Here is a 40935-nt window from a genome sequence, read left to right as displayed (position 1 = left end):
TTCGGCCTTCCGGCGGTGTTGACTCTATCAGATCCTTTCGGGCCTGATTCCCAGTCAACCGGGGTTGTCTTCGCGGCTGTTGGGCCGTTCCGACGTCTCAAACTTTAGCGGATTCTCCCGGCAGTTCCTAATCGGGCCGTTTCCGGTCGCGACAAGATCAGGGAAATGAATTCGGGCGTGCCGAAATCATCCCCGGAGGGAGATCGTGCAGGTGGTTTGAGTGGCCGCGTGAGCGGCGGGAGTTGCTGTCGCAGAACCGTTACGGCTCGGCGGCAACCCGAAGAACCTTACGGATCGGGCAGGCGACTGTCAACCCACCCCGGTCGGAGCCACGGCACCCCTCTGTCCAGAGGGAGCCGAGGGTCAGTCGAGGTCGGTGAGGCGGCCGCCCGCGTCGGGCTGGGCGTGCTCGACCCGGCGCAGCAGCCGCGTGAGGACCTCGCCGAGGACACCGCGCTCCACGGGGGTGAGGTCCTGGAGGAGGTCGTCCTCGAAGACCGTGGCGAGGCGCATCGCCTCCAGCCACTTCTCCCTGCCCTCCGCGGTCAGCTCGACGATGACGCGTACCCGGTTGTTCTCGTCGCGCTCGCGCGTGACGAGGCCTTCGCTGACCATGCGGTCGATCCGGTGGGTCATCGCGGCGGGCGTGAGGCCGAGGCGCTTGGCCAGGTCGCCGGGGCCCATTTGGTACGGGGCGCCGGACAGGACCAGGGCCTTGAGGACCTCCCACTCGGCGTTGCTGATGCCGAGCGTCGCGGTCTGGCGGCCGTAGGCGACGTTCATGCGGCGGTTGAGGCGGCCGAGGGCCGAGACGATCTTCTCGACCTGGGGGTCGAGGCCCTGGAACTCCCGCTGGTAGGCGGCGATCTGCTCTTCGAGTGTCGGCTCTGTGGGGCCGGGGGTATCGCCCATGGCCGCAGTATGGCACGGGGTCGCTTGCCGTCGAAGTCCTTCGATGTGTATTGTTTAGATCCTAACTTTAGCTTCGAAGTCTTCAGTCCTAAGGCAGGTGAAAGTGAACAAGGCGATGGGCGCTGCGATGGGCCGGATCCACGTGGGCAACGCGCTGAGTGCGTTCGGTCTCGGTTTTACCGTCCCCTTCTTGTACGTGTACGTGGCGCAGGTCCGGGACCTGGGCGCGGTGACCGCGGGCCTCGTGCTCGCCGCGTTCGCCGTGGCCGCGCTGATCGTGCTGCCCTTCTCGGGCCGTGCGATCGACCGGCGCGGTCCCATGCCCGTGCTCATCGCCGCGCTGTCCACCGCCGCCGTCGGCGCGCTCAGCCTGGGCCTGTCCTCCAGCGCACCGTTCGTGCTGCTCTCGGCCGGTGCGCTCGGAGCCGGTCAGGCCGTGATGCAGCCGGCGCTCGCCACGATGATCGTGGAGTGCTCCACGCCGGGCACCCGCTCGCGCGCCTTCGCCACGCAGTTCTTCCTGCAGAACCTGGGCCTCGGCATCGGCGGCCTCATCGGCGGGCAGATCGTGAAGCACGAGCGGCCGAGCGACTTCACGCTGCTCTTCGCCATCGAGACCGTGATCTTCCTGGTGCTCATCGGCGTCATGCTGACGGCCCGGATACCCCGCTCGGCGCGCATCGCCGACGCCACGCCCCAGGCCGGCGGCAGCATCAGGGACGTATTCCGCAACCGCGTGATGCTGCAGCTGTGCGTCCTCGGCTTCGTGCTGTTCTTCGCCTGCTACGGCCAGTTCGAGTCCGGCCTTTCGGCGTACGGAGTCGAGGCCGCCGGGATATCCCCGTCCACGCTCGGCATCGCCCTGGCCGCCAACACCGGCGCCATCGTGATCGCGCAGTTCGCCGTCCTGCGGTTCGTCGAGCGCCGCAAGCGCTCGCAGGTGATCGCCGCCGTCGGCCTCATCTGGGCCGTGGCCTGGATAGCCGCCGGGTACGCGGGGCTGGGGCACGGCAGCCAGGCCATGGCGACCGCCGCGTTCATCTCGACGTACGCCCTCTTCGGGCTCGGCGAGACGATGCTCGCGCCGACCGTCGCACCGCTGGTCGCCGACCTCGCGCCGGAGTCCATGGTCGGGCGGTACAACTCCGCCTTCGCGCTGGTCAAGCAGCTCGCGCTCGCGGTCGGCCCGGCCGTGGGCGGCCCGATGGGCGCCACCCTGCACGCTCCGTACATCGTGACGTTCCTGCTCTTCTCGCTCGGCATCACGGTGCTCGCGCTGCGCCTCGGCAAGCACCTCAGCCCGGCGCAGAACCACCCGCATCTGCAGAAGAGCCGCGTGGTGGCGCAGGGCGCGCCGGACGCCCCGGAGACCGTGACCGCCCACTCCTAGGAGCGGGCTCCACGAGAACCGTCGGCTACGCGCGCGGGAGCGCGAACTCGCACCAGACCGCCTTGCCGCCCCCGGGCGTGCGCCGTGAGCCCCAGTTCGAGGCGATCGTGGCGACGATGGCGATGCCCCGGCCCGCCTCGTCGGCGGGCTCGGCGCGGCGGCGGCGCGGCAGGTGGTCGTCGCCGTCGGTGACCTCGATGATCAGGCGGCGGTCGGTGCGGCGCAGCCGCAGTCGCATCGGCGGGGTGCCGTGCTGCAGGGAGTTGGCGACGAGTTCGCTGGCCGCGAGGACGCCCAGGTCGTGCAGTTCGGGCGGGAAGCGCCAGCTGGCGAGGACGCCGGTGGCGAAGGCCCGCGCGCGGGGCGCGGCCTCCACACCGCCGAGGAGCTCCAGGGCGGCGTTGCGGAACAGGTCCGCGTGCACCCCCGTGCGGGCGGGCTGCTGCAGGACGAGGACCGCCACGTCGTCGTCGTGGTCGGCGGTCACGCCCAGGGCCCGGATGAGGCGGTCGCACATCACCTGGGGCGTGCCGGTGGCCCCGGCCAGGGCGCGCTCCAGGGCGGCCACGCCCTCGTCGATGTCCTCGCTGCGGCGCTCGACCAGGCCGTCGGTGTAGAGCACGGCGGTGGAGCCGGGGCCGAGCGGCAGGGAGCCGGAGGCGTGCAGCCAGCCGCCGGTGCCCAGCGGCGGGCCCGTGGGCTCGTCCGCGCGGTGGATCGTGCCGTTCTCGTCGCGCACGAGGATCGGCAGGTGGCCCGCGGAGGCGTAGGCGAGGTTGCCCTCGTTCGGATCGTGCACCGCGTACACACACGTCGCGATCTGGCTGGCGTCGATCTCCGAGGCGAGGCCGTCGAGGAGCTGCAGGACCTCGTGCGGCGGCAGGTCGAGGCGGGCGTACGCGCGCACGGCCGTGCGCAGCTGGCCCATGACGGCCGCCGCGCGCACCCCGCGGCCCATGACGTCGCCGATGACCAGGGCGGTGCGGCCGCCGCCGAGGGTGATCACGTCGTACCAGTCGCCGCCGACCGCGGCGTCCGTTCCGCCCGGTTGGTACGTGGCGGCGATGCGCAGGTCGTCGGGCTGCTCCAACTCCTGGGGCAGCAGTGAGCGTTGCAGCGTCACGGCCGTCTCGCGCTGGGTGCGCTCGCTGGCGCGCAGGCGTTCGGCGGCCTCGGCGTGGTCGGTGACGTCGGCGGCGAAGACGAGCACACCGCCGGAGCCGTCGCCCGCGGGGCCGCCGAGCGACAGCGACACGGGCGTGCACGTGAAGGTGTAGGACCGGCCGCCGGGCGCCTTGCGGGACTTGACCGTGCGCGGCTTGGCGCTGCGCAGGACCTGGTCCAGGAGCGGCAGCAGGCCGACCTCGTCCAGCTCCGGCAGCGCCTCGCGCGCGGGCGCGCCGACGGGCCGGGCGCCGAACGCCGTGGTGTACGCGTCGTTGACGTACGCGATGCGGTGGTCCGCGCCGTGCACGAGGGCGACGAGGGCCGGGATGCGGTCGAGGACCTCACGGGCCGGGAGTTCGTCGACCCCGGCGGGCGTGTCCGAGAGGCTCCGCGTGTCCGCGAGGCGCTCGGCCCGGGCCGCGGGGACGGAGCTCTCGCCCAGCTGTGCCGGGGAACCGTCGGCTTTGGTGCGCGCCGCGGCGCGGCGCTGTGTTCCGGGGAGCCGGGCGCTCCAGCGCGTGAAGTTCACTGCGGTAGGCCTCGTGGTGTCGCTTCTGGATCGGGCGGGGGTGTGCGGCCGGGGGTCCGGCCGGTGGCGCGGCGGCTGTGGGCGCCGCCTCCCGGGAAGACACAGCATGGCGTGGAGCGGACGATTTCTCTTGGGTGTGCCCGTCTTGGGTGTGCCCGCCCATCATGGTCACACGTCCAGTCTGGCCGACGGGACTGACATCCGTCAGACGCCGGACCCGCCCGGGGAGTTCCTGTCGGAGGTCTCGGGGGTCATCGGGACTCCTTCGGGCGCTCGCCCCCGGCTGCGAGTTCGAACTCCGCACGCGGGTGCTCGAGCGACCCCAGGGAGACGATCTCGCGTTTGAACAGGCCGGAGAGGATCCATTCGGCGAGCACGCGGGACTTGCGGTTGAGGGTGGGCACCCGGCTGAGGTGGTAGACGCGGTGCATGAACCAGGCAGGGTAGCCCTTCAGCTTGCGTCCGTAGACGTGTGCGACCCCTTTGTGCAGTCCCAGGGACGCCACCGAGCCGACGTACTTGTGCGCGTACTTCTGGAGGGGCCGCTTGCGCAGGGTCGCGGCGATGTTGTCGCCGAGGACCTTGGCCTGGCGCACGGCGTGCTGGGCGTTGGGTGCGCACTCCTTGCCGGGCTCGTCGGCGGTGATGTCGGGGACCGCGGCGGCGTCGCCCGCGCCCCACGCGTGCGGCGCGCCGTCGACGGCCAGCTCGGCGGTGCACTTCAGGCGGCCGCGTTCGTTCCGGGGCAGGTCGGTGGCGGCGAGCAGGGGGTGCGGTTTGACGCCGGCGGTCCACACGACGGTGCGGGTGGGGAAGCGGGCGCCGTCGTCGAGCACGGCGACACGGTCCTCGCAGGATTCGAGGCGGGTCTCCAGGCGTACGTCGATATTGCGTTTGCGCAGCTGGCTGACCGTGTACTTGCCCATCTCCGCGCCGACCTCGGGCAGGATCCGCCCGGACGCCTCGACGAGGATCCACTTCATGTCGTCGGCCTTGACGTTGTGGTAGTACCGCGAGGCGTAGCGGGCCATGTCCTCCAGTTCGCCGAGCGCTTCCACGCCCGCGTATCCGCCGCCCACGAAGACGAAGGTCAGGGCGGCGTCGCGGACGGCGGGGTCGCGGGTGGAGGAGGCGATGTCCATCTGCTCGATGACGTGGTTGCGCAGCCCGATGGCCTCCTCGACGGTCTTGAAGCCGATGCCGTAGTCGGCGAGGCCGGGGACCGGCAGGGTGCGGGAGATCGAGCCGGGCGCGAGGACCAGTTCGTCGTACGTGATGTCGAGGGGGCCCGCGCCCTCCTCCACGGTGGCGAGGGTGGTGAACGACGCGGTGCGCTTGGCGTGGTCGACGGAGCGCACCTCGCCGACGATCACCCGGCATTTGTCGAGAACACGGCGCAGCGGTACGACGACGTGGCGCGGTGAGATCGAACCGGCCGCCGCCTCGGGCAGGAACGGCTGATACGTCATATAAGGATCTGGGGAGATCACGACGATCTCCACCGCGCCCTGCTTGAGCTCCGGCTTCAGTTTCCGCTGGAGGTGCAGCGCGGTGTACATCCCGACGTAGCCACCACCGACAACGAGAATGCGCACAGGTTCCGTCACCATCCCATGACGCACCCGCACTTCGTGTTTGTCCACAGGCTCGACAATTTGTATGACAGGAAGTCGCTGTCGGCGCCGCGCCGCCCGGCTGTCGGGGCCGGTGGAATGTGCGCAGGTCAGAGGGTGATGGCAGGGTGGTGTCGCAGGGGGCAATCGGGTGGGAAACGGTGCGTACTCCGATCGGGGGGCGCTCTGTGCGGAACCCACCTCTTCTGAATTGACTCTGGCTCAACTATGTTCGTGTGACGTCGGGGTGTCGGGGGATGCGCTCGTCGGGTCCGGTTTGCCGGACTCGTGGAGGAGCTTCGCCCGCACGCCGGTCATCGATGGCGGGGAGTGTCTCCGGGGGGAGACGTCATTACCGGGGGAACGTATATGCACATTCAGGACTCTCACTGGACTTCCGCGACCGCGTCGGCAGCTGCCGTCGCCACCGGCGGAAACGGCCGCGATCTGGCGGACGGAGCGCGTTCGGCACCGCTGCGCGTGGACGCGCAGCGGAATCTCGAACACGTGCTGCGCGCGGCGCGTGAGGTATTCGGAGAGCTGGGGTACGGCGCGCCGATGGAGGACGTGGCTCGCCGCGCCCGCGTCGGCGTGGGAACGGTCTACCGCCGCTTCCCCAGCAAGGACGTACTGGTGCGACGGATAGCCGAGGAGGAGACCTCCCGGCTGACGGAACAGGCACGGGCGGCGCTCGGCCAGGAGGACGAGCCGTGGTCGGCGCTCTCGCGCTTCCTGCGGACGTCGGTGGCTTCGGGCGCCGGGCGGCTGCTGCCGCCGCAGGTGCTGCGCGTGCAGACGGACGCCGAGGGCGCCGAAGGCACCGCGGGTGCGACGGGACCGGCGGGCATCGCCGGGACGGTCGGCTCGGCGGAGGCCCGGGTGCCGCAGCAGCGGCAGGTGCCTTCGCTGTCCGGGCCCGAGCTGCGGCTCGTGGAGCAGCGGCCGGCACCCGCGGCGGAGAGCGACGACGCCGGAGCGGCGGCGCTGCTCGAAGTCGTCGGACGGCTGGTGGAGCGGGCGCGTGCGGCCGGTGAGCTGCGCGCGGACGTGACCGTGTCGGACGTGCTGCTCGTGATAGCCACGGCGGCGCCCTCGCTGCCGGACGCCGCGCAGCAGGCGGCGGCCTCGTCGCGGCTGCTCGACATCCTGCTCGAAGGGCTTCGGTCCCGGCCCGCATAGCCGTTCACGTGGGACATTCGGGCCCTGACGAGCTCTGACGAGCTCTGAATGCTCAACTCCCGTACTCTTCACGGGAGTTGAGCATTCCCCGAATGAGTGAACGCTAGCGCTCCATTGCGGGAACCCGCCCCGGACGGGTGGTTGCTCGTCTTCGCTATTCGATGGAGCGCGACCGTGTGGCACTCTTGCCCGGTGTTCGGGTCCGAGTGTGCATGCGGAGGCTTTCCGCGATGAGTGTTGACGGGCGGGACGAGCCCACCCCCGGTGGGGGTGAGTCGAGCGGGCTGCCTCCCCGACAGGTGCCGAACCAAGGCGGTCCCGGTGGCAGTGGCGGGGCCGCGGGCTCCGGCGCCGCGGGTGATCCGGCGGGCGGTGGCTCCGGCGGGTCCGGGGCGGCCGGTCCCGATCCCAGTGTGCCGACGCAGCGGGAGCGCGGGTCGGAGGCGGTTCCGGGAGCCGGTCCCGGCGGTGGCCCGGCGGGCGGTTCCGCCGGGGGCACGGAGTCCGTGCTGCCCCCTCCCCGCATCGGCCCCGACGTACCGCCGTCCGACGCCGACCTCATCGAGCGCATGCGCGCGGGCGACGACTCCGCCTACGCGGAGCTGTACCGCAGGCATGCCGAATCGGTACGGCGCTACGCCCGCACCTGCTGCCGCGACGCCCACACCGCCGACGACCTCACCGCCGAGGTGTTCGCCCGGATGCTGGGAGCCGTGCGCTCCGGGTCCGGCCCCGAGCACGCGGTGCGCGCCTATCTGCTGACCACGGTGCGGCGCGTCGCCGCCGGGTGGACGAAGTCCGCGAAACGGGAGCAACTGGTCGACGACTTCGCGGTCTTCGCCGCGCAGGCCGCCCGGGGCTCCGAGGTGTCCGACGACGACACGGTCGACCTCGGCGCGGACGTGCGCGCCATGCACGAGGCCGAGCAGTCCCTGGCCATGCAGGCCTTCCGCAGCCTGCCGGAGCGCTGGCAGGCCGTGCTGTGGCACACGGAGGTCGAGGACGAGTCCCCGAGCGACGTCGCCACGCTCTTCGGCCTGGACGCCAACGGCACCCGCGTGCTGGCGAGCCGCGCCCGCGAAGGCCTCAAGCAGGCCTACCTCCAGGCCCATGTGAGCGCCACCCGCACCGAGAGCGAGGAGTGCGCGCGCTACGCCGACCGGCTCGGCGCCTACGCCCGCGGCGGCCTGCGCACCCGCGCCGAGCGCGGACTGCGCAAGCACCTGGAGGAGTGCGCCGACTGCCGGGTCGCCGCCGGTCAGATCAAGGAAGTCGCGAGCAGCATCCCCGCCGTCGTGCCGATCGCCGTCATCGGCTGGTTCGGTGCCGCCGGGTACGCGAAGGTGGCCGCCCTCATCGGCGGCGGCGTCGCGGGCGCGGGTGCGGCGGGGGCCGCCGGGGCCGCGGCGGGCGGTGCCGGTTCGGCCGGGGCCGGGGGCGCGGCCGCGTCCGAGGGGCTCGGCGCGCCCGCCAAGGCCGGGATCGCGGCGGGTGTCGTGGTCGCGGCCGGGGTCGCCGTGGCGATCGCGCTCGCCGGTGACCCCAAGCCCAAGGAGGACCCGCCGAAGGCGAAGGCGCCGGTCTCCGCGCCCGTCGTACCGCGCGATCCGCCGCCCCCCAAGCCCGAGCCCAAGCCGGAGCCCCCCGCTCCGAAGCCCAAGCCGCCGCCACCGCCCAAGCCGAAGCCGACGCCGAAACCCACCCCCAAGCCGACGCCGAAGCCGACCCCGAAGCCGAAGCCGCCCCCGGAGAAGCCCAAGCCCAAGCCGCCCCCACCGCCGAAGCCGAGGCCCACACCGCCCAAGCCGACCCCGAAGCCACCGCCCCCACCGCCGCCCGCGCCACGGGTCTTCCAGTGGAACCAGCTGGAGTACGGCCTCAACGGCGACGGCACCAAGCCCGAGATGCGGCTCGGCGAGAGCAGTTGGGTGTGGCAGCGCTGGGGCATGTCCATCGACGACAAGCGCTACGGCCACGGCGTCACCGTCCACGGCCGCTCCTCGGTCACCATCGACCTGAACCGCAAGTGCTCCTCCTACGAGGCACTCGTCGGCGTGGACGACATGACGATGGGCCTCGGCAAGGTTCGCTTCTCCGTGTACGGCGACGGGGTGCCGCTGTGGCGCTCCCCGCTGGTCAAGGGCGGCGACGCGGCGGTACCGGTGCGGGTCGGCCTGACAGGACGCAAGACGATCCGCCTGGTCGTCGAGCCCCACACGCCGTTCTCCTCGACGGCCCTGGCGGACTGGGCGCAGTCGCGGCTGTCCTGCGTCTGAGTCGCTGGGGCGGCGCTCGCGCCTGAGGTGTCGGGGCGGCCGTGCGGTCGGCGAGCCGACGTCGAAGTGACGGCGCGGGTCAGTCGGACGTGGCCGTCAGGTGCTCCAGGGCCTCGGTCATCGTCATGCCGCTGCCCGCGGTGCTCTCCCGCTCGTACGCCGCGTCGCCGAGTGCCGCGCGGGCTGCGCGGGCCGTGTGCTCGGCCTCCACCCGGTCCGGCATGGGGCGTTCGTAGCCGTCGCGCCAGTGGGCGGCGAAGGCCAGGAGGCGGGTCGCGCGGATGTGGTCACCGGCCTGGGACGTGAGGACCGCCGCGGCGTCCAGCAGGCCCGCGACGACCATCTCCGAGCAGCGGCTGCGCAGGGCCTCCGGCAGCACATCGGCGAGGACGGCGAGCCCGGCGCCCGGGCCGGACTCGGCCGCCGTGATCCGGGCGTCCACACCGCCGAGGCCCGCGGCGAACTGGGGCGGCAGCGTGCCGCGCTCGGACGCCTCGCGGGACTCCACCCACAGGGCACGGGCCCGCGCCACGTCGCCGTCGTGCAGCGCCATCTCGGCGCTCATCAGGCGGACGAAGGCGCGGGAGTCCATGACCCCGTACTGATCGCCGGCCGTGTTGGCCTCCTCCAGGCCCTTCACGGCGAGGTCGACGTCACCCGAGCGGTAGGCGATCTCCGCGAGGCGGGCGAGCAGGAAGGGGGCCTCGGCGTACGCGCCGACCTCGTAGGCGAGCCGCAACGCCTCCCCGTACTCCTGCCGGGCTTCCTCGTAGCGACTGCGGGCCATCGCCGCCTCGCCCGCCGCGCTGCACACCTGCGCGCGCAGCCACCGGTCGCCCACGCGTCTGCTCAGGCCCCGCAGCTCCGCCAGGTCGTCGTCGACCCCGCCGAGGTTGCCCTGGCGGTCGACGCTGGTGTGCACCCGGAACATCAGCGTGATCGCGACCTCCCAGTCGCCGCCGAAGCGGCGGCAGTTGGTGACCGCCATGTCCAGGTACCGCAGGACGTCGGCGCCCCAGCCCAGGGCGTCGCCGAAGTAGAGCGTGAAGGGCCACACCAGGCCGGGGAACCGGCCGCTCTCGGGCACCGGGCGGATGAACACCTCCCGCACCCGCTGGATGTAGTCCGGCTCCAGGCCGCCGTCGAGCATCTCCGAAGGCCTGGACTCCACCGTCAGGAACAGATGCAGCATCCGCAGGCTCATACGGGGCCAGAACACCGGGGCGTCCTCGTCCGCGAGGTCCGCTTCCAGGCCCGCGGCGCCCGCGGCGAGGGACGAGACACCCGCCCCGGACTCGTCGGGGGTGCCCGGCGGCAGCGTCAGGGCAAGGACGCGGCCGACCCACTCCGCGCCCTCCCCGCGGTAGTTCCGCAGCCACCAGAACCAGCCGAGGCCCAGGACAAGGGCCGTGGCCAGCTCCTCGTCGCGGGACTCCACGGAGCGCTGCAGGGCCGCACGGAGGTTGTCCAGCTCGGTCCCCAGCCGGTGGATCCACGGCAGTTGCTCGGCGGAGCGGAGCAGCGGCTCGGCCGTCTCGACCAGCGCACGGAAGTACGCGCTGTGCCGCCGCTCCGCCTCCGCGCGCACCTCAGGGGTCTCGGCGGCGCGCTCCGTCGCGTACTCGTGAATGGTCTCCAGGAGGCGATAGCGCATCCCCGGGCCCGCGCCGCCGGAGCGCCCGCCCTCCCCCGCCGGGTCGTACGCGTCCGCGACGACCAGGGACTTGTCGACGAGCGCGCCGATGAGGTCCGCGGCCGACCCGGAGCAGACCGCCTCGGCGGCCTCCAGGTCCCAGCCGCCCGCGAAGACGGACACCTCGCGCAGGACCGTGCGCTCGGCTGCGTCCAGCAGGTCCCAGGACCAGTCGACGACCGCCCGCAGGGTCTGCTGGCGCGGCAGGACCGTACGGGAACCGCTCGTGAGCAGCCGGAAGCGGTCGTCCAGGCGGTCGGCGATCTGGCGGGGCGTGAGCAGCCGCAGGCGGGCGGCGGCCAGCTCGATCGCCAGTGGCAGGCCGTCGAGGCGGCGGCAGATCTCCGCCACCGACTCCGCGTCCCCGGCCGCGTCGAAGCCGGGGCGCACGGCCTCCGCCCGCTCGGCGAACAGGCGGTGCGCCGGGTCGGGCGGGAGCGGCTCCACCGGGCGCACGCACTCGCCCGGCACGCCCAGGGGCTCGCGGCTGGTCGCGACGATCGTGAGCCCCGGGCAGCGGGTGAGCAGGGTCTCCGCCAACTCGGCGGCAGCGCCGATGACATGCTCGCAGTTGTCAAGGATCAGGAGCAGGCTGCGCGGGGCGCAGTACTCGACGAGCAGGGCGAGCGGGTCGCCGTGCGGCATCGTCAGCTCACTGGTCATCAGCACGGTCTCGCGCAGGCCGAGCGCGCTGACGACCGCCCCGGGCACCGCCTCCGGCCGGTCGAGCGGGGCGAGCTCGGCCAGCCACGCGCTCGGATGCCCGGCGGCGGCTTCCTCTGCGAGGCGGGTCTTCCCGGAGCCGCCCGGTCCCGTGAGCGTGACCAGACGTGCCCTCCGCATATCCGAACGGATGGCCCCGAGTTCAGGTTCCCGCCCCACGAAGGAAGTCAGCCGGGGCCGGAGATTTCCCTGGCGTTCGGTGGGGGGACGGGGGGTTGTGGGGGGTGCGGTGCTCTCGCTGTCTGTGGTGGCCGTGGTGGCCGTGGTGGCTACAGCGTCCGCGGTGCCCTCGCTGCCTGCGGGACGCGAGGGTTGGAACCCGGCCGCACCGCCCTCACCCTCGCCCCGCGGGTCGCCCTGCGCGTTGCCCTGTCCCTTGCCCTGCGGCTCCCGCCGCTTCGTCGGCTCGGCCAGCAACTCCGCGTGCAGGGCGCGCAGTTCCGGGCCCGGATCGGTGCCGAGTCCCTCGGCGAGGGTGCGGCGGGCTTCCTCGTACGCGGCGAGGGCGTCCGCGCCGCGGCCCGCGTCGCGCAGGGCGCGGATGAGGAGGGCGCGCAGGGCCTCGTCGTACGGCTGGTCGGTGGTCAGCGCCTTCAGTTCCGGTACGACGTCCGGGGCGTGGCCGAGCAGCAGGTCCGCCTCGACCCGGGCGCGGGTGGCCTCCTGGCGGCGGGCCTCCGGGCGGGTGGCGGCGGTGCGGTCGGGGAGGTCGGCGAGGGCCGGGCCGTGCCACAGGGCGAGGGCCTCGCGCAGGAGGCGGGCGGCAGTCGCCGGGTCGCCGCGGTCCAGGGCTGCGGTGCCCTCGCGGGTCAGGCGTTCGAAGCAGTGCAGGTCGACTGCGTCGGGCGGGGCGATGAGGCGGTAGCCGCCGGGGCCGGAGGCGATGGTGTCCCGGCCGAGGGCCCTGCGGAGGCGGCCCACGAGGGCCTGGAGGGCGGCGGGGGCGTCCGCCGGTGGAGTGTCCGCCCAGATGTCGTCGATGAGGGCGTCGACCGGGACCGTACGGTCGGCTCTCAGAGCCAGGGCAGCGAGCAGCGAGCGCAGGCGAGGGCCCCCTACGGGCAGGGACGCCCCTTGGTCGTCGTGCGCCTGCGTGGCGCCCAGGATCTGGTACCGCACTGGGTCATTGTGGCCGGTGGGGGCGACTGCGTCGCGGGGATTGCTGGCGGGGCGCCTTGGGGGGTGGGGTTCGCCGGGGCGGCGGGGGGGCTCGCGGGGGGGCCGCCGGGGTGGGGTGAGGCCACGCTGGCCGTGGCGGCGCTGTGGGGGTGGGGGTGCGCCTCCTTGCCGTCGCGGGCGTGGCCGTCGGCCTGGGCTGCGCTCTCTCCTGTCGTCATCGCGCCCCCGAGATGGGCTGCGCCCCTCCCCTGCCGTCATCGCACCGCCGAACTGGGCTGCGCCCCTCCCCCGATGTCGCGGCACCGCCGACCCAGGGGGCGTGCCCCTCCCCCGTCGTCACGGCGCCGTCGGACCGGGCTGTACCCACAGGGGTGGGGTGGACAGTTGGCCGTCGGCCACAGCGAGAGGGGCGGCTGCCCACAGCGGGGGCATGTGGACAGCTACCCGCAGGGATGGCCGCCGGGCCGACGGCTGCGCGCAGCGACGAGCGGGGGCCGCCCGGGGCAACAGGCAACGGGTGGAGGGCTCACTGGGGCAGGGGCGGAGGGCGGAGGGCCGCACGAAGCACGGGCGGACGGCTGCGCGAGGCAACGGGCAGGGGGCAGAGGGCAGAGGGATGCACGGGGCACAGGCGGAGGGCTCTGCACGGGGCACGGGCAGACAGCTGCGCGAGGCAACGAGGCAACGAGGCAACGAGGCAACGAGGCAACGGTGACAGCTGTGCCGGGCTGGGCGAGTGGCAGGGGGCGGAGAGCCGCCCACCCGGCGCAGCGACGCCGGACCGGCCGTCGTGGCACCGGTGCGGACGGCTCGGGTGAGGGGCTGGCGGGGGTGGCCCATGTGCCGGCCCGAGGGGCGCTGTTCCGGTGAACGGGTGGGCGGGTGGGAGGGATCCGCCGCGAAGCGGCGGTGCAGGCAGGCGCCACCCCGGGGCCGACGCACCCCCGTCCCCCAAGCCCCGCGCAGCGGTCAGCGCCCAGCGCCCAGCGCCCCCCGCTCCGGCACGACGGAGCCCGTCGGAACGGCCCGCTGGCGCGCCGGCGTGCCCGTCCAGCACGTGCCACGCCGAGAGAGGAGACGGCGGAGCCAGATCTCGGTGGAGACGAGGTCGGCGAGGCCGTCCAGCGGGAGGGGTTCACCGTCGGCGGCGGCCCGCAGGGCCTTGCGGACGACGCGCGCCTCGACGAGCCCGGCCTGGGCGAGCAGGGGCGTGTCGAAGAGGTCGACGAGGTCGTGCACGGCGACCCGCAGACCCGTGCGGGCGGCGGCGGCCGCGGAGGCGTGCGAGGGCGCGCCCCAGCCGGGCGGGAGTTCGGCGACCCCGGCGCCTTCGAGCACGCTGCGCAGGATCGCGGCGCGCGCCCCGGGCCGCACCCGCAGGGACTCCGGCAGCGCCCGGCAGGCGCGTACGACCTGGTTGTCGAGGAACGGCGCGTGCAGCCGCTGGAAGCGGACCTCGGCGGCCTGCTCCAGGACGCGTAGGTCCGCCGCGTGCCGGAAGAGCGCCGCACGCGCGCGGAACTCACCGGGCCGCTGCCCCGGCCCGGGTCCAGGCCGCGTCACCGCCTCCTGGAGGCGAACCGATACTTCAGCGAGGGCCTCACCGGTGAGCCAGCGCGCGGCCGGCCCCGGTCTGGCCCAGGCCAGCGCGGCGAGCGAGGCGCCCACGGCCCCGCCGGGCTCCTCGAAGTGGCGGTGGAGCAGGCGGTCGGCGAGCGACTGCACACCCGCGCGGTGCGTCGTACGGGCGAGCTTGCGGGCGGCGCCGTACACGCGCGCGGGGACCATGACGGAGCCCTCGGCCTTGGCGAGGGCCGTCACGGGCCGCACCAGGTGCCGCCGCTTGCGGTCCATCAACAGGTCGGCCAGGCGCGCCGGATGGGCGTCGAGGACCTGCCGCGCGCCATAGCCGGTGAAGTGGTCGGCGCTGCCCGCGGCGAGCCGCGCGCGGTGGCGCTGGGCGGTGACGATGACGGCGCTGGGCTCGTCGGTGAGCGGCCCGTCCAGATCGGCGTACGGCAGGGCCTCCTCGCCCGCCGCGACGACGACGTGGTGCAGCCGGGGGTTGGCGGCGATGGCGCCCGCGCGCTCCAGTTCGGCCTCGCGGCCGCCGGACACGAGGTCGTTGAAGGTGACGGCGAGGAGGCGCTCACCGGCGCCGGTGCCGTGCCCGAGGACCGTGCCGGGCATCCCGGGGAGACCGGCGGCAAGGAGAGCGAGGGTTCCCGAAGCGGGCCCTCCGGAGAGGTCGGCTCCGATGCCGGGCACGGGCATGCCCCGCGCGGCCCGCCGCTCGGCGGGCCCCATGCCGGGCACGGGCCCGGGGTCGATGTCCGTGCCGGGTACGTGCCGGGGCGCGCGCAGACGCGCGCGTACCGCCTCGACGAGGGCGTCCCTGACCCCGCCCAGCGCACCCGCCTCGTCGGCCGCGGGCGCCGCGACGGCGAGCGAGGCGACGGGTTCGTACCCGGCGATCTCCCGTGCGCCCGCGCGGAGGATGAGGGCATGCCCGGGGGGCACGCGGCGCACGTCCTGGTACGGGGTGGAGTCCTGCAGCGCCTCCGGGACGTCGGGGGCCGCGAGCAGCGCCGCGAGGTGCCCGATGTCCAGGTTGGCCTCGACGAGGTCGGCGAGCGGCAGCGCGGCCGTGGCGTACGCCGTGCCGCCCGCCCAGGGGGTGAAGAACACGGGCCGCGCGCCCGCGAGGTCACCGGCGATCATCACGCGGCGGCCGACCTGGACGACGGCGGTGTAGCTGCCGGGCCAGGCCGTCAGGTGCCGCAGGGCGCCGCCGCGCGCGGCGAACAGGCTGACCCGCAGCTCCTCGTCGCTGGCGCCGCAGGTGCCGAGCACCGCGATCCGGGTGCGGTCGTCGGCCTTCACCGTGCGCACCTCGTCGGCGCGCCAGTCGCCGACCGCCCACAGCGGGTCCGGGTCGCCCCAGAGCAGCTGGGATCCCACGGGGTGCAGTGTCTCGCCGTCGGCACCGGTGGCACCCGCCGTGCCGACGGCGGCAGCGCCCCCATGGGGTCCAGTGGTGGTACTGCTCCACCCCACCAACCACCGCATCGCCGCCTCCACAGGCTGTGGACGGCCAGTGCGCCCAGGAACTGATCCGGCACGCATCCGGAACCGATCCGCGACTGGTCCGCCCGAGTACGGAAACCGGGGGCGGGGGGCCGAGGACGGCACCAGCGCGCCCGGGAACCGAGGGACCGGGGTCCCATGCTGCCACGAAGGAGGCGCGCGGGCGCGCCTGCGGAGGCGCTCACACCGGCGCGAACGCGCCCTGGGCGATCGGTCGTTGAGGCGGCAACGGCACCGACAAGGGGACGTGGGACGGCTTGGGCACACTTTCGTGGGGTCGATTTTCGGCCAATTCAGCCATGGCCGAACACGCTCGACCGCCCCTTGGCGCGCCGCGTCACCCACGCACAGCCCGGGAGGCGGTGTGCGCCTCCCGGACCGGTCCGCCGCCCGCGGGGATGGAGGCGGCGGTGTCCCCCAGCCCACTGACTCCAGCGCAGCGGGCCGACCCACGCACCAACCATGGAAGCGCTCCCCACATGGCCGGAGAAGAGCGCACACATGGGCGCACGGCCACACACCCGGAGCGCGCGGCGGCACCCCCGCACTCCCGTACGGACAACAATCTCGCCATACGGAACTGCGCCTCTTAACGCTTGGGATCCGTGGAACTACGCTGGGTGTGCTGATGTTTTCGCGGAGGCATATACCTGGGGGCTCGGCCAAGTGCTCTTGCGGCCGGGGATCGAGGCCGCGGCGCACGACACGCCGACGGGCCGGGCACCCAGTCGCTGTCCCCCGGGGGAACGCAGCACGAATGCCGTGCGGTCGAGCCACTGCCCGGCAGCCGTCTGTGTCGAGGGGTGGCCATGTCCAGGGAGCAACGCGGGCCGAATGAGAAGCTCGGCACCGTTCTCGCCCTCGCGGGAATCAGCAACGCGGGACTCGCCCGCAGAGTCAACGACCTCGGCGCGCAGCGCGGGTTGACGCTTCGTTACGACAAGACCTCGGTGGCCCGCTGGGTGTCCAAGGGCATGGTGCCGCAGGGCGCCGCCCCGCACCTCATCGCCGCCGCCATCGGGCAGAAGCTCGGCCGCCCCGTGCCCCTGCACGAAATCGGCCTCGCCGACGCGGACCCGGCCCCCGAGGTGGGCCTCGCCTTCCCGCGCGACGTGGGCGCCGCGGTGAAGTCGGCCACCGAGCTGTACCGCCTGGACCTGGCCGGACGCAGGACCGGCGGCGGCATCTGGCAGTCCCTGGCCGGCTCCTTCGCGGTCAGCGCGTACGCCACGCCCGCCTCCCGCTGGCTGATAACCCCGGCCGACAGCTCCGTCGCGCGTGACGCCTCGCACTCCTCGCTCGACGGGGCGCCCGACGCGGCCCACCAGGACGACGGCGGACCGCCGATGAAGGTCGGCCACAGCGACGTCCTGAAGCTGCGCGAGGCGGCCGAGGACGCGCGCCGCTGGGACTCCAAGTACGGCGGCGGGGACTGGCGTTCCTCCATGGTCCCCGAGTGCCTGCGCGTCGAGGCGGCGCCGCTGCTCCTCGGTTCGTACTCCGACGAGGTGGGACGCGCCCTCTTCGGAGCCAGCGCCGAACTCACCCGGCTCGCCGGGTGGATGGCCTTCGACACCGGCCAGCAGGAGGCCGCCCAGCGGTACTACATCCAGGCCCTGCGGCTCGCCCGCGCGGCCGCCGACGTGCCCCTGGGGGGATACGTCCTCGCGTCCATGTCCCTCCAGGCGACGTACCGGGGCTTCGGCGACGAGGGCGTGGACCTGGCGCAGGCCGCGCTCGAACGCAACAGGGGGCTCGCCACCGCGCGCACCATGAGCTTCTTCCGGCTCGTGGAGGCACGCGCGCACGCGCGCGCCAGCGACGCGCCCGCCGCCGGGGCCGCGCTGCGGGCCGCCGAGGGCTGGCTGGAGCGGGCCAGGGACGGCGACAACGACCCCTCCTGGCTCGGCTTCTACGGCTACGACCGCTTCGCCGCGGACGCCGCCGAGTGCTACCGCGACCTGAAGGCGCCCCGCCAGGTGCGCCGCTTCACCGAGCAGGCCCTGTCCCGGCCCACCGAGGAGTTCGTGCGCTCGCACGGATTACGGCTCGTGGTGTCGGCCGTCGCCGAGCTGGAGTCGGGCAACCTCGACGCCGCGTGCGAGCAGGGGGTGCGGGCCGTGGAGGTCGCCGGACGGATCTCGTCCGCGCGGACCACCGAGTACGTGAAGGACCTGCTGCACCGCCTGGAGCCGTACGGCGACGAGCCCCGGGTGGTGGAGCTGCGGGAGCGGGCGCGGCCACTGCTGGTCGCTCCCGCGTAGGCCGGGGCCCGCGGCAGGGTCGCCCGCCGCGGGCACGGGCGTGCCGCGGCTCTCCCCGATCGCAGGTTTGGCGGGGTTGTCAGTGGCGCAAGGCAGTATCGGGGGTGGGAGGTGAAGGGCGATGGGGCGAGGTGCTGTGGCGTACGACTGTGACGTGCTCGTGGTCGGGGGCGGGATCGTCGGGCTCGCGGCGGCGTATGCCCTGACCCGGGCGGCGCCCGGCACGCGGGTCACCGTCCTGGAGAAGGAGCGCGGCCCCGCCCGCCACCAGACGGGGCGCAACAGCGGCGTCATCCACAGCGGGATCTACTACCGCCCCGGCTCCCTCAAGGCGCGGTACGCCGTGCGGGGCGCCGCCGAGATGGTCAAGTTCTGCGCGGAGTACGGCATCGCGCACGAGGTCACCGGCAAGCTCATCGTCGCCACCGACCGCGCCGAGCTGCCCCGCCTGCACGCCCTCGTCCAGCGCGGCCGGGAGAACGGCATTCCGGTCCGCGAGCTGGGCCCCGCCCAGATCGCCGAGTACGAACCCTGCGTGGAGGGCCTCGCCGCCATCCACGTCGGCACCACCGGGATATGCGACTACGGAGCCGTCGCCGCCCAGCTCGCCCGCGCCTCCGGCGTCGAGGTGCGCTACGGCGCGGAGGTCGTGCGGATCGACCGGCGCGCCGACCTCGGCGTCGCCGTGCGCACCGCCGCCGGGGACGTCGTGCGCGGCAAGGTCCTCGTGAACTGCGCCGGGCTCCACTGCGACCGGATCGCCCGGCTCACCGGCGACGAGCCCGACATGCGCATCGTGCCCTTCCGGGGGGAGTACTTCACGCTGGCGCGGCCCGGGCTCGTGCGGGGCCTGGTGTATCCCGTGCCCGACCCCGCCTTCCCCTTCCTCGGTGTCCACCTCACGCGCGGCGTCGACGGCGGGGTGCACGTCGGGCCCAACGCGGTGCCCGCGCTCGCCCGCGAGGGGTACGGATGGTCGGTCGTGCGGCCCCGGGAGCTCGCCGGGACGCTTGCCTGGCCGGGGGCCTGGCGGATGGCCCGGGAGCACTGGCGGTACGGGGCCGGGGAGCTGCGGCGGTCGCTGTCCAAGGGGGCCTTCACCGACGCCGTGAGGCGGCTCCTTCCGGCTGTGCGGGCCGAGGATCTGCTGCCCGCCGCCGCCGGGGTGCGGGCGCAGGCCGTCCTGCGGGACGGGTCGCTCGCCGATGACTTCCTCATCCGGGAGGGGCCCCGTGCCGTTCACATCCTCAACGCGCCCTCGCCTGCGGCGACGGCGTCGTTGCCGATCGGGCGGGAGGTCGCGCGGCGGGTCCTTGCCGCGATGTGAGCGGTGCCCTCGCGGGGCGCCCCAGTCCCACCCCTTCCCGTAACTGGGGCTCCGCCCCAGACCCCGCTCCTCAAACGCCGGAGGGGCTGGATTTTCCAGCCCCTCCGGCGTTTGAGGACGAGGCGCGGAGCGCCGATACGGGGTCCGGGGCGGAGCCCCGGGTTCGGGAAGGGGCGGGCCTGGGGCGCCCCGCGAAGGCCGGACCCCCGGTAAAATCGCCCCACTGTGTCTGAGAACCCCCGCCCGAAGGGCACCCCCCGCTTTCCCGACGGACCCGCGCCCGACCCGACCGGGTCGAGGTTCGAGCGGCGGATCCGCAGCTTCACGCCGCGCCGCAGCCGCGTCACGACCGCCCAGGGCGACGCCCTGCGCAGGCTCTGGCCCCAGTGGGGTCTGGACATCGACGGCAAGGAAGTCCTGGACCTGGACGCACTGTTCGCGGCGGACGCCGAGGGCGGTGGGCACGCCGACGGGAGCACCCCCGTCGTCCTGGAGATCGGCTTCGGCATGGGCGAGGCCACCGCCCAGATGGCCGCCGCCGACCCCGGCACCCGCATCCTCGCCGTGGACGTGCACACCCCGGGCCAGGGCAACCTGCTCAATCTCGCGGAGCGCAACGGGCTGTCCAACGTCCGGGTGGCGAACGGCGACGCCGTGATCCTCCTGACGGAGATGCTCGCCCCGGAGTCCCTGGACGGCGTCCGCGTGTACTTCCCGGACCCATGGCCGAAGGCCCGGCACAACAAGCGCCGCCTGATCCAGCCGGAGTTCCTGAGCCTCCTCGCGCCCCGCCTCAAGCCGGGCGGCTTGCTGCACTGCGCGACGGACTGGGAACCGTACGCGGAGCACATGCTGGAGGTGCTGACCGCGCACCCGGACTTCGAGAACGTCCAGGAGGACGGCGGGTACGCGCCGCGGCCCGACTTCCGGCCGCAGACCCGCTTCGAGGGCCAGGGCCTGCGGAAGGGGCACGTCGTCCACGACCTGCTGTTCCGCCGCGCCGCCACCCTCGCGGAGCAGCCGCGGGAGATCCCGGTGGCACCGGTGGAACCGGCCGCCCCCGAGGACCGTCCCCGCTCCTGAGACCCTCGGCCCCCGAGGCACCATCGCGGTCCGCCACAACCCTCGTTACTGTCAAAGCCGTGGCCACCAGTCCCGCGTACCCGACGAACCCGGCGCCCGCCGGGCCCGCCGGAGTACCCGGATCCCGGCATCCGCACTGGTGGCAGCGGCGGGCGATCAGGGCGGCCGCGCCGGTCACGCTGCTTGCGCTCTCCGGTCTCGTGATCCTCGCGCTGGTGCGTCAGCAGACCGGCACCGAGGGGTTCCTGGTGGGCCTCGGCCTCGCCACGCTGCCGGTGCCGCTGCTCATCGCCGCGTTCCGGTGGCTGGACCGGGTGGCGCCGGGGCCGTGGCGGAATCTGCTGTTCGCCTTCGCCTGGGGCGCCTGCGCGGCGGCGCTGATAGCGATCGTCGCGAACAGTTTCGCGACCCGCTGGATAGCCACCGCGACCGCCGACCCGACGAGCGCCGACACGCTCGGCGCGACCGTCATCGCCCCGATCGTGGAGGAGACCGCGAAGGCGGCGGCCGTCCTCCTTGTCTTCCTCTTCCGCAGAGCGGACTTCACCGGTGTCGTCGACGGCTTCGTCATAGCGGGCGTCACCGCGACCGGTTTCGCCTTCACCGAGAACATCCTCTATCTGGGCAACGCCTTCGGCACCGACCAGCTCAGCGGCGAGACCGGCCTCGCGTCGGTGACGGCCGCGACGTTCTTCGTCCGGGTCGTGATGTCGCCGTTCGCGCATCCGCTGTTCACCGTGCTCACCGGCATCGGCTTCGGGATCGCCGCCCTCAGCGGCGAGCGGCACACGGTCCGGCGGATACTCCTGCCGATCGCCGGGCTGCTGCTCGCCATGGGCCTGCACGCCTTCTGGAACGGCTCGGCGAGCTTCGGCGAGTACGGCTTCTTCGTCGTGTACGCGACCTTCATGCTGCCCCTGTTCGGACTGCTCTGCTGGCTGGCCGTCTGGCTGCGCCAGCGCGAACTGCGCCTGGTGCGCGCCGAGCTGCCCGCCTATGTGGCGGCGGGCTGGCTGACCGCGGCCGAGCCGTACGCGCTCGGCTCGATGCCCGCGCGGAACCTCGCCCGCGACTACGCCACGCACCACCTGGGCAGACCGGGCGGGCGGACCGTCACCGCGTACGAGACGTACGCGACGTCGCTCGCGCTGCTTCGGCACCGGGCGGGCCGGGGCAGGGCCCGCGCCGACTTCGCCGTCCGGGAGCGGGAGCTGCTCGACGCGCTGTGGGAGCGCCGCGAGGTGGTGCGGCCCGCGCTCGCGTACGCGGCACGGGTGACGGCGCCGGTCGTGGTGCCGCTGCCGTACACGGCGTACGGCCCGCCGCACATGCCGTACTCCGCGTACGGCACCCGCGCCGCACCCCCCGCCCCGTACGGATCACCGGGCCCCGCCTACCCCTCGTACAACCCCTACCGCACCTGACGCACGGACCGCCGCGCGCCCGGTCCGCTCACGCCGACGCGGCGGTGAGGCGGGCCACCTCGTCCTGGGTCAGGTCGAGGTCGGCCACCTCCAGCAGCGCCGGAAGCTGCTCGGCCGTGCGCGCGGAGGCGAGCGGCGCCGCCACCGTCGGCTGGGCGGCGAGCCAGGCGAGGGCGACCGTCGCGTGCTGGGCGCCGCGCTCCTCGGCTATCGCGTCGAGGGCGGCGAGGACGCGCTGGCCGCGCTCGGTCTCCAGGTGGGCGCCCGCGCTGCCGGCCCGCGCGCTGTCGACCTCGGCGCCGGGGCGGTACTTGCCGGTCAGGAAGCCGGACGCGAGGGAGTAGTACGGGATGGCCGCGAGGCCCGAGCGGGACGCGACCTCCTGGAGCGGGCCCTCGTAGGTGTCGCGGGAGACCAGGTTGTAGTGCGGCTGCAGCGCGACGTACCGCACCAGGCCCTCGCGGTCGGAGAAGTCCAGGGACTCCTGGAGGCGTTCGGCGCTGATGTTGGACGCGGCGATCGCCCGGACCTTGCCGGAGCGCACCAGCTCGTCGAGGGCGGTGACGAACTCCTCGACCGGCACGGACGGGTCGTCGTAGTGCGTGTAGTACAGGTCGATGTAGTCGGTGCCGAGGCGGCGCAGCGACTCCTCGACGCCGGACTTGATGGTGTTCGCCGCGAGGCCCTTGTAGTCGGGGTGGGCGCCGACCTTGGTGGCGATGACGACGTCGGAGCGGTTGCCGCGCGCGGCGAGCCAGCGGCCGAGCACGGTCTCGGACTCGCCGCCCTTGTTGCCGGGCGCCCAGGCCGAGTACACGTCGGCGGTGTCGACGAAGTTGCCGCCCGCGGCCGTGTAGGCGTCGAGTACGGCGAAGGACTGGGTCTCGTCCGCGGTCCAGCCGAAGACGTTGCCGCCGAGGGCGAGGGGGAATACTTCGAGGTCGGAGGAGCCCAGCGGGCGGAGTGTGGTCATAACGGGCTCAACATCCGCACCGGGGAACGAATTCCGTGTGTGGCCCACGGAAATCCCCGCCCCCCTCCCCGGTGTGGCTCCGCCGTCACGGATCCCAACCGGCGGCCCTGGCGTCGGGGGGTCGTCGCCAGGACCGCCGGAGCCGGTGGGGTGTTACGGGTTGAGGCCCTTGCCCTGCAGCCAGGCCAGCGGGTCGATGTTGGCGCCGCCGCTGGTGTGGACCTCCATGTGGAGGTGCGGTCCGGTGACGTTGCCGGTCGCTCCGACGCGGCCGATGACGTCGCCCGTGGTGACCTTCTGGCCGACGCTGACGCTCATCGAGGACTGGTGGCAGTACCAGATCTCGGTGCCGTCCTCCAGCTCCAGGACCGTGCGGTAGCCGTACGACCCCGACCAGCCCGCCGACTTGATGGTGCCGGTGTGCACGGCCTTGAGGGGCGTGCCGGTGGGGGCGGCGAAGTCCAGGCCGGTGTGCTGGCCGGAGGACCACATGGAGCCGGAGTCGCCGAAGTGCGAGGTGAGGGTGTACGAGGAGGTGGGCAGCGAGAACGCCTTGGCGAGCTTGGCGAGGCGCGCCGCCTCGGCCTTCTTGCGCGCGGCCTCCGCCTTCTTGCGCTTCTCCTCGGCGGCCTTGGCCTTCGCGGCCGCCTCCGCCTTGTCCTGCTGGGCCTTGGCCTGCTCGGCGGCCTTCTTCACGGCGGCGTCCTCGGCGGCGAGGCGCTGGGCGTCCTCCGCCTGGTGCTGCTGGTTCTCGGCCTGCTGCATGATGCGGGCGCGCAGGGCCTCGCCCGCGCCGGTGGTGCCGCGCTCGGCGTCGGCGGTGGTGACGCCCGCGGAGCTGAGCGGCGCGGCGGCCGCGACGGTGGAGGTGTCGGCACCGCCGTCGGAGTCGTCGGATATCAGGGAGCCCACGCCCGGCAGGGACTTGGCCTCCGGGAGCTGGTCGGTGACCGCCGACATGTCCGGCATGGCGATGGAGACCGGCGGCTTGCCGCCCTGCGCGGTGGCGATGCCGCCCGCGCCCACGGCCGCGATGACGCCGACGCCGAGGACGGTGGAGCTGCGCGCGAGTCCGCCGCCGCCCTTCTTGTGGACCCGGTGCCTGCCGCGCACGGGGCGGATGGACTCCGCGGTGGGGTTCCACTCCTCCCACGGCTCCTGGGGGGCGTACCCGCCGAACCCCGTGGATCTGTCGGGACCTTCCGGTCCTTCTTCGGAGTCGTCGTTCGGTACGTAGAGCGCTTCGGGGGCAGGCCGGTTGGACGCCACGGGGGCGCACTCCTTTCCTTCCTTCTCGCCTACCGGGTTAGCTGACGGGTTCGGAGCAGGAAGGTCTCCTACGGGCGTGCCGCTTGCCCGATTCACCCCAATGTGGTGGTTCCCCGGCTCCCTTGCGGGATTAGGCGCGTGCGCACGGAGCCGACTGGAGTGCCGACTGGGACGACCGCGCTGCGTTATCGAACGTTAATAGACAGCGGTGCCGTATTCCAAGCTGTTCCGTCTGATCGTTAACGCTTACGCTACGAACACAAGGGACATCAGCGGCTGGAGTAGGGCGAGTTGAGCGGAGGCCATGACGCACCGCAGCGTTCTGGATCTCCACGACGTGCTGACATCGCGTCAATCAGGCTGCGGAGGGGTGCTCTTCAGTCACCGACCGTCACCGGGCGGCGTACGGCGAGCATCGCCAGGTCGTCCGTGGCGGCGCCCCCGGTGTGCCGGCGGACCTCGTCGACGAGGGTCGCGAGGAGCGAGTCGGGGCCCGCGGGGCCGGGGAAGATCCGGCCGCCGAGCCGGGTGGCGGGGACGTAGAACCGGCCGTCCTCGTCCCGGGCCTCGGAGAGCCCGTCGGTGTAGAGCAGCAGCGTGGCCCCCGGCGGGAACGGGCTCTGGTCCGCGCGGTCCGGCCAGGCGCCGAGGTCGCCCATGCCGAGCGGCAGCGCGGGCTCGGACGGCGAGAGCACGCACAGCCGCCCGTCGGCGCGCAGCATCAGCGGTTCGGGGTGGCCGCGGTTGATGATCCGTACGGTGCCCTCGTCGCCGCGCGGGATCTCCACGAGGACCGCCGTGGTGAACCCCTCGAAGGCGTCGAGCCCGTCGCGCCGCGTGCCCTCCCGCGCGAGGGCGCGCTCCAGGCGCTGCGCCACCGCCTCCAGCGTGGCCTCCTGCTCGGCGGCCTCCCGGAAGGCCCCGATGACGACGGCGACGGCGGCCACCGCGCCCATCCCCTTGCCCCGTACGTCACCGACGACGAGCCGCACCCCGTGCGGGGTGTCCTGCACGGCGTACAGGTCACCGCCGATGAACGCGTCGGCCTCCGCCGCCTCGTACCGCGCGGCGATGTCCAGGCCGCCGATCCGCGGGTCGGGCTGCGGCAGGACCGCGCGCTGGGCGGCCTCGGCGATGGAGCGGGCGGAGGCGAGGCGGGCGTCGCCGCGGCGGACGACCCGGTTGATGACGACGGCCAGGATGCCGACGGTCAGCATGGTCAGGAACTCGGTGACGACCTGTACGTCGGCGCGGTTGCCCTGCTGGCTCACGCGCAGGGCGAGTACGGCGAGGCAGGACACGGCGGCGGCCGCCACGGTGGTCCGCAGCCGGAAGAACGGGGCGGTGATCAGGGGAGCGGCGGCGAACAGCGGGGACGCGGTGAACTGGGGCGGCGTGAGCAATTCGAAGCAGACCCCGGCGACGAGGAGGAGCGGGGGCAGCGCGCGGACGAGGGCCCGCTCACCGGGCCTGCCACCCCCGGGCTCCTCACCCCCACCCCCCGGGCCGCCCCGCGCACCATCAGGCCCCCCACCACGCACAGCAACCACCACCACTCCACTCCACCGCATCAGCGCCGCGTCGGCCCATCCAGGCTTCCCGCAGCGGGGGCCCGGGGCGACCTGATGTGGGCCGAGTGGGTGAGCCGTGTGGTGGGGCGGGGACGCGCCCGGAGGCGTGGGGCCGAGTGGGACCGGCACCGCACGCCCCGGGCGCGCGAGGGTCAGGCCGCGTCACCCCCGAGCACCGGCACCGGCGCCGCGAGCCGACCGGACCTGCCCAGCGAGCGCAGCGCCAGCGCGCAGCCGCCGCCGAGCGCGGCGAGCGCGAGCCACGGCACCGCGGGCAGCCCCCGGTCCTCCGCCACGTCGAGCAGCGCGCCCATCGCGAGGTTCCCCGCGGTGATGCCGACGCCGCAGACCGTGTTGTAGAGGCCGTAGTGCGTGGCCACCCACCTCTCCCCCGCGAGCGAGACGACGGTGTCCATCTCGAAGGGGTAGAGCACGGCGTTCGCGGCCGCCAGCGCCGCCGCGCACAGCAGCAGCGCCGTGACGCCCGCGTACCCGGGTCCGCCCAGGGCAGGCGGCAGGAACGCGGCGCCCATCAGGGCGAGCCCGGCGACCAGACACTGCTCCCGCGTCCAGGTGCGCTTGCACCAGTCGGTGATCCGCAGCTGCCCGACGAGCGCGACGAGCCCCGACACCACGAACAGCGCACTGGTCGCGACCGTCGTCGCCGTGCCCCCGCCGAGCAGCCGCTCCACTTCGAGGGGCAGCGCGAGGTACACCTGGAACGACAGGACGTACGAGCCGGTCATGGCGAGCGAGAACAGCCAGAACGGCCGGTTGCCGAACACGGCCCGCCACTGCCCCTGGGCCGCGTCCGGGCCGTCCCCGGCCGCCGCCTCCCCCTTGCGCACCGGCAGGCGCAGCACCTGCACCACCGAGAGAAGGGCGAAGAGCACCGCCGCCACCGCGCACGTGAGCTTGAAGTCCACGCCGGTCAGGGCGAGTCCGACGAGCGGGCCGACCAGGATGCCGGTCTGGTAGAAGACGTTGAACAGCGCGAACGCCTCCACGCGGCGCTCCGGCGTGCCCGCCTCGGCGGCGACGTACGCGCGTACCGCCGGATTGAACAGCGCCCCCGCGAGCCCGGTCGCCGCCGACGCCGCGATGAGCACCGGCAGCGTCTGCGCGAACGCGAGCGCCGCGAAGCCGCCGGTGCGCAGGGCACACCCGGCGACGATCATCGGCTTGTACCCGAGCCGGTCGGCGAGCGCGCCGCCGACCAGGAACATCCCCTGCTGGGAGAGGTTCCGCACGCCGAGCACCAGGCCCACCGCCCAGGCAGCGAGCCCGAGTTCGCCGGAGAGGTGGGCCGCTAGGTACGGCATCAGCATGTAGAAGCCGAGGTTGATGCTGAACTGGTTGACGAAGAGGAGCTGCACGGCGGGCTCGAAGGTGCGCGCGCGGGCCCAGACCTGGGTCACTGGACGACGCCTTCGCCCGGCACGGCGACGGGGTGGCCGTGGGCGCCGACGGGTTCGCCGGGGAGCCCCGACGCGCCGACGGGCTCGCCGGGAAGACCGGGACCACCGCCACCGCCGGACAGACTCACCGCACCCCGCGCCTCACCGCCGCGCACCTCACCGCGCACGTCCCACCGCGGAGCCGTCGCGCACCGCCCGGCCCGCCACCTGCTCCACGCCACCACCCCGTCGCCTGGGCCCGGCACCTCCACGGGCTCGTCCGGGATCGTGCCGGGGCGGCCGAGCAGCCCGTTCGCGTCGCAGTACTCGTCGTTGAACACCGTGTCGAAGTACCGCTGCGGCCCGTCCGGGAACACCGCCGCGATCCGCGTCCCGCGCGGCCGCGTACGGGCGAGCCACGCCGAGACGAGCGCCACCGCGCCCACGCTCCAGCCGCCCGAGGCGAACTGCCGCCCGGCGAGCCGCCGCGCGCTGCGCACGGCCTCGGCGGGGCCCACCCAGTGGACCTCGTCGAAGGCGGCGTGGTCGACGTTGCGCGGGTGGATCGACGAGCCGAGCCCGCGCATCAGGCGGGGCCCGGCGGTGAGCCCGAAGATGGTGGACGCGACGCTGTCCACGCCGACGAGTTCGAGGCCGGGCAGGGCGTGCGCGCGCAGGGTCCGGGCGATCCCGGCGGAGTGCCCGCCGGTGCCGACGGCGCACACCAGGACGTCGAACTGGCCGATCTGCCGGACGAGTTCGTCGGCGAGGGGCCGGTACGCGGCCTGGTTCTCGGGGTTGTGGTACTGGTTCGGGCACCAGGCGCCGGTGAACTCCGGCCGCTCCATCAGCGCGGCGACCCGCTCGACCCGGGCCTGCTGCCAGCCGCCCACGGGCCCGGGTTCGCGGACGAGGTGGACGCGGGCGCCGTGCGCGGTCAGCATCCGCTCGACGATGGGTTCGAGGCCGGGGTCGGTGACGATGTGCACGGGGTGGCCGTAGTGCACGCCCGCGAGGGCGAGGCCGAGGCCGAGGGTGCCGGACGTGGACTCGACGATGGGCGCGCCGGGCCGCAAATCGCCGCGGGCGCGGGCCCGTTCGACCATGTGCAGGGCGGCCCGGTCCTTGATGCCTCCGAAGTTGAAGCCTTCGAGCTTGGCCCAGTAGCCGCGGCCGCCGTCGGGCGAGGGTTCGTCGATCCAGAGCACGGGTGTGTTGCCCACGGCGGCCGCCGCGGGCTGAAGGTTGCCGATCATGCGGGGGTGTCCTTCGGTGCTTCGGTACGTGGATGGGGGGTGGCGTGGGAGTCCGCGCGGGAACTCCGGGGCACCCTCAGTTCCGGTCCACTCCGATGGCGACGAGGAGCCGCTGGCCCGCCTTGGCGCAACAGGGCCCGGCGCGGGGCGGCGCGCACCGGACGAGACGGGCCGCCGTGTCCGCCGCGGGGACGCCCCCGAGGGCGCCCTTGCCGGTCTTGCCGCCCTTGCCGCCCGCCCCGTCCTGCCGCTCCCGGTCGGCGGGCTGCGCCGCGAGCGCCGCGGGGTGCGCCGACCCGGCGTGCTCGCCGTGGCCGGGGCCGGGGCAGACGTGGTGGACGGGCGGGGCCGCGGTGACCGCGGTCGCGGCGGTGAGCCCGTGCGGCCCGTGGCACACACCGGCGAACAGCGCACAGGCGGTGAGCAGCACCACCGAGAGCACGTAGCGCACCCGACTCATAGTGACCACCAAGCTACGCACGGCACATGAGTCAACGCAAAGCCCGACGCCGACAACGGCGTGAAACAACGCCACGTACAGCCGAAACACGTCCGCACATGCCGAAGGCCCGGAATCGATGAACGATTCCGGGCCTTCGGTTTCAGTAGCGGGGACAGGATTTGAACCTGCGACCTCTGGGTTATGAGCCCAGCGAGCTACCGAGCTGCTCCACCCCGCGTCGGTGAACCCAACAGTACGCCATGCGACGTGCGGAAAGCGAACCGGTTACGAATGCCCCCCTCGGCGGGGCGCCCGCGGGGCCCCGCGGGCGCCCCTGGCGGACCCCGCCGTCACGTGTTCTCGGCGTGCGTCAGCGTCTCCCAGGCCACGAACAGGTCGTCCGTCCCCTCGGGCCGCCGCTCGGAGGTGAGCCGCTGGGTCTGCGGCAGGTCGAGGCCGAGGCGGCCGCGCAGATGGTTGAGGGCGACCTCGGTGTCGGGCCCCATGTCGCGCTGGACCTTCCCGCCGCACAGCCAGCCGGGCACGGGGGCGCCGCGCTGGTAGCGGGAGTGGAACTCCAGGGCGGCCCGCAGCCGGTCCTTGGTCTCGCCGTACAGGTCGACGCCCTGGTGCCAGGCGGTCTCGGCGATGTGCGCGGTGGCGGCGAGCGAGTAGCTGGCGTGCTTGAAGTTGCGGCAGGTCTCCTGGGAGAGCCCGTCGGCGAAGGTCTTCTGGCCGAACCAGTACTTCTGGAGCTGCGCCTCGGTGGTGATGTCGCTGCCCTCCGGCGACACGGGCAGGCGCCCGTCGGACTTCAGGTAGAAGTAGGCGGGGACGCGGGTGCGGAAGTGGTGCACGGCCCGCTCGAACGCCTCGTGGTCGTCGAGGAAGACGGCCATGCCGATGGTGGCGTCGGCCATGACGAGGTCCCAGTTGCCGTTGGAGTCGGCGGACCCGTCGCGGACCTGGGGCAGATAGGCGCCCCTCAGCATCCGCTCGAAGCGCAGCAGTTCGCCGTCGGTCCAGCCGTCGTAGGTGTAGCGCACGGCCTCGGCGGCGCGGGCCCAGGAGGTGGCCGCCCAGGCGGTCTGGAGCCCGGCGTTCGCCTCCGTGTGCCGGGTGAGCACACGGGACCAGGCGTCCATGATCTGCACGGCCTTCGCGGCGTGGGCGCGGTCGCCGGTGATGTTGTAGAGCAGGGCGTGCGTGTACGCGGCGAGCGCGTCCTCCCGCTCCTCGACGCACCCCTGCCCGGGGCGCAGGTCGGGCGGGCAGGCGACGACGGCGTACGGCTTGGCCGTGTAGTCGTTCGCGGCGTACTTGCTGGCCCGCATCTGCTCGTACGCCTTGAACCACGGCTCCTGGCGCGCGGCGACGCGCGCGCGGACGCGGTCGAGCTGCTTCTTGCTGACGAGGACGCCGGGGTGGGTGAACGGCAGGTCGGCGGCGCGGGCCCGGCGTACGCCGTCGTCCTTGCCGTCGTCCCCGCCGCAGGCCGTGGCGCCGATCCCCAGGGCGAGGGCCAGCGCCACGGCGAGCAGCCCCCGCACCCGACGCCCCTCGCGCTCCGCTGCCGCCATCCCGCACCTCCGTAGTCGGGCCGCGCCCCTGGCAGCGTGCCGTGGGGCGGGCGGGGGCGCAGGGGCTGATGGGCCGTGCGGGGTACGCGTCACCCGATCGGCCCTGTGGGCGTGCCCCGGCCGGGTGATCGCCCTTGACTGTGATGGGCGGCCGTGGCAGGCGCCGCGGCCGGCCCTCCCCCGATGTCCCTCGACGGCGAAGGAAGAGGCCTGTCATGGCGGAACCCGTCTCCTCCACGGAGGGCGCCACGGAGGGCGGGCCGAACCCCCCTCGGTCGAGCCTGAGCCCGCAGGCCGCGCGGAACCTCGCGCACACCACCAAGTCCGCGCCCCAGATGCAGGCGATCTCGTCCCGCTGGCTGCTGCGGATCCTGCCCTGGGTGCAGGTCTCCGGCGGCACCTTCCGGGTCAACCGGCGGCTCACGTACACGATCGGCGACGGCCGGGTGGACTTCGAGACGCACGGCTCCCGAGTCCGGGTGATCCCACAGGAGTTGCGGGAGCTCGCGGCGCTGCGGGACTTCCCCGACGACGAGGTGCTGCGGGCCCTTGCCGACGGCTTCGAGCAGCGGGAGGTCGCGCCGGGCACGGTGGTGGCGCGGGCGGGCGCGAAGGCCGACCGGCTCGTGCTGCTCGCCCACGGGAAGGTCGACAAGCTCGGGGCCGGGGCGTACGGGGCCGAGCACTCGCACGGCGCGCTCACCGGCGGCGACTACTTCGGCGAGCAGTGCCTCGGGGCCAGGAGCGGGCGGTGGGAGTTCACGTTCCGGGCGCTGACGCCGTGCACGCTGCTCGAACTGCCGCGCAAGGCGGCCAAGCGGATCGTGGCCCGCTCGCCGGAGCTCGGCGCGCATCTGGCCGAGGCGGCCGCCCGGACCGGGCCACGCGTGAACAGGCGCGGCGAGGCCGAGATCGAGGTGGCGTCCGGGCACGCCGACGAGCCCGGACTGCCCAGCACGTTCGCCGACTACGAGGCCGCGCCCCGCGAGTACTCGCTGAGCGTCGCCCAGACCGTCCTGCGCATCCACACCCGCGTCGCCGACCTCTACAACGAGCCGATGGACCAGACCCACGAGCAACTGCGGCTCACCGTCGAGGCGTTGCGCGAACGCCAGGAGTCCGAGCTGGTCAACAACCCCGAGTTCGGGCTGCTCCACAACGCCGACCTCAAGCAGCGCATCTCCACGCGCGGCGGCCCGCCCACGCCGGACGACATGGACGAGCTGTTGTCGATGCGCCGCAAGACCAAGTTCTTCCTCGCCCACCGGCGTACGATCGCCGCCTTCGCCCGCGAGTGCACCCGCGCCGGGATCTACGCGCCGGGCACCGAGTTCAACGGCCACCACGTCTTCGCCTGGCGCGGCGTGCCGTTCCTGCCCTGCAACAAGATCCCCATATCCGGGCGGCTCACCAGCTCGATCATCGCGCTGCGCACGGGCGAGGAGGACGAGGGCGTCATCGGCCTGCACCAGACGGGCATCCCGGACGAGTACGAGCCCAGCCTGTCGGTGCGCTTCATGGGCGTCGACGAGCGGGCCGTCATCTCGTACCTGGTGAGTGCGTACTACTCGGTGGCGGTGCTGTTGCCGAGCGCGCTGGGGGTGCTGGAGGACGTGGAGATCGGGCACTACGCGGGGCGGGGCGGGGGCTTCGGGGACGGCGCCGGGGGCGGCTCCGGGGAACCGTCGTGTCCCGCTTCCTGACCGGCCCCAGCGGCCTCGGCACGTCGGCGGCGAGGCCGCGCCCGCCGCGCCCGGTACCCCCCGCACCCGCAGCGGTCTCCGCGCCCGTGCCCGTCCCCCCGCTGCACTGCCCCCGCCCCCTCCGGGACGACCGGGCGCTGGGCGAGGAGGTGAACGACCGCCTGGTCGAGTGGGCCGGGCGGACCGGCCTCTACGCCGACCGGCTCGACGCCCTGCGCAGCACCGGCTTCGGCCGCCTGATCATGCTCTGCCACCCGGACACCGACGACGTGGACGTCCTCCTGGCCCCCGCGCGCTGCGTCCTGGCCACATGGGCCCTGGACGACTACTACTGCGACGACGAGGGGCTCGGCGCCGCGCCCGCACTCGTCGGCTCCCGGCTCGCCGTCGCGGCCGCCGTGGTGGAGCGGATCGGACTGCCGTCCCCGTACGCGGCCGAGTTCGAGACCGCCGTGGAGCGGGACCCGGTCCTGGTGGCGCTGCGCTCGGCCGTACGGCACCTGGCGTGCCTGGCCTCCCCCGTCCAGCTGTCCCGGGCCCGGCACGCGCTCACGACGCTGTTCCAGGGGCTGGCCCAGGAGGGGACCTGGCGCGCCACGTCCCACCTACCGTCGGTGTGGGAGTACCTGTCGAACCGGCAGACGAACAGCTTCCTGCCGTGCCTGACGGTGATCGACGCGGTGGGCGGCTACGAACTGCCCCCGGAGACCGGCGCCGACCCCCGCGTGGAACGCGCCGTCGCCGCGGCCGCCCTCGCCGCCTCCCTCCTGAACGACCTGTACTCCCTGACCGCCGAGCACGACTCCGCCACCCTCGACTTCAACCTCCCCACGTCCCTGGCGGCCGAGGACTCCTGCTCCCTCCAGGAGGCCGTCCACCGCACCGCGGACCTCCACGACGAGCTGATGCACCGCTTCGAGGCGGAGTCGGCGGCCCTGGGCCGGACCGGACCGCCGGAACTGCGCCGCTACCTGTCCGGCATCGCGGCCTGGTGCGGCGGCAACCTCGCATGGCACCGCGACAGCCCGCGCTACGCACCCCCCACGACCATCTGACCCCCCTCACCCCTCCCTTCCCCCAAGGACCCCCCATGCCCTCCCCCACAAACCTCTCCACCCCAGCCACCACCGCTCCCCCCGCCCCCGTCCTGCGCACCGACTACCAACGCTCGGTGGCGGCCTACTGGGACACCCACCGACAGGACCCCGTGAACCTGCGCCTGGGCGAGGTGGACGGCCTGTACCACCACCACTACGGCATAGGCCCCTACGACCCCTCCGTCCTCACCGCCCCCGAGCACACCCGCGCCCGGCGGACGACCGAGGAACTCCACCGCCTGGAGAGCGCCCAGGCGGACCTCCTCCTGGACCACTTGGGCTCCCCGCACGCGAACTCCCGCCTGCTGGACGCCGGTTCGGGCCGGGGCGGCACCAGCCTGATGGCGCACCGGCGCTTCGGCAGCGCGGTCGACGGCGTATCGATCTCCCAGTACCAGGTCGACTTCGCCAACGACCAGGCGCGCAGGCACAAGGTGGCCGACCGGGTCCGCTTCCACTTCCGCAACATGCTGGACACGGGCCTGCCCACCGGCGCCCACCACGCCGTGTGGACGAACGAGACAACGATGTACGTCGACCTCACGGAGGCGTTCGCCGAGTTCACCCGCCTCCTCGCCCCCGGCGGCCGCTACGTCTGCATCACCGGCTGCTCCAACGACCTCACCGGCGGCCGCTCCAAGGCCGTCAGCCACATCGACACCCACTACACCTGCAACATCCACCCCCGCAGCGCCTACTTCAAGGCCCTGGCAACAGCGGGCCTGATCCCCATCACCGTCCTCGACCTGACCCCACGGACCATCCCGTACTGGGAACTCCGCTCCCGGTCCCCCCTGGCCACAGGGATAGAACAGTCCTTCCTGACGGCGTACCGCGAGGGCAGCTTCCACTACCTCCTGATCGCGGCGGACCGGGTCTGATCCGGGCGGGACTTCCAGGTCCTGTCCGAGGGGAGGGGCTGCCGTCGACGCGGCGTCATCCGTTGGAGGGCGAGGACGACGTGGCCGGCGACTTGAAGACGGCGACGGCCCGCTGGACGCCGGTGAGCGGCGGGCCGCACTGGGTGTCGGCGCCTTGGCACGCGTCCCGCCATTCCACGAACCGCATCCCGTTGGCGACCGCTGTCAGGGTGAACTCCGGGTTCTGTACGCGGTAGGAGCACGACGTTCCGTCACAGTCCTTCTCGGCGAAGTCGGACGCTTCCACGGTTCCTGTGCCGCCCTCCGGCTGTTCACGGTCGACGTGGACCACGGCGTAGCCGGTCCCGGACAGCTCGGCGAAGGACGTCAATCTGCTCCATCCCGCTGTCAGCCGGGCCGTTTGCTCGCCGACCTCGCCCGGCTGGAAGGTCACGGTCACCTCGCAGGAGGTCGGGTGTCCGGGGCCCAGCTCCGCCGAGGAGCAGTCGTCGGTCGTGATCTGGAAGGCGTCCGATCCCGTGAGTTCCACCGTGTCCACGGTGGAGACCTTGGAGCCGGGATTGATCAAGGTGAAGGTCCGGGTCTCGCGTCGGCCCTCCTGAACGCTGAAGCCTTCCGGGCTGCCGGCGCGGGCGAAGGCGTCACGGAAGGACGTGGAGCCGGGCGTGATGAGGGGGGAGGCGGGCGCCACGCGGTCGGAGCCGCCCGGCCCTCCCTGCTCCTCCTTCCGGTCGCCCCCGCCCTTGCGGCCGGAGTCACCCTCCTTGCCCTTCTTGCCTTTCTTGCCGTCCTTGCCTCCCTTGCCGTCCTTGCCGCTCCGGCCCGGGGAACCGGGCTTGCCCCCGCCGCCGGATGATCCGCGCTCGCCGGAGGGCGCCCGGGTGCCGTCGCCTCCGTGCTGCCCCGGCCCTCGCTTCCCGTCGCTCCCGCTGCCGGAGGACGGGCCCGAGGCGGTGCCGCCGGACACGCCGGGCCGATCGTCCCGGCCCTCCTTGTCGGACCCGGTGAGGCCCAGGAGGTCCAGGACGAGCCCGCCCAGGACGATCGCGGTCAGCCCGGCCGCCGCGATCAACGCGGCCCGGCGGATCCGGCGCCAGTTTCCGCGCGCCCGGTCTCGGCGGGGCGGGGCTGTGCCGTCCGGGCCCACGACGACGAACGCGAGATTCTCGCGGGTACGCGCCATGCCCTCCTCGTCGGCCAGTCGGCCCCTGATGTCCAGGGCCCTCTCCAGCTCCTCCCTGGCCTCCCCGGCACGGTCCTGGAAGAACAGCAGGGTGCCTCTCTGGTGGGCGAAGTACGCCTCGGCGAGACTGTCGTCCCGTTCGCGAGCCGCCTCCAGGCCGGAGCCGACCACGCGCTGCCAGGTTTCCCAGCGGCCCTGGACGAACAGCACCGGCTCCACCGCCCGCACGATGTGGATCACAGCGAGCCACTCGTGCGCGCCCGCCGCGTGCCCCAGCAGCCCCACCGCCGACTCCAGCGCGGAGTGCGCCTCCGCGCCGTCGGCCGGGCGTTCCCGGAGCCACTCCACCAGCCCGCGCTCGGCCGTGGCGAGCGCGAAGTACCCCAGCAGCAGCCCGCGGTAGGTCTCGCCCTTGCACACCGGCAGTCCGAAGCGGTCGTCCGGGTGCTCGACGAGGCCCTTGTCGAACAGCGAGTCCAGGATGACGGTCACGTAGGCGACGTCGGCCATCGCCGACACCAGGGTGGCGGGAATCAGTGCCCCCGCGGTGAAGGCGAACACGGCCAGGACGCGCCGCTCGTCGGAGGTCAGCGCGTCGATGCTGAGCCGGTCCAGCTCGCCGGGGTCCTCCTCGGCCAGGGCGGCCAGCGAGGCCAGGGTGTGCTCGCCGGACGCGACCAGCGCAGCCGCCTGCCGGATGTGCAGCGGCTGCCCCAGGACCGCGTCGACCAGGTCGCGCGCGTGCTGCGTCTCCTCCGGCGGGATCCACCGGCCCAGATCGCGTACGAGCAGCGAGACCCCGGCGGGCCGCGCCAGGCCGCCCAGGTCGTGCACGGTCCCGCCGTCGCCGAGCACCGGCTCCCCGGAGCCGATCACCAGGGCGCAGCCGGGCACCATGCGCCGGACGTAGGCGACTTGGTCCTCGGTGAGGGCCACGTCGTCCAGGGCGAGGAGCGCGTTGGTGTGCCCGAGGACTTGGGCGCACTGCTGGGTGGTCAGCCGCACCGGCTCGTCGGAGGCCTCCGGCGGTCGGAGGGTGTAGAGCTCGGAGACCAGGCGCTGGAGGAGGTCGTCCAGGCCGAAGTCGCCCACTTTCAGGTACACGTGGGGCTCGGTGGCGCCGCGGGCGGGGCCGAGCGCGACGAGGTGCCGCAGGAGGGTGGTCTTGCCGTAGCCGCACGGCGCGTGGAAGTTGACCGCTTCGCGGTTCTCCACGGCGGTGTGGGCGAGGCTCACCGGCGCGTCGCGCCCGATCAGGAAGGGCTGGGGCAGTCCCTGTGTCCGGGCGGGGCCGAGCGGGTCGGTGGCGGTGGTGCGGATGCGTGCGCGGGCGATGCGGGCGCCCAGTGCGGTGTCGATGGCCAGGGTGTGCGTTCCGCAGACAACGGTGCTCATGGATACTCCGTGCTTCCTCGTCTCCTCCATGGCTCCGGCGCGCCCCTGCGATGTGTGGGGGCGGGGCTTCTGTGGCCGGTAACGCGGGCCTGTGTCCTCGGCCCTGGCTGTGGGTCGGGAGGTGGGCGCTCGGCGAATACCCAGGATCAGACGTTCGCGGGGAGCTGTCGAAGTCGGAGTGCCTATGCGGGAAAGGCCTTGGCTATAGCGGCTGTTGGGCTGGGGGCGGCGGGTGTGCGTGGCGGCGGGTGTGTGCGGCGGCGGCCGGTGCGCGCGTGCACGGCCGGTGCGGCCGCGGACGACCTGCCGCCCGGTGCGGCTCACTGTGCCGTGAGGCCGCGTGCCAGCTGTGCGGCCAGTGCGCAGAACGCGGCGGGGAGCTCTCTGCGGTCCTCGCGTCTGCGCGCCGCGACGACGCTCGCGGCGGGCAGGCCGGTGAGCCGCAGCATCCGGACTCCGGCCGGAAGCGGTGTGGTGCGGTAGGCGAAGGGGCCGGGGCACACGACGCCGTGCAGGGCGACCGAGGTGAAGACCTCGTAGGGCGAGCTGACCGGTTCGCCGACGAACTCGGGGGCCTCGCCGTTGCGCTCGGGGTACATCTGCCACCACCGGCGCATCCCGGCGGGCACGGAGGGGGCCACGTTGGGCAGCGGCTCCTCGATGACGTCGGCAAGCGTGGCGCTGTCCAGTCCGTGCAGCCGGTGGCCCATCGGGACGACGAGCCCGCGCGGCTCCTCAAGGAGGGGCTCCCACACCAGGTGCTCGGGGTCCACCGGCATCCGCATCAGCGACACGTCGACCTCGCCGCTCGTCAACGGGCCGTCGAAGTCGGTCATGGTCAGCTCGCGCCAGGCGACGCGGACGTGCGGGTAGGCGGCGGCGAAGGCGCTGAGGACCGTCACGTGCACATTGCTCGGCAGCAGCCCTCCGATGCCCACGCTCAGTCTCGCCGGGCCGCCGGCCGCCCGCCGCGCCGCACGGGCCGCGTCGTCCACCGCCGCCAGTACGAGCCGGACGCGCTCGTAGTACACCTCGCCCGCGAGCGTGGGCCGCACGCCGCCGGGACCACGGCTGAGCAGCGTGACGCCCAACTCCCGCTCCAGATCGCGGATCTGCTGGCTCAGGGTCGGCTGGGAGACGTGGAGGGCGAGGGCGGCGCGGGTGAAGCTGCCCTCCTCCGCCACGGCGACGAAGTACTTCAGATGCCTCATCTCCATGCCCAGCCGCCTCCTCCGGACATCCTCCGAATGCTCCCCTCGCATATTCCTCCGGAAAGAGCCACCGCCAGAAGGGCGCACGCCGGGGCGCAAAAGCACGCCGCTGAGGAGCGCGTACGCCAAGCACGGGCCGTACGAGGCACTCAGCACGCGCGTGCGCCGTGCTCTGCGACAGGCACGGCTACGACCGAGCGCTCCGTCGTCCACGGTGACGGTGCCCGCGCGTGACAGCGGCAGCGCGAGTTCGTCGTCCGCACAGGGCTCTGACCAGCGAAAACACGACGTAACCCCGATGTCAGGGCCCGTGTCAGGGGCGTGAAAGCCCCATGACAGGTGCGGCCGCGACCTTAGGGGACATGAAAACTTCTGCGATCGCGGTCTCGGGACTGCGCAAGGCATTCGGTGACAAGGTCGTGCTCGACGGCATCGACTTCGATGTTCCGGCGGGGTCGGTCTACTCGCTGCTCGGGCCGAACGGGGCGGGCAAGACGACGACGGTGAACATCCTGACGACGTTGATGACGGCGGACGCCGGGCTCGTGCAGGTGGCCGGGCACGACGTGGTGAGCGGGACGAAGGGGGTGCGCGCGGCCATCGGTGTGACGGGGCAGTTCGCCGCCGTGGACGAGTTGCTGTCGGGGCGGGAGAACCTGCTCCTGATGGCGGAGCTGAAGCGCGTGCGCAACAAGGAGAAGCTGATCGCGGGCCTCCTGGAGCGGTTCGACCTGGTGGAGTCGGCGCAGAAGCTGGTGTCGACGTACTCCGGCGGCATGCGCAGGAAGCTGGACCTGGCGATGACGCTGGTCGGCAGCCCGGAGATCATCTTCCTGGACGAGCCGACGACCGGCCTCGACCCGCGCAGCAGGCGCACGATGTGGCAGATCGTCCGTGAGCTGGTGGCCGAGGGCACCACCATCTTCCTCACCACCCAGTACCTCGAGGAGGCCGACGAGCTCGCCGACCGCATCGCGGTCCTGAGCGGCGGCAAGATCGCCGCCGAGGGCACCGCCGACGAGCTGAAGCGCCTCATCCCCGGCGGCCACGTGCTCCTCCGCTTCACCGACCCGGCCGCGTACCGGCACGCCTCCTCAGCCCTGCGCGAGGAGGCCACCAAGGACGACGAGGCGCAGTCGCTGCAGATCCCCAGCGACGGCACCCAGCGCGAGCTCCGCTCCATCCTCGACTGGCTGGACTCGGTCGACATCGAGGCGGACGAGCTGACCGTGCACACCCCCGACCTCGACGACGTCTTCCTCGCCCTGACCGAGCGCACCGACACGGGCCTCACCACCGGCACCAACTACACGAAGAAGGCGGCGATCTCCCAGTGAGTACTGTCTCCACGGCCATGGCCGACTCGGCGATCATGCTGCGCCGCAACCTGAAGCACACCCTGCGCAACCCGGTCACGGTGTTCAACGCGATCCTGTTCCCCATCGTGATGATGCTGCTGTTCGTGAAGGTCCTCGGCGGCGGCTTCGACGTCGGCGTCGACTACATCGACTACGCGACCCCCGGTCTGCTCGTGATGACCATCAGCTACGGCCTCGGCGCCACCTCCACGGCCGTGAACGACGACATGACCAAGGGCATCATCAACCGGTTCAAGACCATGGACGTCTCCCGCGGAGCCATGCTCACCGGCCACGTCGTCGTCACGACGGTCCGCTGCCTGGTGGCCTGCTCCGCCATCATCGGGGTGGCCTTCCTGATGGGCTTCGACCCGGGCGCGAGCGCCGGCGAATGGCTCGGCGTGCTCGGCCTGATCGTCCTGGTCAGCTTCGCCGCCGCCTGGCTCACCGTCGCCCTCGGCCTGGCCGCCAAGTCGCCCGAGTCGGCGGGCATGGCCACCGTGCCGCTGATCATGCTGCCGTTCCTGAGCAGCGCGTTCGTCCCCTCGGACACGATGGGCACGGGCATCAGGCAGTTCGTGGAGTACCAGCCCTTCACCCCGATCATCGAGACGCTGCGCGGACTGCTCGCGGGCAACCCGTCGAGCGGCGACACGATCGCGGCGGTCGCCTGGAGCGTCGGCTTCGCCGTCATCGGGTACCTGTGGGCGGTCTCCTCGTTCAAGAAGCGAGCGTGACCCCGGCGAGCTCGGACCAGCCGGTCCGCCTCCCCTCCAGAGCCGCCTCGGCGAACCGCGTGTCGCCGAGGCGGCTCCGCGCCGTCCGCTCGATCCGGACCGCGTCCGGGTGGGAGCGGTCCTTGAGCCCGAGCACGCCCTCGCTCGCCGCGAGCAGTCGTACGGCCTGCTCGTGCTCCCCGCGGCGCAGCGCCAGGTCCGCGACCCCGACGAGCACCCGCGCGATCACCGGCGCGTGCCCCGCCTCGGCCGCCGCCGCGCAGGCCGCCGCCCGGTGCTCGCGGGCCTCGCCGAGGTCGTCGGCGAGATATCCGAGCAGGTCGTACGTCAGGGAGCGGATGTTGGCCCGCTCCGCCTCCTCGCCCAACAGGGCCCTCGCTACGCCGAGTTGGGCGCGCGCCTCCGCGGTGTCGCCGTCCCACCGGGCGGGCCCGGCCTTCGAGAAGGCCAGTACGGCCAGCGCGCCCGGCCAGGTGACCCGCTCCGCGCACCGCTCGGCCTCGGCGAGGGCGGCCGCGCTCGCCGCCTCGTCGCCGAGGAGCCGGTACAACTGCGCCTGCGCCGCCAGGATCGGGACGATGTCCTCGGTGGCACCGACCTCCGCGATGGCCGCGATCGCCTGGTCGTAGTGCGCGCACGCGGCGGCGAACTCACCGCGCACGGCGATGCGGGCCGCCAGCTCCGTCTGGGCGAAGGAGATGCCGAACCGCTCGCCGAGCGCGCGGAATTCGGCGACTGCCTGTTCCAGGTGGGCGTCCGCGTCCTTCCCGTCCCGGTCGGCGGCACCGCGGCCCTGGCCGCCTTGGCCGTCCGGCCCGCTCGGCCCACCCAACCCGCCCGGCCCGAGCATGATCCGCATCTTGCCCATGTGCAGCCGGGCCAGCGCCCGCGCCCACGGGTCCTCGTGGGCGAGCAGTTCCTCGAACGCCGCCGCACCCGCGCCCGGCTCCCGCAGCATGCGTTCCAGCGGAGCGACGAGACCGATCAACGGATGGCTGCGCAGACTTAGCCCACCTGACGCACCCGACGCACCTGACTCACCCGACTCATCCGACTCACCCGACCGACCTCGCCGACCGAACTCGTACGCCTTGTG

The 40935-nt window shown here is 73.5% G+C and carries 27 protein-coding genes, 1 tRNA gene and 1 riboswitch (1 of these 29 only partly in view); of the genes, 12 read left to right on the top strand and 16 right to left on the bottom strand.

Annotation, left to right across the window (positions count from 1 at the left end):
• Nucleotides 1-363 precede the first annotated feature (363 nt).
• Entirely contained in the window at nucleotides 364-912 is a 549-nt protein-coding gene (locus ACZ6AA_RS37780; RefSeq protein ID WP_030362703.1) for a MarR family winged helix-turn-helix transcriptional regulator, read from the bottom strand.
• Between the two features lie 115 nt (nucleotides 913-1027).
• Between ACZ6AA_RS37780 and ACZ6AA_RS37775 the strand changes: the two genes are divergently transcribed.
• Nucleotides 1028-2302 (top strand): MFS transporter, encoded by a 1275-nt coding sequence (locus ACZ6AA_RS37775; protein WP_468454269.1) that lies wholly within the window; start codon nucleotides 1028-1030, stop codon nucleotides 2300-2302.
• Between the two features lie 25 nt (nucleotides 2303-2327).
• Here the strand turns inward: ACZ6AA_RS37775 and ACZ6AA_RS37770 are convergent, their stop codons facing one another.
• Both ACZ6AA_RS37770 and ACZ6AA_RS37765 read right to left on the bottom strand, forming a co-directional pair.
• On the bottom strand, nucleotides 2328-3998 hold the full coding sequence (locus ACZ6AA_RS37770; RefSeq protein ID WP_471462978.1) for an ATP-binding SpoIIE family protein phosphatase: 1671 nt from the start codon (nucleotides 3996-3998) through the stop codon (nucleotides 2328-2330).
• Between the two features lie 251 nt (nucleotides 3999-4249).
• Nucleotides 4250-5608 (bottom strand): NAD(P)/FAD-dependent oxidoreductase, encoded by a 1359-nt coding sequence (locus tag ACZ6AA_RS37765; protein ID WP_468453528.1) that lies wholly within the window; start codon nucleotides 5606-5608, stop codon nucleotides 4250-4252.
• Between the two features lie 372 nt (nucleotides 5609-5980).
• Between ACZ6AA_RS37765 and ACZ6AA_RS37760 the strand changes: the two genes are divergently transcribed.
• Entirely contained in the window at nucleotides 5981-6790 is an 810-nt protein-coding gene (locus ACZ6AA_RS37760) for a TetR/AcrR family transcriptional regulator (RefSeq protein ID WP_468453529.1), read from the top strand.
• A gap of 230 nt (nucleotides 6791-7020) precedes the next feature.
• Nucleotides 7021-9066 carry a sigma-70 family RNA polymerase sigma factor gene (locus ACZ6AA_RS37755; RefSeq protein WP_471462975.1) on the top strand — a complete coding sequence of 682 codons (2046 nt, stop codon included), beginning with the start codon at nucleotides 7021-7023 and terminating at the stop codon, nucleotides 9064-9066.
• Nucleotides 9067-9145: 79 nt separating this feature from the next.
• On the opposite strand, the gene ACZ6AA_RS37750 is transcribed toward ACZ6AA_RS37755, so the two are convergent.
• Together ACZ6AA_RS37750 and ACZ6AA_RS37745 are read right to left on the bottom strand one after the other, a co-directional pair.
• Nucleotides 9146-12601, bottom strand: coding sequence for an AfsR/SARP family transcriptional regulator (locus tag ACZ6AA_RS37750; protein WP_471462973.1), 3456 nt, complete (start codon nucleotides 12599-12601; stop codon nucleotides 9146-9148).
• Between the two features lie 969 nt (nucleotides 12602-13570).
• Nucleotides 13571-15670, bottom strand: coding sequence for an asparagine synthase-related protein (locus ACZ6AA_RS37745; RefSeq protein WP_468453535.1), 2100 nt, complete (start codon nucleotides 15668-15670; stop codon nucleotides 13571-13573).
• Between the two features lie 827 nt (nucleotides 15671-16497).
• Between ACZ6AA_RS37745 and ACZ6AA_RS37740 the strand changes: the two genes are divergently transcribed.
• The 4 genes from ACZ6AA_RS37740 (at nucleotide 16498) to ACZ6AA_RS37725 (ending at nucleotide 21786) form a co-directional block, all read left to right on the top strand.
• Nucleotides 16498-17952 carry an MFS transporter gene (locus tag ACZ6AA_RS37740; RefSeq protein WP_468483512.1) on the top strand — a complete coding sequence of 485 codons (1455 nt, stop codon included), beginning with the start codon at nucleotides 16498-16500 and terminating at the stop codon, nucleotides 17950-17952.
• 121 nt (nucleotides 17953-18073) lie between these two features.
• Nucleotides 18074-19279, top strand: coding sequence for an L-2-hydroxyglutarate oxidase (gene lhgO / locus ACZ6AA_RS37735; RefSeq protein ID WP_468483511.1), 1206 nt, complete (start codon nucleotides 18074-18076; stop codon nucleotides 19277-19279).
• A gap of 225 nt (nucleotides 19280-19504) precedes the next feature.
• Nucleotides 19505-20362, top strand: coding sequence for a tRNA (guanosine(46)-N7)-methyltransferase TrmB (gene trmB / locus ACZ6AA_RS37730; RefSeq protein ID WP_471462971.1), 858 nt, complete (start codon nucleotides 19505-19507; stop codon nucleotides 20360-20362).
• Between the two features lie 59 nt (nucleotides 20363-20421).
• The gene (locus tag ACZ6AA_RS37725; RefSeq protein WP_468453542.1) at nucleotides 20422-21786 is read left to right on the top strand and encodes a PrsW family intramembrane metalloprotease; all 1365 of its coding nucleotides are present in this window, start codon (nucleotides 20422-20424) and stop codon (nucleotides 21784-21786) included.
• A 28-nt stretch (nucleotides 21787-21814) separates the two neighbouring features.
• Here ACZ6AA_RS37725 and ACZ6AA_RS37720 read toward each other — a convergent pair whose 3' ends face one another.
• The 8 genes from ACZ6AA_RS37720 to ACZ6AA_RS37685 form a co-directional block, all read right to left on the bottom strand.
• Nucleotides 21815-22759, bottom strand: coding sequence for an aldo/keto reductase (locus ACZ6AA_RS37720; protein WP_468453543.1), 945 nt, complete (start codon nucleotides 22757-22759; stop codon nucleotides 21815-21817).
• 153 nt (nucleotides 22760-22912) lie between these two features.
• Nucleotides 22913-24028, bottom strand: coding sequence for a M23 family metallopeptidase (locus tag ACZ6AA_RS37715; protein ID WP_468453545.1), 1116 nt, complete (start codon nucleotides 24026-24028; stop codon nucleotides 22913-22915).
• A gap of 11 nt (nucleotides 24029-24039) precedes the next feature.
• Nucleotides 24040-24175, bottom strand: a riboswitch (cyclic di-AMP (ydaO/yuaA leader).
• Between the two features lie 230 nt (nucleotides 24176-24405).
• Entirely contained in the window at nucleotides 24406-25569 is a 1164-nt protein-coding gene (locus ACZ6AA_RS37710) for a PP2C family protein-serine/threonine phosphatase (RefSeq protein WP_468454271.1), read from the bottom strand.
• A 182-nt stretch (nucleotides 25570-25751) separates the two neighbouring features.
• The gene (locus ACZ6AA_RS37705) at nucleotides 25752-27017 is read right to left on the bottom strand and encodes an MFS transporter (protein WP_468453547.1); all 1266 of its coding nucleotides are present in this window, start codon (nucleotides 27015-27017) and stop codon (nucleotides 25752-25754) included.
• On the bottom strand, nucleotides 27014-28252 hold the full coding sequence (locus ACZ6AA_RS37700) for a PLP-dependent cysteine synthase family protein (RefSeq protein WP_471462969.1): 1239 nt from the start codon (nucleotides 28250-28252) through the stop codon (nucleotides 27014-27016). Before ACZ6AA_RS37700 ends, ACZ6AA_RS37705 begins: the two co-directional genes overlap by 4 nt.
• 76 nt (nucleotides 28253-28328) lie before the next feature.
• On the bottom strand, nucleotides 28329-28703 hold the full coding sequence (locus ACZ6AA_RS37695; RefSeq protein WP_468453550.1) for a hypothetical protein: 375 nt from the start codon (nucleotides 28701-28703) through the stop codon (nucleotides 28329-28331).
• Nucleotides 28704-28858: 155 nt separating this feature from the next.
• Nucleotides 28859-28932 (bottom strand) — tRNA-Met (locus tag ACZ6AA_RS37690).
• Between the two features lie 112 nt (nucleotides 28933-29044).
• Nucleotides 29045-30274, bottom strand: a complete 1230-nt coding sequence (locus ACZ6AA_RS37685; protein WP_468453552.1) for an alginate lyase family protein — start codon at nucleotides 30272-30274, stop codon at nucleotides 29045-29047.
• Between the two features lie 215 nt (nucleotides 30275-30489).
• On the opposite strand from ACZ6AA_RS37685, the gene ACZ6AA_RS37680 reads away from it, so the two are divergent.
• Genes ACZ6AA_RS37680 through ACZ6AA_RS37670 form a run of 3 tightly spaced genes read left to right on the top strand, consistent with a single transcriptional unit; the run spans nucleotide 30490 to nucleotide 33955 of the window.
• On the top strand, nucleotides 30490-31977 hold the full coding sequence (locus ACZ6AA_RS37680) for a family 2B encapsulin nanocompartment shell protein (protein WP_471462967.1): 1488 nt from the start codon (nucleotides 30490-30492) through the stop codon (nucleotides 31975-31977).
• Complete coding sequence (locus ACZ6AA_RS37675) at nucleotides 31962-33032, top strand: family 2 encapsulin nanocompartment cargo protein terpene cyclase (protein WP_471462965.1); 1071 nt, start codon at nucleotides 31962-31964, stop codon at nucleotides 33030-33032. Before ACZ6AA_RS37680 ends, ACZ6AA_RS37675 begins: the two co-directional genes overlap by 16 nt.
• Nucleotides 33033-33067: 35 nt before the next feature.
• A complete protein-coding gene (locus ACZ6AA_RS37670; protein ID WP_468453558.1) occupies nucleotides 33068-33955 on the top strand; it encodes a geranyl diphosphate 2-C-methyltransferase in 888 nt (295 codons plus the stop codon).
• Between the two features lie 55 nt (nucleotides 33956-34010).
• On the opposite strand, the gene ACZ6AA_RS37665 is transcribed toward ACZ6AA_RS37670, so the two are convergent.
• Together ACZ6AA_RS37665 and ACZ6AA_RS37660 are read right to left on the bottom strand one after the other, a co-directional pair.
• Complete coding sequence (locus ACZ6AA_RS37665; protein ID WP_468453560.1) at nucleotides 34011-36533, bottom strand: hypothetical protein; 2523 nt, start codon at nucleotides 36531-36533, stop codon at nucleotides 34011-34013.
• 320 nt (nucleotides 36534-36853) lie between these two features.
• Nucleotides 36854-37750, bottom strand: coding sequence for a LysR family transcriptional regulator (locus ACZ6AA_RS37660; RefSeq protein ID WP_468483503.1), 897 nt, complete (start codon nucleotides 37748-37750; stop codon nucleotides 36854-36856).
• A 356-nt stretch (nucleotides 37751-38106) separates the two neighbouring features.
• Here ACZ6AA_RS37660 and ACZ6AA_RS37655 point away from each other — a divergent pair, with 356 nt between their 5' ends.
• Nucleotides 38107-39081: an ATP-binding cassette domain-containing protein gene (locus tag ACZ6AA_RS37655; protein ID WP_468453564.1), complete on the top strand. Its 975-nt coding sequence runs from the start codon at nucleotides 38107-38109 to the stop codon at nucleotides 39079-39081.
• Nucleotides 39078-39839 carry an ABC transporter permease gene (locus ACZ6AA_RS37650; protein WP_468453566.1) on the top strand — a complete coding sequence of 254 codons (762 nt, stop codon included), beginning with the start codon at nucleotides 39078-39080 and terminating at the stop codon, nucleotides 39837-39839. Before ACZ6AA_RS37655 ends, ACZ6AA_RS37650 begins: the two co-directional genes overlap by 4 nt.
• Here the strand turns inward: ACZ6AA_RS37650 and ACZ6AA_RS37645 are convergent.
• On the bottom strand, nucleotides 39823-40935 hold the 3' end of the coding sequence (locus ACZ6AA_RS37645; RefSeq protein ID WP_471462962.1) for an AfsR/SARP family transcriptional regulator. It continues 2574 nt past the right edge of the window; the window shows 1113 of its 3687 coding nt (coding positions 2575-3687); the start codon falls outside the window, past its right edge; the stop codon is at nucleotides 39823-39825. The genes ACZ6AA_RS37650 and ACZ6AA_RS37645 overlap by 17 nt on opposite strands.

This window comes from Streptomyces sp. NPDC040610, from assembly GCF_055594065.1.
This window is presented reverse-complemented; position numbering and strand designations above follow the sequence as displayed.

Excerpts from the sequence above, each read along its gene's own strand:
- ACZ6AA_RS37765 (WP_468453528.1), bottom strand. The coding sequence starts at position 5,608 with ATGGTGACGGAACCTGTGCGCATTCTCGTTGTCGGTGGTGGCTACGTC.
- ACZ6AA_RS37745 (WP_468453535.1), bottom strand. The coding sequence starts at position 15,670 with ATGCGGTGGTTGGTGGGGTGGAGCAGTACCACCACTGGACCCCATGGG.
- ACZ6AA_RS37670 (WP_468453558.1), top strand. The coding sequence starts at position 33,068 with ATGCCCTCCCCCACAAACCTCTCCACCCCAGCCACCACCGCTCCCCCC.
- ACZ6AA_RS37660 (WP_468483503.1), bottom strand. The coding sequence starts at position 37,750 with ATGGAGATGAGGCATCTGAAGTACTTCGTCGCCGTGGCGGAGGAGGGC.
- ACZ6AA_RS37720 (WP_468453543.1), bottom strand. The coding sequence starts at position 22,759 with ATGACCACACTCCGCCCGCTGGGCTCCTCCGACCTCGAAGTATTCCCC.
- ACZ6AA_RS37680 (WP_471462967.1), top strand. The coding sequence starts at position 30,490 with ATGGCGGAACCCGTCTCCTCCACGGAGGGCGCCACGGAGGGCGGGCCG.
- ACZ6AA_RS37700 (WP_471462969.1), bottom strand. The coding sequence starts at position 28,252 with ATGATCGGCAACCTTCAGCCCGCGGCGGCCGCCGTGGGCAACACACCC.
- ACZ6AA_RS37685 (WP_468453552.1), bottom strand. The coding sequence starts at position 30,274 with ATGGCGGCAGCGGAGCGCGAGGGGCGTCGGGTGCGGGGGCTGCTCGCC.
- ACZ6AA_RS37655 (WP_468453564.1), top strand. The coding sequence starts at position 38,107 with ATGAAAACTTCTGCGATCGCGGTCTCGGGACTGCGCAAGGCATTCGGT.
- ACZ6AA_RS37780 (WP_030362703.1), bottom strand. The coding sequence starts at position 912 with ATGGGCGATACCCCCGGCCCCACAGAGCCGACACTCGAAGAGCAGATC.
- ACZ6AA_RS37740 (WP_468483512.1), top strand. The coding sequence starts at position 16,498 with ATGTCCAGGGAGCAACGCGGGCCGAATGAGAAGCTCGGCACCGTTCTC.
- ACZ6AA_RS37665 (WP_468453560.1), bottom strand. The coding sequence starts at position 36,533 with ATGAGCACCGTTGTCTGCGGAACGCACACCCTGGCCATCGACACCGCA.
- ACZ6AA_RS37775 (WP_468454269.1), top strand. The coding sequence starts at position 1,028 with ATGGGCGCTGCGATGGGCCGGATCCACGTGGGCAACGCGCTGAGTGCG.
- ACZ6AA_RS37760 (WP_468453529.1), top strand. The coding sequence starts at position 5,981 with ATGCACATTCAGGACTCTCACTGGACTTCCGCGACCGCGTCGGCAGCT.
- ACZ6AA_RS37755 (WP_471462975.1), top strand. The coding sequence starts at position 7,021 with ATGAGTGTTGACGGGCGGGACGAGCCCACCCCCGGTGGGGGTGAGTCG.
- lhgO (WP_468483511.1), top strand. The coding sequence starts at position 18,074 with ATGGGGCGAGGTGCTGTGGCGTACGACTGTGACGTGCTCGTGGTCGGG.